We start from the raw sequence: 57671 nt of genomic DNA, 5'->3' as shown, positions 1-57671 counted from the left end.
ATTGCATTTGAGAATGATCTTGCCGTACAAATGGTTAAGAAATTAGACCGTGGTATTGAACATTTTGTGTTTGAAGATGAAGGTAAAAACATTGGTTGTGCCACTGTTCCTTTATCGATCAATCGCGCGATGCAAGACGCTGATATTGCCGTTATTGAAGATCCTGTCGATGTGCGTCTAGCGCGTTTATTAGATGATTATGTCGTTAAAATGCAACGTGATTATGTGGCTCATTACGGTGAGGAACAAGGTTGGATTTTATTTGCTGAGTATTTAGAAAAAGGCATGTTTAATATTCGTAAGCGTTTAGGCCTTGAACGTTATGAAGTGATGCTTAAATCACAACAACATGCAGTGAAAATGATGCAATCTAACGGGTCATTAACTGAGCATGATACTTGGTTAGCACCCTTGTTAGAAGAGTATTATGATCCTATGTATACTTACCAATTAAGCAAAAAAGCTGATCGTATCGTATTTAGAGGTGATTACCACCAAGTACAAGATTGGTTAGCTGCTCGCTAGTTTATTTGCTATAAACCGATTTGATAAAAAGCCAAACACATCTATTAATATAATATGATGCGTTTGGCTTTTTTTGTTAGCGATCATTACATTAACCATTGATGATCTTTCAAGATCAGTTGCACAAAAGCATTGCCGCTTAAACAAGTACTGGTTTAATATCCAGTGTTATCTTGCCGTTAGCATTCATTTTCGGTACAGTCATAGCATTAATCCTTTCAGATAAAGATCCCCATGAGCTGCTTATATATAGCTGAAAAACCAAGCTTAGGCCGAGCAATTGCCGCTGTATTACCTCGTCCACATAAAAATAATACTGGCTATATTGAAGTAGGTAATGGCGATATTGTCACATGGTGTATTGGGCATTTATTAGAACAAGTTGAACCTGATGCTTATGACGAGCGCTATAAAAAGTGGCACTTGGAAGACTTACCGATTGTGCCAGAGCAATGGCAACTCATTCCCCGCCAAGCGGCTAAACAACAATTAGCGGTTATTAAAAAACTGGCAAAAACAGCGACGTCTGTAGTACATGCTGGTGATCCCGATCGGGTACTGTTACGATCTTTCTATGGAATTCACTTGTTACAATAAAAACAATAAAAAGTGTGAAATCTTATTGAGGATTTTGAAATGGACTATGTGATATGGGTTCTTCCAAGTTTGAAAATAGATCAAACTTTTACCAGATGCATTAATCGAGATACAGGAGAAATAAATTTTAGTTGGGATGGGAAACCAAACATTATTAATAATATGCCTTTGTTATTTGAAGATACAGGAACTCCAGTATCGATTGTTAATAATTGGCTTATTTATTTAAAATCGACTAAATATAGAAAACAAGTTAATACTCAAGCTCAAGCTCTTCTACACTATTTCTATTTTCTTGATAAATTAAATATTAAATGGGATGAAATGCCAATAATTTCTCGCCATAAACCAACTTATCAATTTAGCCGACATCTTCAGGACTCTGTTAAAAGTGGTAATTTAGCCCGAACCACGGCAAATAATTATTTAGGTTCTGTTGTGAATTTTTATAAGTTTTATTTGGCTAGAGGTTATCAGTTTACAAATCCACCATTTAATTATGAAATAGCTAAAGTTAGGCTGGAAGGAAATCATGAGTATATGCGAGACAAGTTTATTTATGTAAATACGACTGATATTAGATTGAATCTTCCTAAAAATACCAGCTTTGGGGGAGTATCGAGAGCATTAATTCCTTTAAGTGACAGAGAGTGGGCATTAGTGGATGATGTCTGTCGTGTCAAATGTAAGGTTATTTCAAATCAAAATGATAAGAGTATTTCAGTAAAGCTTTCCCAAGAATATAGACTAACTATAGCCTTAGCTCGGTATACAGGATTAAGACGAGAAGAACTGACCACATTTAGGGCTAAATTTGTTTATAAACCATCGAGCGAGCAACTTAAAAGTAAATATTTGATTCATACGGATGGTGTTTTAATTTCACCTAAATTTGGCGTTAATACAAAAGGTTCAGGCAGTAGAACAATTGAGATGCCATCTGAATTAATGATGAACTTACATAAATATATAAATTCAAATAGATATATTAAACGTCGTAAATTATTTGAATTAAATTATCCTGATGAAATGGATAACCCTCCATTATTAATTACTCAAACTGGACATTATTATGCTCCTCACACTTTTAATGCTCGATGGGGAGAAGTTCGTAATACTGTAAGAAATAGTATTCCGCAATTCGATCATAAATTTCATAATATTCGATCAACTTATGCTGTTAGTCGTTTAAAAGAACTCTTAAATAAAGGGATTAAAGAAGGTGATGCTCTTGATTATATTCAATCTGTTATGGGGCATAAATCAAGAACTACGTTATTACATTATTTGAAGTTTTGTAACGAAGATATTGGTGCTAATGCTACTTTTGAGCAAGCATTGGAAATTATTTTAAAGGATTAATGGTGATTTGATTGGCATTTATTGGAAAAAAAACACGTAAAAATATAGATGTTAATATATTAGCTGATATAGATGTTATTTCTATACCTGTTGAGAATATGATTCTTAGGCATTTTGGTCATACTGTTTACTTTAAACGACTAGGCTATGAAAATTGTCCTACTGTTAAAGTCAAATCACAGGGGACTATTTTTAATTTGAAGCCGAATGAACCCCTTATAGATATGAATCGATGGGATCAAGTTAGAGATATCTACTCTGCCTTAATTAAGATAGAGCGAAGTCCTCGAACAAAAATTAATATATTTAATGCAGTTGTTACATTAATCCAAAATTGTGATAAAAAAAACATTGAGATAATTTTTTCTTCTGAGTCTATTAAATTATTTGTGAGTGAGTTAAAAAGTCGTTATTTAGATGGAATTAAAGGGAAAACACTCATGCAAATTCAAAGTTCTATAAAAGCTCTTTTATTTGAAATTAATCCAGCTTTACTTGATGATCTTAAAAATGAGTTTTTGTGTTTATCTGATGATACGTCACCAGTAGAGCCTTATACTGATGCCGAAATTAAACAGATTGTTGTTGCGTTATATACAATATTTAACGCCTATAGAAAATCAATTTTAGCAAATAAAATTCCTCGTTTACACCCACTTTTCGATAAAGGTTTATTGAAGAAAAATGGTAATTTTAACGGTGGTTTTACCGACTCCTCATGGAAGAAAAAAATTCAGTCAGGAAACAGTCCTGATACATGGAAAAATGATTTAATAAAAACAGCTTTCTATTTGACTGGTTTTTATACAGGAGCTAATGAATCCGCTCTGATTAACTTAAAGTTTTCTGATATTACACCTGAATCATTCAGTGAAACATCAAGAGGAAATTTTAAATTAAAGACTGTTAAAAATAGGCAGGCAGGTAAAGAAAATATATTGGATATTGGCTTTAGTAAAAGATCGAAGGAGTTTTTTGAAACTTGGTTAATATTAAGTAAATTGGTGACCAAAAATCAATCCGATTATGTATTTCCGAATATCATCAAAGGCTGTATTAGGCAATCATCTCCTGCAAATGCTGCTGTAACGATGAACAACACGTTTAAATTACTTGGTTTACCATTACTCAGTACACAACGATTTAGAAAGACTAAAGCCACTCTTATTATGAGAGCGACTGAAAGTATATTTTCTGTTGCAGAAGGGCTGAATAATTCACCAGTTACAGTTTCAAAGCATTATAGCAATGGTGATCCTATTAAAATGAACTTCTCTATTGCGAGAGCTTTAGATGTAAGGCAAAGGACTGTTATTGGTGAGCCATTAGATGAGGCAATTAAAAATAGCTCTTATCAGTTTTCAGATCCAGTTAGAGAGAATTTTTTTATAAAAAATAATTTAGATAAACCAAGTATTCTTTCTAATGGGTTACGGTGTAAAGAGCCTTTTGGAAAAAAAGCAGAGAGATTAAAAAGTAGTCTAATAAAAGCTGGTTTAGCAAAGAGTAATAGTAAAGTTGCTTGTTATAAATTTCTTGAATGCTTTGGCTGTGAACATCATGCTGTAATTGCTGAAGCTGATGATATTTGGTTATTATTATCATTTAGAGACATTATTTTAGATGTGTCATCTATGCCATCAATAAATACTGTACCTACTAATACTTTGACAAAAATAGTAAATACGATTGAATCTATTTTGGGAAAATTGAAATCTGAATATCGTGACAATTACGATATTGGAGTTAAAAAATATAATGTTTTACCTCACCCATTATGGTCTGATACAACTGATTTGACAATAATGATGGAGTTATTTTAGTTATGAAAAAAGTAGCCATATCAACATTAGATACTAATCAAGAAGATGATAAATCTAATTTAAAAATAATCTCATATGACTCAGAAGGTAATCCTTTTAGCTATTATAGTGATGACACATGGATAATAATAAAGGAATCTGTTAATTTAAATTTTAGAAATATCACTGGAAACTTTAAAAGTAAGTGTAAAGAAATTATTTATAATGAATTCAATAGTAATCGGTTGATTAACAAAAAAAGTATTGGAACTAAATATATTCAAGCTTTTTCTCTATTTGAAAAATGTATTACGGAATGTGGCGGTGATAGTTTTAGTTATTTGAATTCAGATAAAGGATTTCGTGATTTTATATCAGTAGCGAAAAAAAAGAAAATTAAGTTAAAAACATGGAGAAACTACCTAATTATTTTTCCAATACTGAATGATGATGGCGTTCTAACTAGAAAAATTGAGAATGCTAATGCATTAGCTGTAATATTAGCAAGTGAAGCAAATATTACGCAACAAACCATAGCATTACCTGAGAATATTGCTTCATGTTATTTTAAGTCTGCATTAGAGGTAGTATCTAAATATCATCCTCACCGTAATAAAATTAGTGAAGTTTATCGTTCATTTTTTATTGATTATAATAATAATATTAAAGCTGGATATAGTGTACCTACAGCAAGAGGATATGCTCAAAAATCAAATAAAAGCGATTTAAATGACATAGAGGTAACACTAGATCTAACAGGTCAATGGCTATCATGGCTTAGGGGGGCATGTTACATAGTTATAGCTGGATTTACAGGCTGTAGAGATGGTGAAATTAAGTCTTTCAACCTTAATTCGTATCAAGAAAAGGAATATGCAGGGATAACAGTTCCAATACTGCGTGGTGTTCATACAAAAGCTAATATTGCTGGTGTTGCTAGAAAAGCTAGTTGGGTGACGATTCCAGCAGTAAAAGATGCGATTGAGCTTGTTTGGTGTGCTTATGAGTTTGTGCGTGAAATGTGGAAAGATCGTGCTACTTCATTAATTCACATAGATGAACAGAATAAAATGATTCGAGATGCCGATAATCTTTTCTTATCATATAGCCCAACAGCAACTTATGCCTCAGCAGGAAGACAAGCAATTGCTCAGTCGTTAAAAAACTTTATTAAATCTACTGGTTATGTAGCCAGTGCAAAAGATATTAAAGAATTTGAATTATTGAATCCAACGAGAAAAGGTGAACTTAAATTAGGTCAGGTATTAATCCCTAATCCTCATTGTTTTAGGCGTACTTTTGCGGTTTATTTAGTGAGAAATAAACTTGCTTCATTACTCGATCTTAAATATCAGTTTAAACATATGAATATTGCTATGACATCTTGGTATTCTAATCAAGCCAATGTGGCTGGCTATTTTGATATGATGCTGGATAAAGAATTAAAAATGGATATAGCACAGGAAAATCATGATTTTATGACTGATACGCTTTATTACATTTACAATGAAGCCGAATCGCTATCGGGTATTGAAGGTAAGCGTATTATGTCACTGCGAGGAGAAGATAAATCATCTATTTATTTAAGTAGAGAAGAAATATCTCAGCAGGTGAAAAATGGTCAAATGTCGATTATTGAGACTCCTGTTGGTCATTGTACTAATCCTCAGTGTAACCGTATTTGTGATATGCCTGAATGTAAATATGAAGTTATAACGAAAAAAACAGCGTTATCTCTTGTATCTAGACACCAATTACTTATTCATAAATTTGAACAACTGGTTGCTCATGGCGTTAAAATGCCTAATATTTTGTCTAAGATTTATTATGACATTAAGTCCATGGAAAAATGTTTTGACGAACATAAAATAATAGTAAAAAAATTCACTCATGACATTAACGTAACGCTTTTATAAGAATATTTATGGCAGATCAATCAGATAGAGGTAAGGAAACTTTAATTCGGCTTGAACAAGCGTTACAGAGACTTGTAGATGGTAATCCAATCAAGACTAAGTCTGATGGTCGAATTAGTTTAAAACGCATTAACGATGAAGCGGGATTGAGTTCTGGTGGTATCTATTACTATTCATCTTTTGTTGAAACGGCAAAAAAAAAGATTCAATTACGTCGTCAACAAGATAGTACAGGAAAAACCAAAGTTAATAATGAACGATTTAATAAACTCAGAGAGCAAAGAGAAAAAGAGAAAATTTTAAAGGAAAAATATAAAGAACAACGAGATCAGATTAAAATGTTTTGCGATCAAGTGGTTGCCCACAATGCTCAGTTAGAGTTTACCTTATTTGAAGCGTTAGAAAAAATATCCTATTTAGAACAAGAGCTGGCTTCATACAAAGTTAGTTCTATTAATGGTAAGAAGTAATGAGATTATTCATAGCTGAAAAACCGAGTTTAGCTCGTGCATTAGTTGATGTACTGCCAAAACCACATCAAAAAAGTGATGGCTTTATAAAAGCAGGTAATGGTGATGTTGTAACATGGTGCATTGGTCATCTTTTAGAGCAAGCAGAGCCTGAAGCTTATAATCCTGAATATAAGAAATGGAGCATTTCTCATCTTCCTATTATACCTAATGAATGGAAGTTGGTTGTAAAACCAAAAACCAGAAAACAATTTACGATAGTTAAAAAGTTGATTAAAGAAGCTGATGTTCTGGTTAATATGGGCGATCCTGATCGTGTTGGTCAAATATTAGTAGATGAAGTTATTAATCATGCTGGTGTTTCTAAAGCAAAACGCGAAGCTGTTCAGCGATGTTTAATAAGTGATTTAAACCCTGTTGCTGTTAAGAAAGCATTAAATAATTTACGAAAGAATACTGATTTTATTCCATTAGCGACTTCTGCTTTAGCTCGTGCGCGTGCAGATTGGCTCTATGGTATGAATATGACTCGATTATGTACATTACAGGGACAAAAATCAGGTTACAGTGGCGTGCTTTCTATTGGGCGAGTTCAAACACCTATTCTTGGATTGGTTGTTTTTCGTGATCTCGAAATTGAAGACTTTGTTTCTAAGCCGTTTTATGAAGTGCTAGCGACGATTACTACAAAACAGGGTGAAACATATCAAGCTAAGTGGAAGCCAAGCGCCGCCTGTGAATCTTATATGGATGAAGATAATCGAGTCTTATCTAAAGCATTAGCTGAAAATGTGATAGCCCGAATAAAGGGAAAAGAAGGTAAAATTACTGCTGTAAAAGAAGATAAAAAAAAGCAGGCACCTCCTTTACCGTATAGTTTATCGACTCTACAAATTGATGCTTCAAAACGTTTTGGCATGAGTGCTCAAACGGTGCTTGATACATGTCAGCAACTTTATGAGCGTCATAAACTAATTACTTACCCTCGATCTGACTCTCGTCATTTACCGAAAGAACATCTTAATGATGTAAAACAAGTTACTGCTGCTATTGGTTCAACGTGTGCAGGTTTACGTACTGCTGTTGAGAACGCAAATTTAACTCTGAAAAGTAAGGCATGGAATGATGCAAAGGTGACAGCCCACCATGCAATTATACCTACGGCGAAATCATCAGATACGAGTCGTTTATCGTCAGCCGAAGCTAATATTTATGAACTTGTTGCTAGACAATATTTAATGCAGTTTTATCCAGCTTTTGAGTATATGGAAAAGCAGGTTGATACTGAGATTAGTGGCGGTTTATTTATAGCAAAGCAAAAAGAAGTTGTATCAGATGGTTGGAAAGTATTATTCCCAACGAAAAACACAATGTCAAAAAATAGTGATGATGACTTTTCAGCTAAAAAACTGCCGAATGTTAGAACGGGTGAACATGTCCAATGTATTAATGCCGATCTGATTAGTAAGCAAACGACACCACCGAAGTATTTTACTGATGCTACGTTGCTTTCTGCTATGACAGGTATTGCCCGTTATGTAACAGATCCAACGATAAAAAAGGTATTAAGAGATACCGATGGATTAGGCACAGAAGCAACAAGAGCTGGAATTATCGAACTATTATTTAAGCGTCAATTTTTAGTACGTAAAGGTAAAGAAATTCGAGCTACGGATGTTGGCCGTCAGCTTATTACTACATTACCTAAGCAAATGGTGATTCCTGATATGACCGCTCATTGGGAGTCACAACTCGAAGCGATTAGTCAGCGTGAAATGAAGTATAGTGATTTTATGAACCCTTTAACGGATAGATTAAATCAACTATTGAATGATGTTCAGCAAGTAAGTTTTCGAGGATTACAAGGGAAAGGAAGTTTTAATCCTAAACCAAAGAGAAGAGCTAAACGGAATTGATATTTTCTAAAAAAGGTTATGTTGAAGATTGAGTAATCTTCAACATAATAAATGTTAATCTATATTAATATTATTTGATAATTCTTTTCTGAGTGTAGAAACGGATTTTCTGAAGTTTTTGACCATTCATCATTATCATGACTATCTTTATTTTAAAGCTACATTATTTATTTTTGATAATTTTTCTTCAAAATCATTTAATACAACAAATGCGTTTTCATAAGATATTAACCCTTGCTCTTTAATAAAGTTCATTACTGGATCTACTAACCCATCAGAATAAAATGATTCTTGTAAATAAGTAGGGGCATTATGTTCATCAATTAGTTTACCAATGATGACATCAATTAGTTCTTGTGAGTCAAATTGGAATCCATACTGTTCTTCTAAGTATAGATAATATTCAATCCATTGTTCTTTATCTACAGGTGAATTTAAATTAGGGATATCAGAAAAATCTGGACATCCTGATTTCAATCCTAGAGAGTTATAGCGTATTTGTTTTACATTTGAATATGTAGAATATATAAACTCTTTAGCGAACTCAAGTTTATCAAACGTTCCTATTGGCTGCATATTCTCGGTGGAAATAACCATCCATCCAGAATCATAATATTGGAATGGTTTCAAACCATTATTTTTTAATACTAAGTTTTTTTCATAGATGGATTTTTTATTTATAGGGTATATATATGCTGGTGTATTTAGATGTGTGTTTGTTTCAGATAAAAAATCAATTTCATCTTTACCTATTTTTAAATTAGGAAATGCAATTAAAAACTCTGTTGGTACTAAATTAAATGAAAGATTGGTATTACTTTCTTTTACTTGTTTATTTCTATTGTTTTGTAGTGTTGCTTGTTTTTTTTTATACGTTTTCTTTTTTTGTTCTCTCTTTAATTTTTTATTTTTAGACATGATATTTTCTCGTGGAGTGTAAATATAATATAGAATTGTTTATATATTATATTTAAATGTTGTTATGTGACTCACGTTGCAATTAGCTTTTATAAATTATTATCTGTTCATAACGAGCTAGCTATCATGGTTAGCACAGAAATACCCCAAAACTGTTTAGAATAAATACTCATTCATATTGTATTAACGTGATATTGGGTTAGTTTTATTTGCTGTATGTATGACTAGTTATAATGAAACATGATTATTTTATCGCTTACGTTTTGTTTTTAATAAGAAATATTCCTTATTAAAAATGGTTGTCAATTAATGATAAATTTAAAATTAAATGATTTCAATTTTCGATTTGTATTTAATAAGACTGATTAAATATATTTATTACTTTCCATATCCTCTCAAAAATCATTAAATGTAAAAAACGCCCCAAGATCATGATGTGTGGAGATTATTTCGATTACACGAGAGGTGTTTTATGAGTGTTTTTTGCTTGAAAGTAAGAATGCTTATTAATACATTGTTAGGTGTTATCCTCTATACTCTTTGAATATTTGCCCTCATTTATGTGACTGGTATCATATAATTCACAACTGTTCTTTTGTTTCCAATGCCCATGCATTGAATGATGTTTTTATATCCCCATATATCAAGTATCTAAATTGAATCTAGGCTGCGCACCGAAGCTTGGTAATAATCAGAGGATGTATGAATAGAGAACAAGAGTTGTTTGTTCAGCGTTTTATGGCTGAGTTAGAAGAGGACAATATTGCTATATTTGCAGGCGCTGGTTTGTCATCTTCTGCTGGTTACGTGAACTGGAAAGAGCTGCTACGTCCACTAGCAGATGAACTGAATCTCGATGTAGATATGGAGTATGACTTAGTAGGAGTCGCTCAGTATTATTTGAATGAAAATGGTAGGCATCGTATCAGTCAAGAGTTAATGGATAGGATCGCCTCTGCAAAAAAACCTACAGAAAACCATCAAATATTATCACGCCTGCCTATAAAAACGTTTTGGACTACGAATTATGATAAATTGATTGAAAAAGCTTTAGATGATGTTGGAAAGGTTATTGATGTAAAGTACACAAACAACCACCTCTCTTTAACAAAGAAAAAGCGTGACGCTATTTTGTACAAAATGCACGGTGATATAGCTCATCCAGATCAAGCAATTATTACCAAAGATGATTATGAAAAATATCCATTACAGATGGCGCCATATATTACGGCTTTATCTGGAGATTTGGTTTCTAAAACTTTCCTGTTTTTAGGCTTCAGCTTTACGGATCCTAACTTGGATTACATTATGAGCCGAGTAAGAGCTTACTTTCAAGAGCATCAAAGACAACACTATTGCATTTTCAAAAAATGTAGTAGAAACGATTTTTATACCGATGAAAACTATGAAAATGCTCAGGTGAAACAAGCTTTACTTGTCAAAGATCTTATGCGCTTTCAGGTTAAGACCCTTTTAGTTAACGATTACCATGAAATCACAAGTATTTTAAGTAAGATTGAACGAGCATATAAAAGAAAAACAGTATTTCTATCGGGTAGTGCCCACGAATTTGGAAATTGGTCCCGTTCAGAAGTAGAAGCATTTTTGTGTAAATTAGGCTCAGTTCTTATAGAAAAAAACTATAAGGTATCATCTGGCATTGGTTTAGGTATTGGAAATGCTTTTATTACAGGTGCTATTCAAGCCACTTATGAAATGCATAATGGTAAAGTAAATGACTACTTGAATATGAAGCCTTTCCCACAGTTTATTAGCGATCCCCAAGATAGAAAAGAAACGTGGACTAAATATAGATCTGAAATTATTGGTTCAGCGGGTATTGCTTTGTTTTTTATGGGTAACAAACTCGAAAACAGAAAGTTGGTGCTAGCAGATGGTATGCAGGAAGAGTTTGATATCGCTCGGGCTGCTGGTCTTGCGGTCGTGCCTGTTGGCGCTAGTGGCTATAAAGCAAAAGAACTTTGGGATTTAGTGATGGGAGATGTGTCTAGTTATTATGGTGCATCTGATGAAAAGTTAGTTTCAGCAATCAATGGGTTAGGAGAAGAGGTAGATAAACCAGACCAACTTATTGAAAAAATTCTTAATGTTATTGACTTAATGTCAAAGGAGTAAGGTTATGGCTAGACGTGTTTTCTTTAGTTTTCACTATAAATATGTATGGAAAGTGAATCAAATTAGAAGTATTCCTAATATTACAGGCACTGCTGCTGCTGGATTTCAGGATGCTTCATTATGGGAAGAAGCCAAGTTAAAAGGGGATAAGGAGATTAAGAAACTGATTGATGACGGGCTTAAAAACACGTCAGTAACGGTTGTCTTTGTTACTTACGGAACATCCAGTAGAAAATATATTAATTATGAGATCGAGCAATCTCTTGCAAAAGGGAATGGTTTAGTTGCTGTACAAATTCATCACCTTAAAGACTCGGATGGCCAAACTGGTTCGTCTGGTACGATTCCTTCGCAAATAGAAGCGAATGGATTCAAAGCATATGAGTATACCAATAAAGAAGACTTAGCGCGCTGGATTGAAGAGGCTGCAACATTGGCGGGTAAATAGCACCTAACAGATAAGGATATGTGTCGTGCAGTCGACACATATCCGAAGTGTTGGACAAGCCTAAGCTGCTTTATATAAGTAAATATTGCTAATATCATGAAGGGTGAAGTCAAAAGTCGAATATACCCTTACTTTTCCTAATATCTATTAGTCTGAATAGGGCTAATATTCTAAATTATTTCTGTCCAATATCGAGTTAGCTTTTATGGCTAGCTCGTTTATTGTTACTTTCTTTTCTATAGCGTTACGCAGTTATAAGCGCTGCGTAAGAGTAAAGTTTTAACTTTTATTGTTCACTGATATTAACCTCTCTATTTATTTAAGCTGGTTATTGAATTTTATCTATAATTTTAGACAATTAAAAAGCTCTAATTTTACTGTTCACTTATAGATGTATTGGTCAAAATAACAAAAAGTGTAAAAAGAAATATTTACGTTTAAAATTAGTAAATTAAATTATTTATCAAAAATAACTTGTAATATTGGATACGAGTCGTTTAGCTTCAGCCGAAGCTAATATTTATGAACTTGTTGCTAGACAATATCTAATGCAGTTTTATCCAGCTTTTGAGTATATGGAAAAACAGGTTGATACTGAGATTAATGGTCGTTTATTTATAGCTAAGCAAAAAGAAGTTGTATCTGATGGTTGGAAAGTCTTATTTCCGACGAAAAATACAACTTCAAAAAATAGCGATGACGACTTTTCAGCTAAAAAACTCCCGAATGTTAGAACTGGTGAGCATGTTCAATGTGTTAATGCCGATCTAATTAGTAAGCAAACGACACCACTGAAGTATTTTACTGATGCTACGTTACTTTCTGCTATGATCGGTATTGCACGTTATGTAACCGATCCAACGATAAAAAAGGTATTAAGAGATACTGATGGATTAGGTACTGAAGTAACAAGAGCTGGAATTATCGAATTATTGTTTAAGCGTCAATTTTTAGTACGTAAAGGTAAAGAAATTAGAGCAACGGATGTTGGTCGTCAGCTTATTACTACATTACCTAAACAAATGGTGATTCCTAATATGACGGCTCATTGGGAGTCACAACTCGAAGTGATTAGTCAGCGTGAAATGAAGTATAGTGATTTTATGAATCCGTTAACGGATAGGTTGAATCAACTAATGAATGATGTTCAGCAAATGAGTTTTCGATGATTACAAGGAAAAGGAAAATTTAAAATTAGTAAGTTATATGCTTACTTTTAATGCAGTGGCTATAGTTGACAGTGGGAGTTAGTAAGTTAGATGAAAGATATTATTTGCTGATAACTCTCGCTTTGTGTGCATTTATCAAGGATATTTTGATATATAAAAGTCGTATTAACAGGAGAGTATTTTTTAGCCAGTTTTGTCGATCAAACCTGAGGTCGTAATAATGACGAACTTATAATTGAATAAATCTATAGTATTTTCAACGTTTTCAGGCCTATAGCTCACGCTAAAAAACTTTTCTAATATAGTGTAATTTATTGAGTTAAAATAATATTTTCACTAAGATTTAGTTGACAGGATATAGAATGTTTTTGTATGAGTTAGCCGTTTTAGGTGAGCCATCACCAGAGCAAATAGAAGAACTTGAACTATGTATTTCTAATGCAATTGCAGAATTCGATTTCAAACTTGGTGAAGAAGTATCTTGGTCTGTTAAACCTGAAATTTTTGAACCTTCTAAGGTAAGTGCTTCTGCTGCTGTTTTTTACGGTAGTGAAAATGCATCTGTATTTAATGTTCAAAGATTAATTGACCAAAACATACCGATTTTACCCATTGTTTCCGATTTCCCTAATGTAGATCTTGAAATTCCCATATGTTTAAGATTTCTTAACTGTATATCATATGAGAAAAGTGGAATAGAACGCATTACAACTAGCTTTTTAGAATGCGTAGGTTTATTACCAAAACAACGGAAGGTCTTCATAAGCTACAGGCGTAGTGAATCTAGACAAGCTGCCCTACAATTATTTGAAGCTTTATCTGCTCGTCATTTTGATGTTTTTCTTGATAGTCATGGAATTCCTCCGGCAGAAGATTTCCAATCAAACTTATGGCAACAGCTGTGTGAATCAGATGTATTACTTATGCTCGATACGCAAAGCTATTTTGATAGTAGATGGACATATCAAGAATACGGACGAACGCAATCAAAAAATATTCCTATTTTACGTATTGGCTGGCCTGATGTAACACGCTCAGATAGAACAAAGACCGCTCGTAATTATGAGCTACAGGAAGATGATATAGATCAGCATGGTAATCTGTGCGATACCTCTATTGAAAGAATATGTGAGGTATTAGAAGTCGAAAGAAGTAAGGGCTATGCTGTTAGAAGTTCTTTAATGTTGAATAAACTGCGAGAGCAATTAAAGACAATTGATGCTTCAATTTTAGGGCTTGGCTATCAGCATTCAATTAGTATTCGTTTACCTAATCAGATTGACCTTACTGCTTTTCCAGTAATAGGTGTGCCAAATGCTAAGACTTTACAGAATGCTGACGAGATTGCTAGTTCAAAACCTTTTGCAATAATCTATGATTGTATTGGTATACAGACTGAATACCAAAAACATATAGATTGGTTAAATTGTAATTTTGAGTCTGCTCGTTGGATTCAAATCGATAAAACATCATGGGAATTGCCAGCTTGGGAGATAAAAACTAATGAAAGAGATATTCTTATCAGCTAGTATCCCGAAAGAAGGATGCGGAGATTACTTCGACACATCAGATCCATATTTGATTCAATGTGCTATTAGGGACTTTGCTACAATTGCTTTAGGGCGACGTCATATAGTATTTGGGGGGCATCCAGCTATAACTCCCTTATTATGGGCAGTCTGTGAAGAAATTGGGATTGATTTTGCAGATAACGTAACTTTATATCAAAGTAAGTTTTTTGAAGGTAAATATCCAATTGAGAATACGAAATTTTCAAACGTTATTTACATCGAAGCTGCACCAGAAGGAATTTCAGAAAGCTTATTGAAAATGAGAAATGCTATGCTTTTACGAGATAATCTTGAATCAGCAGTATTTATCGGTGGAATGGGGGGGATTATTGATGAATTTAAACTATTTAAGTCATATCACCCAAAAGCCAACATCATTGCTCTTTCAAGTCCAGGTGGTGCGTCACGAGATTTAGCTAATCTTATTTTTGGCTGTAATACTAATGATGACATAAATTACTCTAAGATTTTTTATGAACAGCTTAATATATCACCTAATGAACCAAGAATAGTTAAGTAAAGATAATCATTATTTTTTATGTATAACTGAGAGCACATTAACTCTCAGTTATACATTTAAGCTATACGGGAATCACATTTCTTTGTTTAACTAACTTAAACTCTTTGGATGCTTCAGATTTTTCATATGCATTTTCTATATATTTATGAGGGTCTTTAAGAAAGACATTCTCATCGATAATGGAGATATATGACCCATCTAATTGGCTAAAACTTTTACAATCCTTACAGGTATATCCATGATCGGGTCTGTTATAACGGTTATTGTTGATTATATCTAACAATGGCGTACTTGAAATAACTCGACTCACACACCCGTCATTATTCGTTTGTTGGGTAATCAACCAATCATAGTTCCCATCGATTTCTTGAACTACACCAACTACACCGTTAGTTTTTGAGGTACGTCCGTTACGAGTGATTTCTTTTAGGCAATACTCTATCTCCCAATCAATCCAGTCACTTTGCTTGATATTGGGTGATATTATTACAATAGTGACAGACGTGTTATACATCATGTCCGTCAAGTTTTTCTTTATATTCTCTGTCGTTGTATCAGTTAGATCTGGAGAGTCCGCAGTTTCACCTTGGTAGTAGATCGCATCGTCACCTAACGATTTTAATATCTTGTCTCTAAGAATTTTGGCTTCGCTATATTTATAGGAAATGAATGTTTTTCTAGCCATGTTGTATTTTTAACCTCAATATTTAAGGGAATAAAACAATACGCCTAAAATTAGACATATTGGGAAATAAAGTGTCGCAACAGTCCCAGATAAAAATGAATTGAAGAAGCTATATTCGCCTTTGATATATAAATCTGGTCTCATCTCAAAACTTTTAAGTTGTTGTGGATTTGTTGATATTCCCGCAATATCTTTATATAAACCTCTAAATTTTCTTTCTTGCATTAAGTAATAACTATCAAGAAGCCAAAAGATAAACGTTGGAGCTATAGCTATAAGAATAAACAACTCATTTTTATTTGAAGCATATATTGCTAATAGTGCCGAGGCTATTGTTATACACCAACCTTTGATCTGAAAGGAGTTAGTATTCATTCGTGTTATTACTGCTTGAATAAACTCTAAGTGTTTTACTTTATTTGGTTCCATTAGCCGATTCTTCTCCATTCTAAGTTACGCCTTGATTTTTCCAGCCAAGTTTCATAAAGCATATAAAAGTTTCTATTTTTGTATACCCATAGACACGATTTTCCTTGTGTATTATTTTGTTTTACACAATATGGGTACAGACCTAGATATTCTTGTCCGTTATAATCATTATCATATGAGTATTTTTTAATTGGTAATATTGCTACTTTTTCTTTAATTCCATCAAAATAGCCACATTCCCAAGGCATCCACTTTGATGATTCTGAGTTTTCAGTTGTTACATAGAATAACGATTTTGATGCATCCATTCTTTCGCGAAGTAATTCAGCCGTAGTTTCATTTACACTTTCTCTATCTAATTGAGAATCTTCAACCCAGTCCACATAAACTGAATATCCCATATCTTCCAATGTAACCTTAACGCCAAGAATTAGTTCTGCATCTTTTGAACTATGTGATAGGAAAATATCGTATGTTTTATACTTATTAAAAGTGGATGCTGAATCAGACAGAATTCTGTTGTTAGATTTATAAATATTTGTTGCGCGCAGCCTCTCTTGTTTTGCACGATCTCTAATTGAAGTTTCGTTAAATAAAGCCATATTATCTCCATAATTATTAGCAACGATACTAAGTGCGTGTAAGAATATTAAATAAAACTATCTTATTCACTTAGTAATATATTTGAAAAATCATGTAATTATAATCAATTTGAGTTTTTAATTTATGATGTTAGTAACAATTTCTTACTTAAATAAAAAAGGAAATTTTCTAGATCGGCTTAATGTTAATTAATTTCGATTAGTGTTAATAAAAGTAATGTGTTTTATTTGTCAAAAGAATTGAAATGTTCAACAAACAAACTTGTTAGTTTATTTGTTGATAGGGATGTTTCATCTTTTATTTATATTTGAGATATTTTCTTCAGGTGAAGATAATATCTCAAATGCATTATTGCTTCGAAAAATAGTGTTGGGATTAAGAGTCAAAAGCTTTATACCGCTTTATTTTTTGCCATACTTAAGGTTATGCATAATTTACTAAACCGTTACTATTTAGAAATTAGTTTCGATCTTGTTGTCTATTGACTGATATGGTTGATTTACATGTTAAAGATAACAAGAAGTATGAAAAATGATATTTACCTTTAAAATCAGATGATTAAATTATTTATCAAAAATTACTTGTAATATTGATCGGGAAGGACAATTGCTGGTGGATGAAGTGATTGATTACGTCAAAATATCCAAAACTAAAAAAGCAGCGGCACAACGACTGCTTATTTCAGATTTAAACCCAGCGGCGGTTAAAAAAGCTTTAGCAACAATGCGCAGTAACCGTGATTTTATTCCGTTATCTGTATCAGCCCTTGCACGTTCGCGTGCCGATTGGTTATATGGCATGAATATGACTCGTGCTTATACTTTACTTGGACAGAAGGGTGGTTATCGAGGTGTGTTATCGGTTGGGCGAGTGCAAACCCCTATTTTAGGACTGGTTGTTCGACGTGATGATGATATTGCTAATTTTGTCGCCAAACCATTTTATGAAGTCTTGGCGTTAATTGCTTACGGTGAGCAAACGATTTATGCCAAGTGGCAACCCAGCAAATCGTGTGAGCCTCATCAAGATTCAGAAGGGCGGATCCTTAACCGTAAACTGTGTGAAAATGTAATCGCACGGATTAAAGGTCAACCCGCAGAAGTAACGGAATCTGAACGTAAACGAACTAAAACAGCGCCACCGCTACCATATTCGTTATCAGCGTTACAAATTGATGCTGCGAAACGGTTTGGTATGAGTGCTGCTGATGTACTCTCGACTTGTCAGTCACTGTATGAAAAACATAAAGTGATCACTTACCCCCGTTCAGATAGTCGTCACTTACCATCGGATCATTTCAAACAAGCTAATGATGTTTGTCGTGCTATTGCGACGACAGATAACCAGTTAGCTTCTGCGGTAGATAATGCGAATACGACATTAAAATCAAAAGCATGGAATGATAAAAAAGTAGATGCTCACCATGCGATTATTCCAACCCCTAAATCATCGTCAGTATTAACGGGTTATGAAGCGAAAATATACCAGTTAATTGCTCGCCAGTACTTAATGCAATTTTATCCAGCCGCCGAATACGCTGATGCTAAGTTGGTGTTCACTATCGCTCAGGGACTATTTATAGCTAAGGGGCGTCAATTAATGTTACTAGGTTGGCGAGCATTATTAGGCCGTGATGATAAAAAAGAAGACAGTGACTTAGCCGATAAAGTGCCGCCACTTGATAAAGGCACCGTTTTGGTCTGCCGTGATGGTGAGATCAAAGATAAAATGACCGAGCCACCAAAAGCATTTACTGAGGCAACGTTATTACAAGCAATGACGGGTATTGCGCGGTTTGTATCCGATGCGTCATTGAAGAAAATACTGCGTGATACTGATGGCTTAGGCACTGAGGCAACGCGAGCAGGTATTTTAGAAATGTTGTTTAAGCGCCAGTTATTACAACGCCAAGGTAAAGCTATTCATGCTTCTGAGGCGGGGAAAGGCTTAATTTACGCCTTACCCGATACATCGACCTATCCTGATATGACCGCGCATTGGGAGCATCAACTGCATGATATGGCCGATAGAAAATGTGCGTATCAACCGTTTATGGCGGCATTAGAACAACAAGTAACAGCCTTAATGGAGCAGGTAAAAGTCAGTGATGTGCCACCAAGTTTACGATCACTAACATCGCCTGAGTTTACACCACGAACGAAGAAACGTAGCTATGCAAAAAAAGGCACGGCGGCTAAAACAAAAGCCACACCAAAGCGTAAGAGCTGATTAGATTTTATTTGGTTCAATGTTGCTGTTGCTTGTGTGAATATTTATTGCGTTATATTAGTTCAGGTAACAGCACGCGAAAACAATCTTTACCCTCAGCTTTTGCTTGATAAAGAGCGGTATCGACATGTTTGAAAAAATTACCATAGGTCGTTGTTTGAGATGGAATAATAGTGCTTACGCCAATACTAACAGTCACAATCGGTTTATCTTTTTTAGATTCACTCGGAAAAGGTAATGCGAGATTATGCATTGCATTAAGTAAGCGTTGGGCATTATTAACGGCGGCTTGTTGATTTTGCCCTGGCAGTAATAAAACAAATTCTTCACCGCCATAACGCGCAAATAATGTTCCAGCTCGACGTTCAACCTGAGAAAGTGTCGCTGCGATTTTTCTTAAACATTGATCGCCTGCGGCATGACCGAGTTTATCGTTATAAGTTTTGAAATTATCAATATCTAATATGAGTAATGAGAGGGGTAATCCAAGCCGATTTGCTCGACGCCATTCAGTCATTACGGTTTCATCAAAGACGCGTCGATTTGCAATATTAGTGAGAGCATCAATCCGTGATAATTTTTGGAGTTGTTCATTAGCTTTATTTAATTCTTTAGTTCGACTTTGTACGCGTTGTTCAAGATCATGATTGAGCTTTATTAGTTTATCAGCAGCCCGCAGACGTAAAATATGTTGTGAAACAATAAAGCCATATTGTTTTAGTAGTTGATGGTGATAATTGCGTAATGGTTGTCCTGTAATTAAATTATCACAAGCAATCCATCCTATAGGGGTATCTTCATCCCATAGCGCAATATAAGCACTCCAGCCAAAGCCTATTTGTTGTAAATCATGATATAACGGGGTGTTTTCTTGAAATGCAATATACTCTTTATATTCTAATGTTTTCGATGCAAACCATTGATTCGGGATTTCAGATTCAAAATAACCTTCATTAACAGTATTTCCATGGATGTCAGTACCGAAAGTACCGTGCATTCTTTTTTGTTTATCAAATAGGAAAATAGCCATTCTATCGATATTAAGCCGTTTTTTACCTTCATCGACAGCAATAAAAAGCATATCTTCCATTATATTGCTGCGCCATAATTGGAACGAAATATCATGCATGTTTTGAAGATAACTCAGTAATGATTTTTGTTGTTCTTTACTGGAAAGTAATGCTTTTTCGGCATTGATACGCCCAACATTATGATTCTTTGTGGCTTTTTTGATTAATCCTGCGGTGATTTCAGCAGAGAGTAATGCTGCTAGTATCGTCAGGTGCTTAGGTTGAAGGTTTGATTCTAATGGGACGGCAATGGTTAAGTGACCAATAATGGCTGAATGATGCTTTAATGGAATCAACACATAGCGATAATTCGGTAATATATCAATTGATGCTTCTGTTTTATTAACATAATAATGGATGTTTTTATAATAATACTCAGTTGATGTTGGTATTATTATTGGAGGGAAATAATATTGGATCCCTTTTGTATTTAATTCTAATAATAACTTCCATTCATTATTATATTTAATAATAAGTTGTAGGTGATTAACCGAGAAGCTTTGAATAAGATTACGGCAAACTAATTCACAAATAGTTCTAAGGCTATGGGCATTACTGCATTGTTTAGCAACTGTTTGATAGAAAACTGCAATCTGTTCGTTCATTAATACTCTATTCCATGAGTCAGTGAGTGCAACGTTATTGTTAACTATTATCTTTAAAATTAGCAGGATATATTCCACAAGTTAATGATATATTCTTGTTTACACTAAAAAGTGAGATCTAATTCATCTTTTTATGGCTATTATTCTTATTAATATTACAGCTTGAACAGATTTTTATTATCTATAATTAAGTTGCTATGGAAAAAACGGTAATATTAAATGTACTTATTTTTCATTTGGTTATTTGATGGCTTTATAAGTAAAAGGATAACGAGATGAAGTTTCTGTTACTAATAAGCATGATAAGTTTAAGTGTATTAAATGGGTGTAGTAATAGCCGCCACCAACAATTAGCTGAGCTGGGTTTTGAGCGCGCTTATCTTGATGGGTATCAGGATGGTTGTTATAGCCGTTCAGTCGCAGGGAATACGTATCTTGATGGTTTTAGGCGTGATCCTGAACGAATAGCATCAGTATTAAAATACCGGAATGGTTGGCAAGATGGATTTGAACATTGTTATGCAGAGCATCAAGAAGATTATTTGTAGTTAAAGATGGTAACAGTAAAAAAGCAGCTCGAAAGCTGCTTTTTTTAGTGTTATTTAATCTTAATTATTCAGGTCATTTGGTACATAAAAACGTTTTAATTCATGCATAACTTGCATCAGTGTCGACAGTTTTGGTTTATCTTGGGTCATTAACTGATACTTGTCGTTATAAACGCGGTAATTACCGTATTTATCGACAACGGTGGTCGTCCCTTTTTGAATGACCACAATATCGTTACTATTACCCGCTAAGATCCAACGACGATCACTGTTATTATCAAACAGACTAATACCTGAACTGTAATTTGATGGGTTAGATGCCACATTAAACAATGATTCCATCAACGTGGGTACTAAATCAAGGTTACTGGTTGGACGGGTCACAACCTGAGCCGAGTGCTGTGGCCAGTGAATGATCATCGGTACTTTTATCTGATATTGGCTGTAATTACTGTCAGAGCCCCAGGTATTATTACCCGTTTCATTAAATTCAGTGCCATGGTTTGACGTTATGACCACAATAGTATTATCCATCATGCCTTGTGCTTTTAGCTGCGCAAACACTTTACCTAAAATCGTATCAATATGATAAGCCGCATTACGGTAACTATTTTTAAGCAAGACATTGGAATCTACTTTTTTGTCATGGAGTAAATTACTGCCTAAAGAAGGCGTGAATTTAGTTTGATAATCACTATTTTCTTCATATTGATCAACAGATGTTAATTCAAGCAAACTAAACCATGGGTCATTGATCTTTTGTTTTTCGAGCCAATGGTGCCAGTCATTAAAGGCTAAATGATCACTGGGTGTGCGTTTACCATTGTCAAGGTTATCGATGGTCGCAAGCTGAGTTTTAGAGAAAATAGCATCGCGATACATTGGTTGTTCAAAACCTTCACCACTGAATAAGCCAAAGTGATAACCACGATTTTGTAGAGTATCAAACAGTAACGGTGATTTACCTTCTGCGCGAATACTGTTGGCATAACCACTTGGTAAGCCATACAGTAAGCCAAATACACCACTGTTATTATTACTGGTGCTGTAGTTATTGGTGAAATTAATATTGTTATCAGCAAAAGTCGTTAAGTTAGGCATCGTCTCGGCATTTACTATGTCGCTGCGTAAACTATCGACCATAATAATTAACAGGTTTTGCTTGGTGCCCTTATCGAGAAAGTTAACTTTATCAATGGGGTAGCGCATCATTTCACTGTTATTAATGCCTTGTTGTGCTTGGCGTTTAACATATTCTTGGCGATCTAATAAGCCATGTTTTTCCATGAACGTTTTTGCGGTCATTGGGTATGACAATGGGAAATTTGAACGTTGCATTGTGACTGGTCGGTAAAGGTTAGCATCCGCCCAGATATAAATAATGTGGCTACTTAGAAAGCATAGACCAAATATGATGGCAATTGGACCACCCACGTTTTTACGGGTTAGCTTTCTAAGTTTACGCCAGATCCATTCTGAGAATATCATCTCGATCAGGAATATGACTGGAACGACAATAAATAGATATTGCCAGCGTGTATTTAGTTCTGTCTTTTCACCACTTAATAGCAAATCCCACACGAGTGGACTTAAATGTAAGTCAACACTTTGATAGGCATAAGTATCGAGCAGCAGTGCCGTCAATCCTACGGTTGAAACTAATACCGCAAACACACGCATTAAACGTTGTGAAGGGATAAGGAAACTCGCAGGAAAGAGGATCAGTATATAAATACCAAAGACAAGGAAACCAAAATGTCCGACCCAACTTAATCCTAGATACAGTTGCCCGATCGTTGTTGTCGGCCATTCTGAATAAATAATATAGCGCGTGCCCAATAGCATGGCAGCGATAATATTGAAAAAGCTAAACCAGTGTCCCCAACTAATTAGCTGGGAAACTTTGTCTTTGTATGTGCTGGCGACCATAAATGTCAATTCTTCTCAGTCTTCAATGCTATGTTTAACTGTTTAAAGCTAAACTTAATCTTTTTTAATTGAGGCCTGTAGTGCTTTTGCAAATTTTTGTGCAAGAACTTCACGTTGTGCAACAGGTACATTAGCATTGATAATATTAGTAGCAATATCACCGACAACCATTAAGGCTAATTCTGGTGATGTTTTATGTTTGTCTAGAACATCGAACACGTCATCAATGATTTGTTCAACTTTTTTAGTGCTGTATTTTGAAGTAATTGGCATAGGAAATCTTGTTTAATGTTTAGGATAACGACTTATGATAACCTAGAGTTCAGTTTTCCTGAAAACCTTTTCCATTATGAGTCTTACACTTTCGAACGTCATTCTACATCAATTAGTAAAAAACGGCCAAGATGAGCTAGAAATTCATCTTAGAAATCAAACGCTTGATAATGATTCTGCGACTGAAGATCTTGTTGCTGAATTGCATCGAATTTATAGCAGTAAAGGCACAAAAGGCTTTGCTCATTTTGCTGCTGATAGTGAGTTTGCCCATTGGTTGAAACAATTTCGTCAAGGCGAGTTAGATTTTCTAACATTTTCTAATCAAGCAGTGCAACGTTTACAGGCTGAATTAGTTAAATATCCGTTTGCTGAAGCGGGTACGTTAGTCATGGCTGAATATCAGTCATTGGCAACTGATTATTTGTTTATTGGCATGTTACCGACGTGTCATAGCATGAAAGTGACCGATCAATTAGGCATCAGTGCGACTGATTATCTTGATATTAATAAGATGGATATTGTTGCTCGAATTGATTTGTCATCATGGGAAACTAATCCTGAATCAACGCGTTACTTAACCTTTATTAAGGGACGCGTTGGCCGCAAGATTGCTGATTTCTTTCTCGACTTTATGCAGGCAGAAATTGGCTTAGACGTAAAAGTTCAAAATCAAGTATTGATGCAAGCCGTAGAAGATTTTTGTGCGGATTCACGCTTAGATAAAGAAGAAAAACAACAATACCGAAAGCAAGTCTATGATTATTGTAATGGTCAGTTGCAAGCCGGTGATGAAGTGACAGTTAAAGAATTATCAAGTGAATTACCTGCTGCTGATAACGGCACTAACTTCTATGATTTTGCCTCTAAGCAAGGTTATGAGTTAGAAGAAAGTTTTCCTGCCGATCGTACTGCAATGCGTAAATTGACCAAGTTTGTGGGTTCAGGCGGTGGTATGACACTTAACTTTGACAGTATGTTATTAGGTGAGCGTATTTTCTATGATGCCGAAACCGATACTTTAACCATCAAAGGCACGCCGCCTAATTTAAAAGATCAGTTATTACGTCGTTTAAATAGCGATAATTAATAACGGTTGTTATGCCGCGTTGTTAGTCATAAATAAAGCCATTGTGAAGTATGCACTCACTAATATTTGCATATATCACAGTGGTTTTTTGCTATTTAAAGCGCCGAGATTGAACATTGATAGTATCTTTTTATATTTGTACATTGTTCTAAATTTATTCGAACAATGTATTAAAGTGTAATAAACCACCAGCGGCATGATTGTTATTCTGATTTTCGCTCATTAGGTTCTGATTTTAGATTAAATTTGATCTTTGTCATTGGCAGTGAGAGGGAGGGATGGATAATGGCGCAACTATGATAGTTATTAACAATCATTCAGTTCGTTCGCAGCGTGAACTGAATACAGTGAAAGCGATGATTCGCCTATATTGTAAAACGTTGCACCGTGGAGCCGTAATGTGCTCTGAATGTGAAAGTCTTATCGAGTATGTTGAAGAGAGAGTAACAGGTTGTCGTCTTGGTGAAGAGAAACCAAGTTGTGTGCATTGTATTGGGCATTGCTATCAATCTGCGAAGCGTCTTCAGATGATCCATATTTTACGCTGGAGTTATCCGCATTATTTTTGGCGTCATCCATTTCGGGCTATACACTTTAAGTTAGACAATTTACGTAGTGTCCAAATGACAGCCGCGAAAGCCGATATTATCGCAAAAACGAGTTAAATCCATATTGATTTTGTTAAACAGATATTGATTTAACCTAACAACTGAAACGATTGTCCTTCCTTTGGTAATGCCATTATGTATTACTTAAAAGGAAAAAAGGCTGCAGAAATGCAGCCTTTTTTAATGCTTTTTAATCGGTTATTGCTGAGAAATTTTCACTAGCACTTGTTGTAACAAACGAATGCGTGGTTCAATCGACGCTAAATCTAGCCATTCATCAGCACTGTGGAAACCCGCACCAATTGGCCCTAAACCATCTAAGGTTGGAATACCTAATACTGCGGTTAGGTTTGCATCAGAACCGCCACCGACCGCTTGCCATGTAATATCAATCCCTAACTCTTTACCAACGGCTTCAACTTGTGCCATTAATACTTCAGTTTGTGGGCTTGGTACCATAGACGGCTTATGTGCTTCTCGCTCAACGGTAATCGTTACACCATCAACAAACGGTGTTTCTGTTAGTGTACGAATTTGAGCATCAACCGCCGCATACTCATCGTTATCCCAGAAACGAACATCAACCACCACTTCTGCGAAATCTGGCACAATGTTCGCGCCAGTACCACCACTGACAACCCCTGCATTTAATGTGGTGCCAGAGTCAAAATCAGTCAGAGCATTAATTGCTAAAATCCAATGTGCCATTTCTGTGATCGCACTGCGACCATTTTGAGGCTCATTACCTGCATGCGCTGCTTTACCGTGGAAACTTAAACGGTAACGTGCCATGCCTTTACGTGCTTTAACTAATGAGCCATCGGCACGCGCAGCTTCTGCAACTAAAACATGTTTAGCGTTAACGGCAACGCTTTTTAGCCATGTTTCTGAATGCAGCGAACCGATTTCTTCATCTGGATTCATACATACACAAATGGATAAAGCATCGAGCGCGGTAGGATCAAGATCACGCAAAGCATAAACCACACTTAATAAGCCTGATTTCATGTCAGATACGCCAGGACCATAAGCGCGCTCATTATCATGGGTCATCGGACGAGCAGCAGCAGTGCCAACAGGGAAGACTGTATCCATGTGACCAATTAGCATTACATCAATATGATCTGCTTGTGGCTTGTTACGCACTTCAAGACCAGTGCCTGCAATACCACAATCAATACGTTTAACATTCCAACCTAAATCAAGGTATTTCTGCGCCATAGTGGTTGCAACAACATCGATACCATCAACCGTTAATGTACCGCAATCAAGATTAATAAGAGGGCGTAGTTCTTCAAGATAATTATTGAGAGAAAAAGACATAGTAAAGGCTCCAAGCCATTGGTGGCTTATCGGTAATCAAAGAGAGGACCACACTGGAACGAAGACCGCTCCAGTGTGTTACGTCATTACACTAATACGTTCATCACAAACATGGCTGCAAAGGCATTCAGAACTGAAATAGCAATCATGATTGGAATGTAGCGACCTTCAGTACGAATTGGCCCCATAATACGGCCCATGTATTGTACCTGTGAGCCCATTAGATAAATCGCAGGAGCAAGAATGGCAATGTGTTCACCATTTAAAATACCTTGGTCAAATAAGGTAATAACCACACCTACCGCGCCGCCCATTGACATCCATGCGCCAATCAGTACCGCAGCAGCTTCACCAGGCAGACCAAAAATAGCCATAATAGGTGAGAATAATGTCCCCATTAATTCCAATGCACCGGTGATTTGTAATGCTTTGATGATCACAAACGCCATTAATACGTTAGGTACTGTGGAGGTGGTAGCAATTACCCAACCTTTTTTCGCGCCTTCAACAAAAATATCAGTAATCATTGGTTTTTTTGTAATAGTCATTATGCGTTTTCCTGAGCAACAGTCGTTGGTTTAGTGTCTTTGTTGTCTTTGCCTTCGGTGATGTTTAAATACACCCGGAAAATATTTGCGCCGACGAATTTAAAGATAAACATAATCGCAACTGCAAGACCGATAGAAGAGGTAACTGCGGGTTCACCTGATGCTGTGGTTAAGGTAAATAACACCGCACCTGATGAGAAAAAGTTAACAATCGCAGCGCCTGCTGAGAACTGGAACATGGTAAATATGTCAGTTTCTCGTTTGGTTAGATGACCTTCATCCTGTAACTGACGGGTCATTGCAGCACCTGCATCAGTACTTTGTAATGAAGCAATTAATGCCAAACCTGAGTTACCTGGAATACCCATTAATGGACGAAGTAGTGGTGTTAATAATTTACGCGCAGCATCGAGCGCACCGTAATGTTCAAGCACATTGATCATGCCTAAAGCAAACATTACTGTTGGAATTAATGTTAGCGCAAAAATAAAGCCATCACGGGCACCGTTACCGCCTTTGCCTCGGAATGAAGTTGATGCCGCTTCTACACCTTCTGCAGTATCGTTAACTGAATAAACCACATTACCAAATGAGCCATTTAAGGTTGTGAAGTCAAAGACGCCATACCATTGATTCGATTGCAGTGCGCCTGAAAAGAAAATGACGGCAAAAATGAGGGCAAGGTAGCTGCCAATAGTAACTTTACGACCTTCTATTGCATTATTATTCATCGATATATCCTTATAAAACGTAAAATAAAAAATGGTTTACCCAACACACACCGATAATTATTTTTATGGTTATGTTTTTAAATCTTGTAAGTAGTGGTTTATTCGGTAATAGCGGTATTTTCATTAAAAATGAATTTGGAATATTGACAGGGGTCAAGGTGTTGGATTGAAAAGTAAGTTTGATGAAATATGGATCTTATATTTGTGAACTGGCTCTATAAAGGTGCTGATAGTTGAGTCAATAAAGGACGTGTTGTGATTGGAAATAAGACGTCAGAGATACAAGTTATTTAATAAATACCTATTAGGTATCAATTGGTTGTGTGATGATTTGTTGGTGGGGAAGTGCGGTTTTTTATCTTTGTTTTAATAAAAAAAACGCACCTCTTTAGAGGTGCGTTAATATAATCGAGATGGTGTAATACAGTTTATGACGTTAAACGTTTTACTGTCATTAGTTCATCTTCGTCATCTTCTGCTAGTTGTTCTGCACTTGCTGGTGGACAACGATCCACAAACCAGCCCATGTAAGACGTCACAATGGTGACGATAATGCAGACAAAGCTAAGCCACATAAATGGTGCGTAAGAGAAGGTAGCAACACCTAAAATACTCGCCATATAGATACCATTATCACTCCACGGCACCATGCCGGAGGTGAGCGTGCCACCAAACTCGGCATTACGAGACAAGTTTTTACGTTGGTAACCTAAGCGGTCATAGTTCTTGGCACAAATCTTTGGTGTTAGAATTAATGATACGTACATTGCTGAACCAAAGACGTTACCCAAGAAAGCGGTTGCAATAGTAGAAACAGCAAGGCTACCTGCTGAGTTGACTCTACGCTCAAATAAACGGGCAATGGTTTGTAGTACGCCGACTTTATCCAGTAAGCCACCAAAACCTAAACCAAAGATAATGACCGCAACTGACCCTAACATTGACGACATACCACCACGGTTCAAGATGGCATCAATAAACTCAACCCCTGAACTGATAGAGAATGGCGCCCAAGCTGCATTGATCGCTTTAAGAGGATCCATGCCCTGAACCATAATGGCCCATACAATACCGAGTAGTGAACCAAATGAAATAACAGGGAAAGAAGGTAAACGGAACGCTAATAACACTAGTACGATAATGACGGGAATAAAAGATAATGGCGAAATAACAAATTGCTTATCCATTGCCGCAATTACAGAATCAACCTGTGACATATCAACACTACCAGCATAGTGGAAACCGACTGCTGTAAATAGAATACCTGTGATGATATAGCTGATCAGTGCAATAGGTAACATGCCTTTGATGTGTTCCATGATCTCAACGTTAGACATTGAAGAGGCAAGGATCACTGAATCTGATAGTGGTGACATTTTATCACCAAAATAACAGCCAGAGAGGACGGCGCCCGCTGTCATTGGTGCGGGAATACCCAAACCTTGACCAATACCCATCATTGCAATACCCGCAGTACCCGCAGCGCCCCAAGATGTGCCTGTTGCTAATGCGGTTAATGAACAGATGATCATTGTTGCTAGCAAGAAAATGGAAGGGTGAATCGCTTCAAGTCCGTAATAGATGATGGTGGGAACAATACCGCCAGCAATCCAAGTACCGACTAATGAACCTACAGCTAATAAGATTAATACTGCACCTAAACCGTTAGCAATGCCTTTAGTCGCTGCTTTTTCTAACGATTTGTAATCGTGTCCAAGTTTAATACCTAATGCAATAATCACAAACCAGCCAATATATAATGCTAGTTGGATTGGCAAATTCAATTTTGAGGTAAAAGAGAATGCAAGGGCAAGGAAAATACCGAGGGCAATAATGACTTGCATTACTGAGGGTAATTTCACAATGGTCTGTTTTTCCATACTTCTAACCTTGTTTTATCGAGTTTGTTGAAATTGGGTCCAACCCAACCAATCAATACTATTTATCATTGGTTTTTAAATCGGATTGAAAAAGACGGCGCTTGAATCGGCGCTACTCTATCAAATTGATTTATCATCGTGATAAATAATGTTTCTTTATGTGATCTAAGTCTTTTTGGTACCAATCTTTCGTAAAACACTAACTTTAGTTGTTCTTTTAGTGTTAATTGCTGGTTCTTACGTTGTGTTTTATGTTTATTATAAAGTCATAATGTATTTATAAAAATGGCATAAAAAGCGTTAGATAAAGTATAAAAACCTATTAACTATAATAGTTATGGATTATTGACCTACTTAATCACAGCGGTGGAGATTATCAGGGAAAGACTTTTTTTTCAAAGATATGACAATGCTAGCTTTTTATTAGTTTGGTTGCATAATTTATAAAAAAGCTCTTTTAATAGACATTAATTCCTGTTTTTTGGTGGTTAATGGTTGTTTTTTATTCTTTTCTTGTCGGGTTTTATTAGTGATAATAAAAGCTAATGTGACTGATAAGAAATTCAAATGGCAACTGAACCGTTAAATATGATTATGTTAAAGGCGAATTTTTTTATTTATAATTGAAAATTATGCTTGTTTTTAATCCTGTAAATCTCTATAGATGGATAAATAAACTTCAACATAATTTCAATACAACAGGGAGTGTAGTTGCAAATGATGACAGTAGGATTGGTTGGTTGGCGTGGCATGGTGGGATCTGTATTAATGCAGCGTATGGTCGAGGAGGGTGACTTTGCCGTTATCGATCCGGTCTTTTTTACCACCTCACAAGTAGGTTTAACTGCACCTAATTTTGGAAAAGATGCCGGTGTATTACAAGATGCATTTGATATTGAAGCGTTAAAGCGTCTTGATGTGATTATTAGCTGCCAGGGTGGTAGTTATACTGAGAAAGTGTATCCAGCATTACGTCACGCGGGCTGGAAAGGCTATTGGATTGATGCGGCATCAACGTTACGTATGGAATCTGATGCAATTATCACCCTTGATCCGGTTAACTTTGATCAGATCCAACAAGGTATTCATAGTGGTATTAATACGTATGTTGGCGGTAATTGTACGGTTAGTTTAATGCTAATGGCTGTGGGTGGCTTATATAAAGCGGGATTGGTTGAGTGGATGACATCGCAAACCTATCAAGCGGCATCGGGGGCTGGTGCCAAGAACATGCGCGAGTTAATTCGTCAAATGGGTGTGGTTAATGATTCTGTTGCTAGTGAGTTAGCCAACCCTGCAACGTCGATTTTAGATATTGATCGTAAAGTCGCGCAAACATTACGTGCTAAAGATTTTCCTGCTCAAGAGTTTGGCGCGCCACTGGCCGGTTCATTGATTCCATGGATTGATGTTAAGCGTGATAATGGTCAAAGCAAAGAAGAGTGGAAAGCGTCAGTTGAGACCAATAAGATTTTAGGTTTGCAAGACAACCCTATTCCAATTGATGGCACGTGTGTGCGTATTGGCGCAATGCGTTGTCATAGCCAAGCATTAACATTAAAGCTTAAGAAAAATGTACCGCTTGATGAAGTGGAAGCGATTATTGCATCCCATAATGATTGGGTAAAAGTGATCCCTAATGAACGCGACATTACCGTTCAGGAATTAAGCCCTGCAAAAGTAACGGGGACATTATCAGTACCTGTGGGCCGATTGCGTAAATTAGCAATGGGTGATGAGTACCTTAATGCATTTACCGTTGGCGATCAGTTACTTTGGGGCGCTGCTGAGCCATTACGACGTACGTTACGTATTTTGTTAGCCGCTAAAGCTTAATATTAAAGATTAGAGTCATAAAAAAACCCGCTTAAATCAGCGGGTTTTTAGTATTTTTACTACTGTAAATTAAGCGGCTAGGTTTTTAGCAGCGAAATCCCAGTTTACCAATGCCCAGAATGCATCCATGTAGCTTGGACGCATATTACGGTAATCGATGTAGTAAGCATGTTCCCAAACATCTACAGTTAGAAGAGGTGTCATTTTCAGACCTTCTTCTGCAATAGGGCAACCTGCGTTTGAAGTATTAACGATTTCTAATGCGCCATCTTCAGTTTTAACAAGCCATGTCCAGCCTGAACCAAAGTTGTTGATTGCAGAATCTGTAAATTTAGCTTTGAATTCTGCGAAAGAACCAAATGCTTTAACAATTGCATCTGCTAATTCGCCTGTTGGCTCGCCGCCGCCATTTGGACTTAGGCAATGCCAGTAGAATGTATGGTTCCATACTTGAGCTGCATTGTTGAAAACACCACCAGTAGAAGTCTGTACGATTTCTTCAAGAGATTTTTCAGCAAGGTCAGTACCTTCTACAAGACCGTTTAGCTTAACAACGTATGTGTTGTGGTGCTTACCGTAATGGTATTCTAGCGTTTCTTGAGAGATATGTGGCTCAAGAGCGTTGATTGCGTACGGTAGAGCGGGTAGTTCAAATGCCATTGCTCAATTCTCCATTTTAATTTTAGTTATTGGGCTTATGCCCACGACATTACTTCTAGTAGACGTTGGCGCCTACTTATTATTTGAATCTGACCGTTTTATTTTAGCAAGTTTTTAGTTTATTAAAAGCATTAAGCTTAAAAAAATACCCTATACCTCGTTATTGGTAAGGTCAATAACCACTTAATAGATATCGATATAACTAAGATTACGCTTTATTGTTTAAAAGAGAACCTAAACATAATTTGAAAGTATTTTTATTGGTGACGATAACCAAGTAGAATGGTAGGGTTTATAATAAATGATTATTAAATTTGTACGAGGAAGCTATGGAAACTATCGATAAAATTAAGCAACAAATCGCAGATAACGCTATTTTGTTGTACATGAAAGGCTCTCCAAAATTACCAAGCTGTGGCTTCTCATCACAGGCATCACAAGCGCTAATGAACTGCGGTGAAAAATTTGCGTTTGTAGATATTCTACAAAACCCAGATATTCGTGCAGAACTACCTATTTATGCGCAATGGCCAACATTCCCACAATTATGGATTGATGGTGAGTTAATTGGTGGCTGTGACATTATTTTGGAAATGTTCCAAAAAGGTGAATTACAGACATTAATTAAAGAGTCTGCTGCACGTCGTGATGCACAAGCTGCTGAATAAGTTAGTTTGTTAAGTGTGTTATTTTGCACTGATAAAAAAAACCGCCACAAATTGTTGGCGGTTTTTTTGTATTAGCATTTAGTGTTAAATCACTAAAGTGTCATTGCCGCTATCCAGCCAAAGGCAATTAACGGCAAGTTGTAGTGAATAAACGTTGGTACTACAGAATCCCTAATATGGTCATGTTGTCCATCGGCATTCAAACCCGATGTTGGACCTAAGGTTGAATCAGAGGCTGGAGAACCCGCATCACCCAGCGCGGCAGCTGTACCTACGATAGCAATTGTTGCCATTGGCGAGAAACCAAAAGACAAACATAATGGCACGTAAATCGTTGCTAAAATTGGAATGGTAGAGAACGATGAGCCAATACCCATCGTGACCAATAAACCCACCACAAGCATTAATAATGCCGCCAATGGTTTGTTATTGCCGATAACACCTTCTAATGAGTTAACTAAGGTTTCAACGCCACCTGTCGCTTTCATTACTGCCGCAAAACCTGCCGCTGCAATCATAATAAAACCGATCATTGCCATCATGTGCACACCTTTAGTAAACACATCGTGGGTTTCTTTCCACTTGATGACGCCAGTGAAGGTAAATACCATAAAACCGACTAAGCCGCCGATAATCATTGAACCACTATAAAGTTGTGCGCCTAATGCGGCAAAAATGGCACCAACAGCAACATAAACATGGCGCATATCAATGGCTTTTTTCTCTGGCTCACTGGCAAGAATTTTTTCTACTGAGTATTCGCGTGGTTTTCGGTAGCTTACAAAAATAGCGGTTAGTAAACCAAACAACATCCCACAAGCGGGCAATATCATGGCAATCGGCACTTGGCTTGCTACAACATCTAACCCATTATCATGTAAGTTTTTCAGTAGAATATTATTTAGGAAAATACCGCCAAAACCAATAGGAAGTACCATATAAGGCGTGACTAAACCAAACGTTAATACACAGGCAATTAAGCGACGATCAAGTTTAAGTTTGGCAAACACATGCAGTAATGGTGGAATTACAATTGGAATAAAAGCGATATGGACAGGGATAACGTTCTGAGAAGAAATGGCTAGTAACACTAAAATGATAAGAACGCTATATTTTACACCAGTAGCAGCCGCGATATTTTCATGGCCGCTAATGTGTTTAATGACTTTTTGAGCTAGGACATCGGTAATGCCTGAACGCGAAATAGCGACAGCAAAAGCACCTAACATGGCATAGCTTAGAGCGGTTGTTGCTCCTCCGCCTAAACCACCTTCAAAGGCTGAAACTGCATCGGTAAGAGATAATCCTCCGATGAGGCCACCAATAATGGCACTAAATGTAAGTGCGACCACGACATTGACGCGCATTAAAGCGAGTACCAGCATGATGCATACGGCGATAATTACAGGGTTCATAAAACGTGAGTTCCATCCGTTGTTTGCATTATTACTTCGTTTGTTTATCAGTGATAACCACTGCAATACGAGATTTAATTATTATTATGAGACTTTGATCCCATATCTCACAGTGTGCTTGATTTTCAGCATTTGTCGAGAAATAATTTTTTGATTATATTTATAGTTAATAACCGTAATGTGAGAGCATCATATTGTTTTATATGACAAAAAAAAGCGAGTATTAGACTCGCTTTTATTCTGGTCAGTTTTATCAAATAAAAATTTAAGGTGTTGGCATAATTACATTTTTATTGTTAATCGTTAGATTTTGTCCCTTTGTATTTATAAATGATGCTATTTCAGTCTGCATTTCTTGTGTCACCGCAGGGCTGACTATTGGATTTAATAATGAAGAATGATTACCTTGATTAAATAATATTGCACTATGAATCAATTGATTAGTGATGGATTGACGGGTAATGGTGAGATTAAGGTTAGAAATTAATGGGGTTGTACCGGTAAAAGGAGAATAGGGTTGCAAGATATCTGTCCCCTCAACCGTTGCTCCTAGTGGCGTCAGATTAGGAATCGTCGCATCATCTTTTACTTGTGCTAAATATAATGCCGTACTTGGATTGACCTGTGGTGCATGATTGGTGGGATCTATGGTATCTAATACAGTTTGAGCGGCATAAGCAAAGCGGTTAAAGGTGGTATAAATAGCGGCTAATGTGGCGAGTGATGTGGGATCGCCTTGCGAGATTAACAGTGTTTGATAAGCATTAAAACACGCCGCAGCCGTTAATGATTGTTGGTCACAAAACGCTTTAAATTCAGCATTACTACTGAGCATTAAGTTACCTTTGACAAAATCACCAAAGCTACCTGAATTAAGCAGTAGATAAGGAATTTCGCCGCCAGGATTGGCTAATGCGAGGGTATGAATATCAAAGTAAGCGGCATCTATTAGTGGTGATCCAAGGCTATGATTAGCAATATTGGCGACACTAATCCCGGTAATTGCACCTAAAGAGTGACCAATAAAAGTGACGCCTTGGGTTGGATTTAAGGTTTTTAAATGCCCCAAATTATTGATGGTAGTGCTATCACCTTCAGCAATTGTTGTTAAGATTTTGCCAATGGTTGCTCGTAAATTAATAATATCCGTAGTGCTTTGGCGTAAATTATCACGGGCGACAGTAAGAGCGGATAAGTTTAAATAATATTCAGGATGACCATCACTGGCACTGCCGGGTACACCATCAATAGTGCGGCTTCCATGTAGAGGATGGTCAATCGCAAAAATAGCCTGACAATGATCATTAATAATATTGTCAGCAAGTGCGATTACAGTGCCTCTGTGGCTGGTAATGCCATGTAAATAAATATTGGTACTGTTTTTTCCTATATCGTCACACTTGGCGGCTGTAGGTAAAATTAAGGTGTAATCAATATATTGTACTGATTGTAATTTAGGTAATGGGCTAAAGCGGGTGATTAGGCGTTGAGGATCAAGTTGCTTACCATTTGCTAAGGTTAAGGTTGAACCCGCTAATGCGACCAAGAGTTTATTTTGAACTTGAGGATCTGCGGCTGCTGCAATATCTGCTGGGGTGATATTAAGTGTTGCCAATTGCGCAATAATTGTGGCTTTATCAATATCACTTCCGGTGGCGAGTACTGAGCTGATAATGGCGATGCTTGGCATACCGCTCTGCAAAGGCTCGGCCTAAACCTGATGCTGATTGTTCTGATACTTGAAACCCCGCACCAAAGGCGGAAGTGGCGGTAAGACAGCTACAAAGAACAAGGGAAATATAACGTATATTTACGGACATTATTCTGCCTCTCAACGGTTATTATTTCATTTTTTATTCATCCATGAGGAAAAACAAAACGCATTACAGATCAAGTATAAGAGTAATGTTGTATATTTGTTAAATTATACGAATTAATTGTTGGATTGGACGGTTATTTTTAATGAGAGGACGGGGAATCGCTAATGGTGAGGTATCGATAAGATATAAATGAGATATCGGGGAAGTATAAAAAAACCCATACTAAGATGGGCTTAATAAAGAGCAGGAGAAGGATAAATTATTCTGCTGATGGCTCTCCTGTGGGAGTGCATAGCGGCCACCCACCTAATTGTTTCCACTTATTGACTATTTTACAAAACAATTCAGCGGTACGCTCGGTATCGTATAGCGCTGAGTGTGCTTCACGGTTATCAAAGGGAATTTCTGCAGTTTGGCATGCTTTAGCCAGTACTGTTTGTCCATACGCTAAACCACTTAATGCGGCAGTATCAAAGGTCGCAAAAGGATGGAATGGATTACGTTTTAGTTTCGCACGCTCTGATGCTGCCATCACAAAGCTGTGATCAAACGTTGCGTTATGCGCCACCATGATCGCACGAGTGCAATCAGTGTGTTTTTGTTCTTTTCTGATTTGCTTATAAATTTCTTTTAGTGCCACTTCTTCTGATACCGCACCCCGTAATGGGCTAAATGGGTCGCGAATACCATTAAATTCTAAGGCTTCTTTATGTAAAATCGCGCCTTCAAAAGGTGCAACATGGAAATGAATGGTTGTTGCAGGTTTTAACCAACCATCTTCATCCATCTGTAAAGTGACAGCACAAATTTCTAATAAGGCATCTGTTTTTGAATCAAAACCGGCCGTTTCAACGTCAATGACGACAGGAAAGTAGCCGCGAAAGCGACTTTTTAAGGTGTTAAATTGGTTATCTTGGCTCATAGCACTGCTGTCAAAATAATAGAATCCGATATTATGGCAGATTAACGGCTTAATTTCATTGCTGTTAAACCTCTGTGCATAATTTTATCCATTGGTGATTTTATAAATAAAAGAAAGCTAAAGCTCACGTCATGGGTGCCGATATAGACATACACCGTTGTCATTGTCGCTGTATTATCTTCTTCTAATTTGGTTATAAAATGAATTTAATTGAATTATTAACACCTTGGTTGCGAGTTGGATTAATCCTAAGTGTCTTTTTCTCCATGCCAACCGCCATGGCTAAAAATTATTTGGCGCAACCAAGCCAATCACAATGGCAAGTGATTATTGATACTCCCTTAGAATGTCGTTTAAATCATGATATTCCCGGCTATGGTAGTGCGCAATTTTCAGCTCGTTCGAGTAAGAAAATGAATCTTCACTTTGAATTAAAAATGAACCGTCAATTGGGCGCGACACGAAACGTTAAACTCACATCGATGCCCCCATTATGGATGCCGGGTGACGCGGCTTATGCGATGACTAATTTGAAATTTTTCAAACAATTTGATGGGTACATTGAAGGTAATACTGCATGGCAAATGTTAGCAGAGTTAGAAGATGGGCGTAATCCTACTTTTAGTTATAAAACGTGGCCAGTACAGCAACAACGCCAATTAGAAGTCGGTTTATCTGCGGTGAATTTTAATAAGTCATATCAAGACTTTAGTCAATGTTTGAATAACTTAATGCCATTTAGCTTTGATGATATTGCCTTTACGATTCTGCATTATAATAGTGACAGTGATGAGCTGGATAATATGTCTCAACAACGATTGTCACAAATTGCTGATTATGTTCGTTATTCAGATGATATTGATTTAGTGCTGGTGGCGGCATACAGTGATTCAGCGCTTGGTACGGTAGAGGGACAACGTTTATCGGAACAACGAGCTGTAAAAATTGAAAGTTATTTTAAAGGGTTAGGTTTACCTGAAAATCGAATTCAAGTAGAAGCCTATGGAAAAAGAAGACCGATTGCTGATAATTCCACTCCTGTCGGTCGTAATCAAAACCGCCGAGTGGTGATTTCATTAGGACGTAGTGAGGTTTAAAGCGCAAGTAAATTACCGGTTGAACGTACTAGAAAGGCTGCTTTCACTCTTGTTACTCGCAGCATTACAATTAAATTTCCACTTTATCTTTATACTCACATAAGTCTTCAATAATACAACTACCGCAACGGGGTTTACGTGCAATACAGGTATAGCGCCCATGTAAAATAAGCCAGTGGTGGACATCAACTTTAAATGCGGCAGGGACTACTTTTAGTAATTTTTGTTCTACTTGTTCGACATTTTTTCCAATAGCGAACTTGGTGCGATTACAGACTCGAAAAATATGAGTATCAACCGCAATAGTCGGCCAACCAAATGCTGTGTTAAGGACGACATTTGCTGTTTTACGTCCCACTCCCGGTAAGGCTTCCAATGCTTCGCGATCTTCAGGAATTTCACCGTTATGTTTATCGAGTAATAAACGACAAGTTTTGATAACGTTTTCAGCTTTAGAATTAAATAAGCCAATGGTTTTTATGTATTGTTTTACGCCATCAACCCCAAGATCAAAAATAGCTTGGGGTGTATTAGCGATAGGGTACAGCTTATCCATAGCCTTATTGACACTGACATCGGTTGCTTGCGCTGACAGTAATACCGAAATTAACAACTCAAACGGTGTCGTCCAATGCAGTTCAGTTTGTGGATGTGGGTTTTCCGCTTGTAATCGTTCTAATATTTGAACCCGTTTTTGATTATTCATAGTCTTTCCTGATGCAATATAATGCCAATATCACCATGATTAAGGGTGAGCACCTATAGGGATAATGAGCATATTTGAGAATATTTATAGCAACAGTAAAACTGGCTCGAAAGCCAGTTTTAGTACTGAAAAGTCACAAATACCGTCTTACTTAACATCAGTAATACGTGCACGTTCCACTTTCGGTTGTTGTTGTTGTTCTTGGGGTGATTGTTTCTTTTCTTTATATTTATCAATAATATTTTTTAGAGCGATCATGAAACCAACGCCAATAAATGCGCCTGGCGGTAGCATCGCGAGTAAAAAGCTACTGTCAAAATGAAATATTTGAACATGCAGCATCGACGCCCAATCACCTAATAAGCGGTTGGCACCATCAAATAATGAGCCTTTACTTAAAATTTCGCGCATTGCACCCAGTAAAAATAGCGCAGATGTCATACCTAGACCCATCCATAAACCATCTAATACCGCAGGTAAGGGCTTATTTTTTGAGGCAAAGGCTTCTGCTCGACCGATAATAATACAGTTAGTTACGATCAACGGAATAAAGATACCTAATGATTTATATAAGCCATAAACATAGGCATTCATTAATAACTGAACGCAGGTTACCAGTGATGCAATGATCATTACAAAAACAGGTATGCGAATTTCTGACGGGACTAATTTTCTAATGACTGAAATAGTAAAGTTAGACATTACCAAAACCATGGTCGTCGCAAGTCCTAATCCCAGTGCATTGGTTGCTGTTGATGATACCGCGAGTAATGGACATAAACCCAACAACTGCACGACAGTTGGGTTGTTGTACCATAAGCCATTTTTCATCAACTCTTTATAAGATGTGGTCATAATTATTCACTCGGACAGTCTAGTGGCTGGCTTAGGATCTGCTGTTGATTATTTTGCCAGTACAACGAGATATTTTTTACCGCTTTAACTACAGCACGTGGAGTAATGGTTGCGCCAGTAAACTGATCAAATTCACCACCATCTTTACGGACGTGGAATTTAGGATCGTTAGCGCCATTGACTCGCTTACCTGTGAAACTATAGATCCAATCACTGACTGATGTTTCAATTTTATCACCTAGTCCTGGAGTTTCATGCTGCTCTAAAATACGAACGCCAGTGATAACCCCTTTAGTATCTAGGCCCACAATTAATTTGATTGCGCCACTGTATCCATCCGGTGCAATCCCTTCAATTGCAATCCCTGTTGTTTTACCTGCTTGAGTTGCAATATAAGCTGGCATCGGTGATTTAGTACCGATATAACGTAGATCTTTAACTAGCGTACAACTCTTATAAAGTAGGTTGTCATGGCTTGCGACAGGAATAACTTGATTAAGTGTATTTAGTAACTGTTGTTGCTGTTGTTCAAAAATACGATCAGCCGTTAAATAGTGAGTAAGAGAAACTAATGCTGTCGACAGTAAGGCAAAAACAGCCAGAATCAGACCATTTTTTTTCATGGATTTAAACATGGGCATACTCATTATTAGTGTCCATAAGTGCGTGGACGAGTGTAGTAATCGATGATTGGCACACATAAGTTGGCGAGTAGCACTGCAAAGGCGACCCCGTCAGGGAAACCACCCCAAGTACGAATGAGGTAGATCATTACGCCAATAAAAGCACCAAAGATCAGTCGACCTTTTACGGTGGTTGTGGCAGTTACTGGATCGGTGGCAATAAAGAATGCGCCAAGCATGGTTGCACCAGAGAACATATGTAATAGCGGTGAAGCGGCAACACTTGGATCAAGCACATGCATAACACTACTAATAACCAGCAATGACGTTAGCATTGCGACTGGAATGTGCCATTGAATAATACGCAATTTAAGCAGTAATAAACCACCTAATAAGAAACCAATGTTAACCCACTCCCAACCAATGCCCGCCAGTGTACCGTAAACTGGTTTTTTCATTGCTTCTGCAATTGTCAGTCCGGTTTTTAACGATGTTTTTAGAGTATCTAATGGGGTTGCCATGGTGTAGCCATCAACAGACATTTTTAGCTGTTGAATACTGAAACCATCAGGTGTGTAACCAGTAAAGATTGCAGACAGGCTATCCATAAAGGTCACAGGGTTAGCACTTAATGATGCGGGTGGTAGCCATGTTGTCATTTGAACGGGGAATGAAATCAATAATACGACATAAGCAACCATTGCTGGGTTAAACAGGTTTTGACCCATGCCACCATAGAGGTGTTTCGCGACAACAATCGCAAAGAATACGCCAATAACGGTGATCCACCACGGTGCCAGTGGGGGAATAGAAATACCAATTAATACCCCAGTTAATAGCGCGGTATTATCACGTAAATAAGGTGCTAATGGACGTTGACGTAATTTAAGTACAATCGCTTCAAATGTAAGTGCACACAAAGAGGCGAAAACAATTTGGATCAGTGTTCCCAACCCAAAAAAGTAGCATTGAGCAATAACACCAAAAGCTGCACATAAAATAACCGTACGCATGATGGTACTTGTGCTGCGACGATTATGTGCATGGGGTGAGCTGGCAATATTAAAAGCCACGATTATTCTTCCTCAATGTTGGATTGTGCTTTATTTGCTTGTTGTGCTGCTTTACGGGCTTTCGCTCGTGCAACGGCAGCAGCGACAGCGGCTTTTTTAGGATCGATAACAACGTCAGTGTTCACTTCGGCAGCAGGTGCGGCGTCTGTTGTTGCATCGTTAACGGGAGCTTGAGTCTCGATGCTAACTTGTGCTTGCTGAGCGGCTTTACGGGCTTTTGCTCGTGCAACGGCAGCAGCAACAGCGGCTTTTTTAGGATCGATAACAACGTCAGTGTTCACTTCGGCAGCAGGTGCAGCGTCTGTTGTTGCATCGTTAACGGGAGCTTGAGTCTCGATGCTAACTTGTGCTTGCTGAGCGGCTTTACGGGCTTTTGCACGCGCAACGGCGGCAGCGACAGCCGCTTTTTTCGGATCGACTGTAACGTCAGTCTTTACTTCGGCAGCAGGCTCAGCGGCAACGGGCTCAGCATCAATAGCCGTTGGTGCTTGTTGAGCGGCTTTACGGGCTTTTGCACGCGCAACGGCGGCAGCGACAGCCGCTTTTTTAGGATCGACCGCAGCGTCAGTGTTCACTTTGGTAACAGGCTCCGCGGCAACGGGCTCAGCATCAATAGCCGTTGGTGCTTGCTGAGCGGCTTTACGGGCTTTTGCACGCGCAACGGCAGCAGCGACAGCATCTTTCTTATCTGTATTTTTCGCAGATGGTTGATCAGTGTCGGCTTGCTGTTGTTGCATTAATTCAGCATGTTTGGCTGCTTTTTGCTCGCGAGCTTGAAGTTTACGCTGCTTACGTAAGGCAGCCATTTCACTGTTATCTGGCTCAGCATTCGCTTCTGATGTTGAAGCGGCTTGCTTGGCTTTTGCTTTAGCAATAGCGGCTGCAACAGCGGGTTTGATAGTTGGTGTTGTTGCCGCAGCAGCTTGTTTGGCTTTTACTCGCGCAATGGCGGCTGCGACGGCGTCATCACCACCAGATGCTGCCATACTTTGGCGACGATCAGTGGCAGCTTTAGCAAATCGGTTTTCACGATCCGCTTTATCGCGTTCCATGCGCTGTTGTTTGGCTTCAAAACGCTGACGAGCGCGTTCAGCACTCATTTCATCTTGTTTACGTTCCCAAATCTCAGCTTTAGCTTGACGATAATACTGTACTAATGGAATTTCACTTGGGCAGACATAAGCACAAGCGCCACATTCAATGCAGTCGCTTAAGTTATATTCTTCACATTTGCCGTAGTCTTTATCTTTTGCATACCATTGTAACTGTTGTGGTAATAATGAAGATGGGCAAACATCGGCACAAGCAGAACAACGAATACAGGCCATTTCGTAAGTATGTAGCGGTAATTCTTTACGTTTAGGCGTTAAGATACAGTTAGTAATTTTGGTAATCGGTACATTGGCATGTGGCAATGTAAAGCCCATTAATGAGCCACCAATAATGACGCGAGGGTATTTTTTATCGGCTTGATAACCAAATTTTTCAAGCAAATAAGCAATAGGCGTCCCTAGTAATGCAAATACATTTCCACGTTGCTTAAAGGCTTCACCTGTTAACGTGACCACGCGCTCAATTAAAGGCTCACCATTAACGATGGCGCGCTTAATCGCAAAAGCAGTACCGATGTTCTGCATAATAACCCCGATTGAGGTTGAACGTGCTTGGCTCGGTACTTCTCGACCTGTTAATAGCTTAACCAGTTGTTTAGAGCTGCCTGAAGGGTATTTGGTTGGAATAACACGAATAATAATATTATCGTCTTCACTGACACAGGCTTCTAATGCTTTGATTGCTTCAGGTTTATTATCTTCAATACCAATTAAGGTTAATTTTGGCGCAATAATGTGGCGTAAAATACGCACACCTTCGATGACTTCATCTGCATAGTCTTGCATGAGTCGATCATCAGCGGTGATATAAGGTTCACATTCAGCAGCATTGATGATCAGAATATCAACGTTACCTAAACCGCCTTGAAGTTTACGCGCAGTTGGAAAACCTGCACCGCCAAGGCCAGCAATACCCGCAAGACGAATAGCTTCAATCAGTTCAGCTGGATCGCGATCTTGATAATCTGGATATTGCGTTGCATAACACCAAGTGTCTTTATTATCGGTTGCAATGACGATGCATAGATCGGTTAAGCCAGAAGGGTGGGCGGTTGTGCGTTGCTCAATCGCCGTGATTGTGCCAGAACTCGGGGCGTGAATAGGCACACACATCGCAATATCACCTTGCGTTAGTGGTTGGCCTTTGAGTACGTGATCGCCAATGTTGACGATAATATCACCACGAGAACCTATGTGTTGTTTTAGTGGTAATACTAATTCGTGAGGAATGCCTGCCGCTTTAATCGGTTGCTTACTGGATAATGCTTTGTTTTCCGCTGGGTGAATACCACCGTGGAAATCCCACAATTTACCTTGCTTAATTTGTTCAATAATCGATAGCATGACTATGGCTTAACCTTTTCTGCATTCGCTGTCGCAGCAATATTCACAACGGGTATTTGATTGAGTTGCCATTTCCAGTTATCCGGCGTTTCTTTAACTGGAATCATTTCAATACAGTCTGTAGGACAAGGAGAAACACAAAGGTCACAGCCTGTACATTCGTCTTTTATTACCGTGTGCATTGATTTAGTGCCGCCGACAATGGCATCCACTGGGCAGGCTTGAATACATTTGGTACAACCAATACACATGTCTTCATGAATAAAAGCGACTTTTTTAATACTCTTGGTCACTTCGTCTGAAGCCTGAGGCACTTCGACACCCATCAGATCGGCAAGTTTTTCAATAGTAGCTTGGCCTCCGGGTGGGCATTTATTAATGATTTCACCATTCGCTATCGCTTCAGCGTAAGGACGGCAACCAGGGAAGCCACATTGACCACATTGTGTTTGCGGCAAAATAGCATCAATTTGTTCAACAATAGGATCGGCTTCAACTTTAAAACGCACTGAAGCAAAGCCCAAAATAATGCCACATATTGCTGCTAAAACAGCGATTACAATGGCAGCAATTAAGATCCCGCTCATTACAATTTCACCAATCCAGTAAAGCCCATAAAGGCAAGAGACATAAGACCTGCCGTGATCATTGCAATCGAGGCGCCTTTAAAGGGAGCTGGTACATCTGCCGCTGCAATTCGTTCACGCATAGAAGCGAACAATACTAATACCAATGAGAAACCCACTGCCGCACCAAAGCCATAAATAACAGATTGAATGAAGTTATGGTGCTCATTGGTATTGAGTAAAGCGACACCTAATACCGCACAGTTGGTTGTGATTAATGGTAGAAAAATACCTAATAAACGGTAAAGCGTTGGGCTAGTTTTATGCACTACCATTTCGGTAAATTGCACCACAAAGGCAATCACAAGTATAAAACTAAGCGTCCGCAAATATTGGATACCTAATGGATCTAAGATGTAGGTTTCAACAAGATACGCACATACAGAAGCTAGCGTTAACACAAATGTTGTTGCTAAGCCCATGCCGATTGCTGTTTCTAGTTTCTTAGATACGCCCATAAACGGACATAAACCTAAGAATTTAACGAGTACAAAGTTGTTAACCAACACTGTCCCGATGAGGAGTAAAAGGTATTCAGTCATACCGAGTTCATTATCATTGCAAGAGATCCCAACATTATCTGATTTTGTGAGCGCTATAACAACTCCTCAAGGGTAGGGTTTTATCTATTAATGGTCTTAAATTTGAGTAGTTGATTGAAATATAAGTTTTTAGTTAAATAAAATACTTCTTTTGAGCTAATTGTTACCGAAAAATTATTAATTCAATGTGTGTGTTTTGATCTTGTATTGTATCTGAGGTGTTTGTTATTAGTGATTTTCATGAAAAGATAACTGTTTTTTAATGGTGTTTTAATAAATTGTGATTGTAACGGTTGTAATGTGTGGCAATTCTGCGTTTGATATAACTGGATTTAATGTAAATAGTGTTCGTGATTACACGTATAACCAATAAATATAAGTTATTAGGATGAAACAATGGATATTTTATTACTGAGTAACGGTAAAATTGCGGGTAACACGCATGTGATGGAATTTGCTGCGGATGCCATTATTGAGCAAGTAAAGCGTACTGGAGCGAAGCATTTTGTCGTGATCCCATATGCTGTTATTCGTTCAAGCCATGATGATCGTGTGGCTTTAGTTCAAGCAACTTTTGATAAATTGGGTTTAGATTGTATCGCGACAGGATTGCATCGTGCTGAAGATCCAGTAATGGCTATCGAACAAGCGGATGGCATTATTGTTAGTGGTGGTAATACTTGGGTACTCAATAAAACATTACATGATTTAGGTTTAGTTGGCCCAATTCGTAAAGCAGTACTGAAAAAAGGAACGGCTTATATTGGTTGGAGTGCGGGAACGAATATTGGTTGTCCAACTATTCGTACAACCAACGATATGCCGATTGTTACTGGTGCCATTCTATCTTCATTAAATTTCGTGCCTTTCCAAATTAATCCTCATTACTTAGAAGCTTCTGTTGAAGGTCATATGGGTGAAACCCGTGATGAGCGTATTGAAGAATTTCTTGAAGTGAATAAGCATGAACCTGTTATTGGTATTCCTGAAGGCACATGGTTAGCGGTAACAGATAATAAGATTAGTTATCATGCTGCTAACGGTAAACCATTAAAATTCTTTAGTTATGGCAATGATCCTATTTATTACCAGCCCGGCGATGACGTGCAGTTTTTAATGGATATTAACTACTAACGTATTGTTGTTACAATTTTATCAATAAAGAGGCTAACCATTTTGGTTAGCTTTTTTTATATGACGCAAAAAAAGCTTGATTTTTAAGAAGTGCCTAACGACTTGGGTTTTTAACGGTTGTCCACAATTTCTGTGGATAACTATGTCGATGTGGCGTGTTATTCTCATTGGTGTTAATAACATTTTTAATGAGGGAATTGGTCGTAACAACAATGGTGATAAGGAATAAATGTAAAAAATAAATATAACAATATTATTAATAGTGAAGAAATGTAAATATCAATGGCGTGATATTGAAAGTGATAATTTTTGGAAAAGCTGTGGATGATATTTAAAATGGCAAGATTAAATGTCAATTATGATTATATGTTAGGTTTGAGTTGATTGAATAAGGGAGTCGTTATTTGGCGATAATATCACTGATACTCGCTAGGTATAAATAAGCGAATATAATTTAAAATTATTATTAAGTAAAAAGACATAAAATTTGATGAATAATTCCTACTTATTATTATAAGCATTAATTTTAATTAGGATTATAAATTTGGATTGTTTTTGTTTATCTTATTGAAATAAATGAAATTTTATTGTTTATTAATCTTATGCGTATGTTGGCATAATAAATTACATCATTATCTATTAGTGGTGGTTATTTATATGGCGCAATGTATTCAGCGGTTGGTATTTATTGTTGTCACTTTTTTACTTATTATTTTAAGACATTAAGTGTTTCTGTATTCATTATTGCTTTTTACTTTCTCCCATTAAGGTCAGAAAGAGATGAAATGCTCAATGTTAAAATGATTATATGTGTCAATATCTGTTTTTATTTCAACGTTAGTTGGTTTGCTTCGGTAATAAAATGTAAAGTCCAAAGGGGGCCTAGTGTTTACATTAGGTTGTGACTTTTGCTGTTAAAATTGAATTTGGTGTTTAAATTTTAATAAGTAATGTTTTATTACTGAAGCTATTTTTATACTCCGCCACTCGCCACTCGCCACTCGCCACTCGCCACTCGCCACTCGCCACTCGCCACCACAATTCTCAAACTTAACCAAACCAGTATTGACATTATTGGGTGGGTGCTCACAATGATACTCAGTATTGTTATTACGGATATATGTAATGAGTAAGCTGTTTAGTCTTGTATCTGATTATTCTCCAGCGGGCGATCAACCCACTGCAATTGCACAATTAATGGATGGACTTGATTCTGGTCTGGCACAGCAAACCTTACTCGGCGTTACCGGTTCAGGAAAAACATTTACGATTGCAAATGTTATTGCACAAGCTAACCGTCCAACCTTTATTATGGCGCCCAACAAAACCTTAGCGGCTCAGCTCTATGGTGAAATGAGAGATTTCTTTCCGGATAATGCGGTTGAGTATTTTGTTTCTTATTACGATTACTACCAACCTGAAGCGTATGTGCCAACCACTGATACATTTATTGAAAAAGATGCTTCAGTTAATGCCCATATCGAACAGATGCGATTATCTGCAACTAAAGCGTTAATGGAACGACGCGATGTTATTATTATTGCATCTGTTTCTGCCATTTATGGTTTAGGCGATCCTGAATCGTATTTAAAAATGATGTTGCACGTACGCCGTGGTGATGTACTTAATCAACGTGATATTTTACGGCGCTTAGCTGAACTCCAATATAAACGTAATGATGCCGTTTTTGAGCGGGGAACATTTCGCGTTCGAGGGGAAGTGATTGATATTTTTCCAGCGGAATCAGAAAAAGAAGCGATTCGATTGGAATTGTTTGATGATGAAGTTGAAGTTATTTCCGCATTTGATCCACTTACTGGTGCGATTATTCAACGTGATTTAGCCCGTACTACGATCTATCCTAAAACCCACTATGTGACACCAAGAGAGAAAATTCTAGAAGCGATTGAAGGTATCAAACTTGAGCTAACCCAGCGTAAGCAACAATTATTGGACAACAATAAATTAGTTGAAGAACAACGCATATCGCAACGTACTCAATTTGATATCGAAATGATGAATGAACTGGGTTTTTGTTCTGGTATTGAAAACTACTCCCGTTATTTAAGTGGTCGCGCCGAGGGTGAGCCGCCACCAACCTTGTTTGATTATCTTCCTGCCGATGGTTTATTAATTATTGATGAATCACACGTTACTGTTTCTCAAATTGGTGCGATGTTCCGTGGTGACCGTTCGCGTAAAGAAAATCTGGTTGAATATGGTTTTCGATTACCGTCAGCGCTAGATAATCGTCCCATGAAGTTTGAGGAATTTGAATCTCTAGCACCTCAGACAATTTACGTTTCAGCGACTCCCGGTAATTATGAAATTGAAAAATCTGGTGGGGATATTGCCGAGCAAGTTGTTCGTCCTACGGGTTTACTTGATCCTGAGGTTGAAGTGCGTCCCGTTGCGACTCAGGTAGATGATTTATTATCTGAAATCCATATTAGGGCGACTAAACAAGAGCGGGTATTGGTCACTACGCTAACCAAACGAATGTCAGAAGATCTTACTGAATATTTAACTGAACATGGGGTGAAAGTACGTTACCTTCACTCCGATATTGATACGGTTGAACGTGTTGAAATTATTCGTGATTTACGTTTAGGTAAGTTTGATGTGTTAGTGGGGATTAACTTATTACGTGAAGGTTTAGATATTCCTGAAGTCTCTTTAGTTGCTATTTTAGATGCGGATAAAGAGGGATTTTTACGTTCAGAACGATCCTTGATTCAAACCATGGGACGTGCCGCACGTAACATAGAAGGTAGAGCTATTTTATATGGTGATCGTATAACTGGCTCAATGGAGCGGGCGATTAATGAAACTCAGCGTCGACGTGAAAAGCAAATAATTTATAATTTAGAACATAATATTACCCCGCAAAAATTGAATAAGAAAATTGGGGATTTATTAGAATTGGGTGCGCCGAGTGGGCGCGCTAAATCACGTAATAAAGCGGCAGATTTACATAAAGTGGCAGAATCGAAAGGGACTTATTCGATATTAACCCCGCAACAACTTGAGCTTGAAATTCAACGATTAGAAAAACAAATGTATGACTTTGCGCAAAACTTAGAGTTTGAACAAGCCGCTGAAACCCGTGACAAAATCCATCAATTAAGACAACAATTTATTGCCAATAGTTAACGTGCTCGTTTGATTTTTAGGTAAAAAAAAAGCCAGCCGATAAAAAGTTTCGGTTGGCTTCATTGTTAAGTGAAAGAATCCACAACAACGTCAGTTGGCTAGGTTGACCCTTAAGATAAGAGTCACTGTTAGTATTGCATACCCCATGCCAACTTTTTTAATGCGATGTTATAAGGTTTCTTGTGGGCTTATCATTAATTGTCGTTTTTATTTGCTATTTTTAGTGCGCATAAAAAGACTGTTTTTCGCAAAATGCGAATCATTATGCAACTATATCTGGCATAATATAAAAAATATAAATTAAGAACCCAGTTTCTGTTGTATTGATTACAATTAGGTCAGGGAGTTCGTTTTTGGAGGAGCAATGGAAAGCATTACACGACAGCGCCAAGTATTAATGGTTGAAGATACCGCGTCAGTGGCTGCCTTATATAAATCTTACTTAAATCCTCTTGGACTTAATGTGAGTATTGTCGGCACGGGTAAAGAAGCACTGAGCTTTATTAAAGACATTATTCCAGATTTAATTTTATTAGATCTCCGTTTACCTGATATGACGGGTATGGAGGTTTTGCAACAAGTACGACAAGAACACGGCAAAATTCCTGTGGTGATCATGACGGCTCATGGTTCTATTGATATTGCAGTGGATGCAATTCGACAAGGTGCTCAAGATTTTTTAATTAAGCCTTGTGAAGCTGATCGGTTACGAATTACCGTTAATAATGTGCTTAAAGGTAATACTAAATCACCGTCTGATACTTCTTCAAAACAATCAGATGGTGCGCAATATCAAGGTTTTATTGGTAACAGTTTGCCGATGCAAGCGGTATATCGTGTGATTGAATCTGCGGCATCAAGTAAAGCAACTGTATTTATAACGGGTGAAAGTGGAACGGGTAAAGAAGTTTGCGCAGAAGCTATTCATGCCGCTAGCCCTCGCCATGATAAACCTTTTATTGCTCTAAATTGTGCAGCTATTCCAAAAGAACTGATTGAAAGTGAATTATTTGGTCACGTAAAAGGTGCATTTACTGGTGCATCAACAGAACGTCAAGGCGCAGTAGAAATAGCACATAATGGCACCTTAATGTTAGATGAGCTTTGTGAGATGGATTTAGATCTACAAAGTAAGTTATTGCGTTTTATCCAAACAGGGACTTATCAAAAAGTAGGCTCATCTAAAACGTGTCATGTTGATGTGCGTTTTGTGTGTGCAACTAACAGAAATCCATGGCAAGAAGTACAGGAAGGTCGTTTTCGAGAAGACCTTTATTATCGGTTACATGTGATACCCATTACCTTACCGCCGTTACGTGATCGCGGTGATGATATTATTGAAATTGCTCATGCATTATTAGGGTTAATGTCATTAGAAGAAGGTAAAGATTTCAGTCGTTTCTCAAAAGAAGTATTACAACTTTTTGAATCTTATTCTTGGCCGGGTAATGTGCGAGAGTTGCAAAATATTATTCGTAATATTGTGGTGTTGAATACCGCAGAAGAAGTCACTAAAGAAATGGTGCCACCACCGATTAATGCTATTTTTGGTACGGAAATTGCTTCACCTACACCAATCTATCCGCAATTAAATACATTAACATCTACAGTGAATACATCATTTGTTGATGAAATATCAAAAGATAAAATCGAACCTCTTTGGATAGTAGAAAAACGCGCTATTCAATGGGCAATTGATGCTTGTGACGGTAATATTCCTCGTGCAGCTGGATTATTAGAAGTAAGCCCATCGACAATTTATCGTAAATTACAAACTTGGCAAGAGACTATGGGTAGTCAGGAGATTGATTAATGGTAACTAATATAAATGCAGAAACATTAAAAAGATTGGCTGATGAAGTCGGTGATGAAACCGTGGTGATACTGTTGAATGTATTCAGTGATGAGCTTGATCAGTATTTACAAAAGCTATCAGACCAACCATCCGTCACTCAAATCGGTGATATTAGCCATGCGATTAAAAGTAGTGCTGCAAGTTTTGGTGCTGATGATTTAGCATTAATGGCACAGGAATGTGAATATCGAGTAAGACAAGGACAAGAGACTTGGATGATTGACCATTTGCCTCAATTTAGACAAATGGTCGAAGGAATGTCGATTGAGTATAAACAGTTAGCGGGAAGCAACGAGCTCATCAATCGCATGCTTTAACTTATTACGATCATGACGCCATTCATGATTATTTGAAGCCAAATCAAGTACCATTTGTTGGTATTTAGGTGCGAGCTGTGGTTGATGAACATCAGTAATGATGGTATCTATCGCTCTTCCTGCCATTGCACGTTCACACCAATGTAGCATCGTTTTAAGGCTCATCTCTCCTGCTGGGCCTTTTTCTTTATCTATATTTGTAATAAATGCAATTTTAGCGGTGCTTACTTTTAATGCTTGTTCTATATCACGCAACAGTAATACCGGCATTATGCTGGTTAAAAAGCTACCAGGGCCTAATAGTATAATATCGGCTTCCATAATAGCATTCACGGCTTCTTTAGTTGCGGGTACTGCGGGTTCTAAATAGAGTCGTTTGGGAATTTCAGCTAACTCATCAACACTGGTTTCACCATTAATGATTTGACCATCGTAAGTGATAGCGGCTAAATCAGAAGGGTGCTCAGACATTGGAATGATGTATGGCTTAACGTGAAGCATATCGCGAATTAAATTGATTGCGTCAAGTGGGCGAATACAAAGATTATCCAGTGCTGTTAGCATTAAGTTACCAAGATTATGGCCATTAAGCTCACCAGTACCTCGAAAACGGTATTCAAAAATCATAGAGCCAATAGACGGCTCTGTAATTAATTGATTAATACAATTACGCATATCACCCCATGCAATACCGCCTTGGCATGCACGGATACGACCGGTAGAGCCGCCGTTATCTGTCGTTGTTACGACACCTGTTACCTGTGAGCCGTAATCGGATAACGATGATAAGACTCGACCGAGTCCGTGACCGCCACCAATGGCAACAATACGTGTTGTCGCTGTACTATTTGTAGGCATGATGTTTATTCTAATTATTATGGTATGAGTATATTTTAACAAATGATATGCGATAGTGCATTATTGGTTAGTATTGATTTTAGTTAGAGTAGTGCGTGTTATGTGGTGCTTTTATTGATGTTATTGGTAATGATATATTTAAATTATACCTATTACGTGTTTTATCTAATAGATAAGAAAATTAGATACCTATGTGGTAAAAAAGTAATAATGAATTAACCACATGATTATATAAAATAAAAGCCACGGTTTAATGATTATGTGTGGCTATCTATCAATATACCGTTCAATTTATGGATACAAATTAAAATTCATTGTGCCTATGGCGGTTTATTTTGTTTGATCGATCCATGATTGAATACTGTCTGTAGGTAGTAACTCTAAATGCCCAAATTCATCAAAGTACCATCCTTTTATTAGACCTTTATTGCGCATTTCAATAAAATTACCTAATACTTGCTGTGCGGCTGCATGAGCAGAATCTGAATCAAGGCGTTCTTCTCGCTGTAGATAAAGGGCAATATCATCCAGCGTCGCTGATTCCATTATATTGAACATAAATCCTCCACTATTGACATAATTTTAGCGTTAAATACCTAACTAGTATTGTCGTGTTTCGGCTCGAAAGGTAGAATGTCAGCCTGTTTTTTTCAGTTATTTGCCAATTTTCGAAAAACTCTGATACTTTTAAATAAGACATGCCGTTGTGTGACATTAATAGTTTATCAACGACTGATGGGCACAACTGCCATAACTCCGAGCTTTTTTCACTAAGTTGCTACGTGCTGTTTGATTGATCCATAAGGGAAATAATCAATAGTCAATAAGTGATTAACGCCAGTGACATAATGTCACCAGGGTTGGTTTAGAAATGAATCGGCCTCCCGAATTTGGAAAGGTGTTCCGTGGCTAAACAATTAGAAGATAGTTTTAATCGTAAATTTTATTACTTACGACTTTCAGTTACAGATGTATGTAACTTCAAATGTACTTACTGCCTGCCTGATGGTTATCAGCCTACAGATAAGAAGAAACCCTCTTTTTTAACGTTGGATGAAATTCATCGAGTGACAGCGGCTTTTGCTGATTGTGGTACCACTAAAGTACGTATCACGGGGGGTGAACCGAGTTTACGCCGTGATTTTACTGATATTATTCGTACTGTTGCAAGTCAACCGGGTATTACAAAAGTGGCAACCACCACTAATGGCTACCGCATGGCCAAACATGTGCATGAATGGCGTAAAGCGGGATTAACCCATATCAATGTGAGTGTTGATAGTTTAGATCCTAAGATGTTCTACCAAATTACGGGTGAAAATATGTTTCATCAGGTAATGGAAGGCATTGATGCTGCTTTTGATGCAGGGTTTGAACAAGTAAAAATTAATACTGTATTACTGAAAGATCTTAACTCTCAAGAACTACCGAAGTTTTTAGAATGGATCAAAACTCGCCCAATTCAATTACGTTTTATCGAGTTAATGCAAACCGGTGAAATGGACAGTCTTTTTAGTAAACATCATGTTTCTGGTGTGAGTATTCGTAATCATCTCATTGCGAACGGATGGTTATTGAAGATTAAAGACAACAATGATGGCCCCGCACAAGTTTTTTATCATCCAGATTATATGGGTGAAATTGGCCTTATCATGCCGTATGAAAAGAATTTTTGTGAAAGCTGTAATCGTCTTCGTATCTCGGCCAAAGGTAAATTACATTTGTGTCTCTTTGGTGAAGATGGTGTGGAGTTACGTGACTTGTTGGCCGATGATAGCCAGCAACCACAACTGATTGAACGCATTCAAGCCAGTTTACAGACAAAAGCGGTGAGTCACTTCTTAGATGAAGGTAAAACTGGCATGACGCCAAATCTAGCATCTATTGGTGGTTAGGTTACACGACGCACGATTATAAATAATAAATAAACAGTCGAAATAGAATCATCGGCTGTACTTAAATTATCGCTTTTATTGGGAATAGAAAATGAATCAATTTACCCATATTAATGCTTCAGGTGAAGCTAACATGGTTGATGTTTCGGCAAAAGCTGAAACAGTACGAGAAGCACGCGCAGAAGCTTTTGTTCATATGGCACCAGCAACGTTGGCATTAATTGTTTCAGGTCAGCATCATAAAGGTGATGTATTTGCGACAGCACGTATTGCGGGTATTCAAGCGGCAAAGAAAACATGGGATTTAATTCCATTATGCCACCCATTACTGCTGACGAAAGTAGAAGTTCAGTTACAAGCTATGCCTGCTGAGAATAAAGTTCGTATTGAATCTTGCTGTAAGCTTGCAGGTAAAACAGGGGTTGAAATGGAAGCCTTAACAGCGGCATCTGTTGCGGCATTAACCATTTATGATATGTGTAAAGCTGTTCAAAAAGACATGGTTATTAGTCAAGTTCGATTACTTGAGAAAACGGGCGGCAAATCGGGTCACTTTAAGGCAGAAGCATGATTAATGTATTGTTTTTCGCTCAAATTAAAGAGTTAGTGGGTGTTGATAAAATTGAAGTTGCTGCGGAATTTGCAACGGCAGATGATTTACGTCAAGCCTTGTTAAGCCGTGGTGATAAATGGCAGTTAGCATTAGAGTCAGGTAAATTGTTGGTTGCCGTTAATCAAACAATTTGTCGATTAGATACTGTGCTTAAAGATGGTGATGAAGTCGCTTTCTTTCCACCCGTCACTGGGGGTTAATATGATTTCAGTACAACACGATGATTTTTCTGTTGCTGATGAATACGCTAAACTTGCTGAAGGTAATGAAGCGGGAGCCGTCGTCACGTTTATTGGTAAAGTACGTGATTTTAACCAAGGTGATGTTGTTACTGGGCTTTCATTAGAACACTACCCAGGAATGACAGAAAAAGCACTTCAAGAAATTATAGTGGAAGCGCGTAGTCGTTGGCCATTATTACAAACACGTGTGATCCACCGTGTAGGTGATTTAGAGTTAGGTGATCAAATCGTTTTTGTTGGTGTTACAAGTGCTCACCGTGGTGCGGCATTTGAAGCCTGTGAATTTATTATGGATTACTTGAAAACCAAAGCGCCATTTTGGAAAAAAGAACAAACTCCAGTAGAGAGTCGCTGGGTTGATGCACGCGAAACTGATAATTCTGCCGCAGATAGATGGTAATTCCAATAATCTGATTCATATAAAAAAGGAGCTAATTTTAGCTCCTTTTTTTATGCTTTTTGATTGGTAAGTATTAACGATAAAGACTATTTTTTATTTTTATTCTTATCTCGATTTGCAGTCGTTGTTGGAACATAACTTGTGCGAAAACGGGATGGACTTGGTCGTGAAATGCAGCCTGTAGGTCTCATAATTTTACTCTTATTCTCACAGTATGAAATGACAGAGGTATTACTAAGAAATTGGCGTAGGTACAGGATATATTTCTTAGTGGCTAAATAGTAGCGGGCTTATTCGCTAAATTATAGGATCCTTACCAGCTTATGATGTTGTTTTCTAAAATAATCTATCTGTTATTTTTTTAATTACTTTTTGTTATTAATAAGTGTTGTTTGGTGAATTTTTGGTGAGGTTGTGGTTTATGTGCCATATTTAAAAGGTGGAGATAAAAAAGATATTATTTTAGTTGGTATAAGACCAAGTAGTTAAAGTCGTCGTAAAGGTCTACTGGCATCATTTAACAATGGAGTGGTTAACAATGCATAAACGTATGTCTTGCAAAAGAGTCAAACAGATGATGGCTGATATTGGCGTTAATGATAATCACCATGATGATGGTAATCAAGAACAGCTGTTGCTTGAACAGAAAGAGCAGGCAGTGGGTCAAGACAAGCAATTAATTAAATTAGACAGTGAAAATAAGTAAAGACTATGCGGTATTTTTATAGAAAGGCATTACTTAGGTAGTGCCTTTTTTTGTGTCTTATTTACCATGTTCTTGTTTGTTTTATGATGGGTTATTAGCCATTTTATTAGTTTTATATTCTGATTTAGAGTAACTGTGTAAATTATAACCACAAAAAGGGGGTGATTAACGGTTTTTGATAATATTAATGGCTTTAACCTTACCAATAATAGGTGTAAAAACCTAGAAATGTGATGTAGGTCTAGTTGATTGTGGCGGTTGTTAAGCAAATGTTTGGTTGTTAATGTGTTTCATTTGTCTGTTTGTGGCAAATTAATATAACTCCTGTTAATGTTTTAGATAATTCTTCGGTTTGCTAGTTGTTGTTTAGGATTGAGAATAACTATTTTGTCATTAAGTAATATGACCAACTGAAAATGTCATGGACGTTATAAATTGATGTATTGGAGTTAATACATGTATAAGAATAAAATTACCCAAGCTTTGTTACTTGGTGCTGGTATTGTTGTCGCCCTTCCTTCTTTTTCAATTTTTGCAGCACAAGTTCCTACGGAAATTAAACTCGCAAATACTCAAGAATTAGTCCGTGCGAATGGCACTGAACCTGAATCTCTTGATCCTCAAAAAGTATCGGGTGTACCTGAATCTAATGTTATTCGTGATTTACTTGAAGGCTTAGTCAATCAAGATGCCGATGGTAATCTGGTTGCTGGCGTCGCAAAATCATGGCAGACAACCGATAATAAAACATGGATTTTTGAGCTACGCGACGATGCTAAATGGTCAAATGGCGATCCTGTCACTGCCGATGATTTTGTTTATACATGGCGTCGTCTTGCTGATCCTAAAACCGCCTCTCCTTATGCGTCTTATCTTGATATGACGACAATGGCAAATGCGACAGATATTATTGCGGGTAAGAAATCACCAGCAACATTAGGTGTTGAAGCCGTTGATGCTCATACATTAAAAGTAACGTTAGATAAGCCATTGTCGTATTTTGCGTCAATGCTAGTGCACACCTCAATGAAGCCGGTTAATAAAAATGCCGTTGAAAAATTTGGTGATCAGTGGACGAAAGTGGGCAATTACGTTTCCAATGGTGCTTATCAATTGGATCAGTGGGTTGTTAATGAACGTATTGTATTAACCCGTAATAATAATTATTGGAATAATAAAGAGACGGTAATTAACCAAGTAACATTTTTACCGATTGAAAACCAAGTTGCTGCCATGAATCGTTTTCTTGCGGGTGAAGTGGACATGACGTATGAAATGCCCAATGAGCATTTCAAGCG

At 37.3% G+C, this 57671-nt stretch carries 52 protein-coding genes, 2 pseudogenes and 1 riboswitch (2 of these 55 running past the window's edge); of the genes and pseudogenes, 29 read left to right on the top strand and 25 right to left on the bottom strand.

The window, feature by feature from the left end; translation table 11 throughout:
- The 7 genes and pseudogenes from mnmH to C9J51_RS06810 all read left to right on the top strand — a co-directional run.
- On the top strand, positions 1-525 hold the end of the coding sequence (gene mnmH / locus C9J51_RS06840; RefSeq protein WP_045035772.1) for a tRNA 2-selenouridine(34) synthase MnmH. Its footprint begins 564 nt before the window's first position; the window shows 525 of its 1089 coding nt (coding positions 565-1089); the start codon falls outside the window, past its left edge; its stop codon occupies positions 523-525.
- A gap of 234 nt (positions 526-759) precedes the next feature.
- A pseudogene (locus C9J51_RS06835) lies at positions 760-1080 on the top strand (toprim domain-containing protein); the annotation flags it as partial.
- A gap of 81 nt (positions 1081-1161) precedes the next feature.
- Positions 1162-2484 (top strand): site-specific integrase, encoded by a 1323-nt coding sequence (locus tag C9J51_RS06830; RefSeq protein WP_045039900.1) that lies wholly within the window; start codon positions 1162-1164, stop codon positions 2482-2484.
- An 11-nt stretch (positions 2485-2495) separates the two neighbouring features.
- Positions 2496-4307, top strand: a complete 1812-nt coding sequence (locus C9J51_RS06825) for a site-specific integrase (RefSeq protein WP_045039899.1) — start codon at positions 2496-2498, stop codon at positions 4305-4307.
- A gap of 2 nt (positions 4308-4309) precedes the next feature.
- Positions 4310-6202: a site-specific integrase gene (locus C9J51_RS06820; protein ID WP_107274926.1), complete on the top strand. Its 1893-nt coding sequence runs from the start codon at positions 4310-4312 to the stop codon at positions 6200-6202.
- 8 nt (positions 6203-6210) lie between these two features.
- Positions 6211-6672 (top strand): hypothetical protein, encoded by a 462-nt coding sequence (locus C9J51_RS06815; RefSeq protein ID WP_107274925.1) that lies wholly within the window; start codon positions 6211-6213, stop codon positions 6670-6672.
- Entirely contained in the window at positions 6672-8588 is a 1917-nt protein-coding gene (locus tag C9J51_RS06810) for a DNA topoisomerase III (RefSeq protein ID WP_045039898.1), read from the top strand. The genes C9J51_RS06815 and C9J51_RS06810 overlap by 1 nt, the downstream gene beginning before the upstream one ends.
- Positions 8589-8735: 147 nt before the next feature.
- Here the strand turns inward: C9J51_RS06810 and C9J51_RS06805 are convergent, their stop codons facing one another.
- Positions 8736-9506 (bottom strand): hypothetical protein, encoded by a 771-nt coding sequence (locus C9J51_RS06805; protein WP_107274924.1) that lies wholly within the window; start codon positions 9504-9506, stop codon positions 8736-8738.
- Positions 9507-10208: 702 nt separating this feature from the next.
- On the opposite strand from C9J51_RS06805, the gene C9J51_RS06800 reads away from it, so the two are divergent.
- From C9J51_RS06800 to C9J51_RS06780, 5 genes are all read left to right on the top strand, one after another.
- Entirely contained in the window at positions 10209-11642 is a 1434-nt protein-coding gene (locus C9J51_RS06800) for an SIR2 family protein (RefSeq protein ID WP_107274923.1), read from the top strand.
- A 4-nt stretch (positions 11643-11646) separates the two neighbouring features.
- A complete protein-coding gene (locus C9J51_RS06795; RefSeq protein WP_045040344.1) occupies positions 11647-12090 on the top strand; it encodes a TIR domain-containing protein in 444 nt (147 codons plus the stop codon).
- Positions 12091-12572: 482 nt separating this feature from the next.
- Positions 12573-13259 (top strand): DNA topoisomerase, encoded by a 687-nt coding sequence (locus C9J51_RS06790; protein WP_280124458.1) that lies wholly within the window; start codon positions 12573-12575, stop codon positions 13257-13259.
- A gap of 362 nt (positions 13260-13621) precedes the next feature.
- Entirely contained in the window at positions 13622-14788 is a 1167-nt protein-coding gene (locus tag C9J51_RS06785; protein ID WP_045040342.1) for a toll/interleukin-1 receptor domain-containing protein, read from the top strand.
- The gene (locus C9J51_RS06780) at positions 14763-15350 is read left to right on the top strand and encodes an SLOG domain-containing protein (RefSeq protein WP_107274922.1); all 588 of its coding nucleotides are present in this window, start codon (positions 14763-14765) and stop codon (positions 15348-15350) included. The genes C9J51_RS06785 and C9J51_RS06780 overlap by 26 nt, the downstream gene beginning before the upstream one ends.
- A 61-nt stretch (positions 15351-15411) precedes the next feature.
- On the opposite strand, the gene C9J51_RS06775 is transcribed toward C9J51_RS06780, so the two are convergent.
- Genes C9J51_RS06775 through C9J51_RS06765 form a run of 3 tightly spaced genes read right to left on the bottom strand, consistent with a single transcriptional unit; the run spans position 15412 to position 17066 of the window.
- Complete coding sequence (locus C9J51_RS06775; protein ID WP_045040340.1) at positions 15412-16035, bottom strand: TIR domain-containing protein; 624 nt, start codon at positions 16033-16035, stop codon at positions 15412-15414.
- Positions 16036-16050: 15 nt separating this feature from the next.
- Positions 16051-16464 carry a hypothetical protein gene (locus C9J51_RS06770; protein ID WP_107274921.1) on the bottom strand — a complete coding sequence of 138 codons (414 nt, stop codon included), beginning with the start codon at positions 16462-16464 and terminating at the stop codon, positions 16051-16053.
- Entirely contained in the window at positions 16464-17066 is a 603-nt protein-coding gene (locus C9J51_RS06765; protein WP_082301506.1) for a TIR domain-containing protein, read from the bottom strand. Before C9J51_RS06765 ends, C9J51_RS06770 begins: the two co-directional genes overlap by 1 nt.
- A 592-nt stretch (positions 17067-17658) precedes the next feature.
- On the opposite strand from C9J51_RS06765, the pseudogene C9J51_RS06760 reads away from it, so the two are divergent.
- Positions 17659-19296: pseudogene (locus C9J51_RS06760) on the top strand (DNA topoisomerase III); the annotation flags it as partial.
- A 52-nt stretch (positions 19297-19348) separates the two neighbouring features.
- Here the strand turns inward: C9J51_RS06760 and C9J51_RS06755 are convergent.
- Complete coding sequence (locus tag C9J51_RS06755; protein WP_045040339.1) at positions 19349-20971, bottom strand: GGDEF domain-containing protein; 1623 nt, start codon at positions 20969-20971, stop codon at positions 19349-19351.
- 275 nt (positions 20972-21246) lie between these two features.
- On the opposite strand from C9J51_RS06755, the gene C9J51_RS06750 reads away from it, so the two are divergent.
- Positions 21247-21519 (top strand): hypothetical protein, encoded by a 273-nt coding sequence (locus C9J51_RS06750; protein WP_045040338.1) that lies wholly within the window; start codon positions 21247-21249, stop codon positions 21517-21519.
- A 60-nt stretch (positions 21520-21579) separates the two neighbouring features.
- Here the strand turns inward: C9J51_RS06750 and C9J51_RS06745 are convergent, their stop codons facing one another.
- Together C9J51_RS06745 and C9J51_RS06740 are read right to left on the bottom strand one after the other, a co-directional pair.
- Complete coding sequence (locus C9J51_RS06745) at positions 21580-23448, bottom strand: DUF3413 domain-containing protein (protein ID WP_045035778.1); 1869 nt, start codon at positions 23446-23448, stop codon at positions 21580-21582.
- Positions 23449-23502: 54 nt separating this feature from the next.
- Positions 23503-23721: a YejL family protein gene (locus C9J51_RS06740; protein ID WP_045027757.1), complete on the bottom strand. Its 219-nt coding sequence runs from the start codon at positions 23719-23721 to the stop codon at positions 23503-23505.
- Positions 23722-23797: 76 nt separating this feature from the next.
- On the opposite strand from C9J51_RS06740, the gene yejK reads away from it, so the two are divergent.
- Both yejK and C9J51_RS06730 read left to right on the top strand, forming a co-directional pair.
- Positions 23798-24811, top strand: a complete 1014-nt coding sequence (yejK, locus tag C9J51_RS06735; RefSeq protein ID WP_045035779.1) for a nucleoid-associated protein YejK — start codon at positions 23798-23800, stop codon at positions 24809-24811.
- A gap of 296 nt (positions 24812-25107) precedes the next feature.
- Complete coding sequence (locus tag C9J51_RS06730) at positions 25108-25476, top strand: nitrous oxide-stimulated promoter family protein (RefSeq protein ID WP_045035840.1); 369 nt, start codon at positions 25108-25110, stop codon at positions 25474-25476.
- Between the two features lie 141 nt (positions 25477-25617).
- Here C9J51_RS06730 and C9J51_RS06725 read toward each other — a convergent pair whose 3' ends face one another.
- The 4 genes from C9J51_RS06725 to nhaC form a co-directional block, all read right to left on the bottom strand.
- Positions 25618-26742 carry a M20 family metallopeptidase gene (locus C9J51_RS06725; RefSeq protein WP_045040337.1) on the bottom strand — a complete coding sequence of 375 codons (1125 nt, stop codon included), beginning with the start codon at positions 26740-26742 and terminating at the stop codon, positions 25618-25620.
- An 86-nt stretch (positions 26743-26828) separates the two neighbouring features.
- Positions 26829-27290 carry a YjiG family protein gene (locus C9J51_RS06720; RefSeq protein WP_045035780.1) on the bottom strand — a complete coding sequence of 154 codons (462 nt, stop codon included), beginning with the start codon at positions 27288-27290 and terminating at the stop codon, positions 26829-26831.
- The gene (locus C9J51_RS06715; protein WP_045035781.1) at positions 27290-28021 is read right to left on the bottom strand and encodes a nucleoside recognition domain-containing protein; all 732 of its coding nucleotides are present in this window, start codon (positions 28019-28021) and stop codon (positions 27290-27292) included. Before C9J51_RS06715 ends, C9J51_RS06720 begins: the two co-directional genes overlap by 1 nt.
- Positions 28022-28449: 428 nt before the next feature.
- Complete coding sequence (nhaC, locus tag C9J51_RS06710) at positions 28450-29901, bottom strand: Na+/H+ antiporter NhaC (protein ID WP_045035782.1); 1452 nt, start codon at positions 29899-29901, stop codon at positions 28450-28452.
- A gap of 720 nt (positions 29902-30621) precedes the next feature.
- Here nhaC and asd point away from each other — a divergent pair.
- On the top strand, positions 30622-31737 hold the full coding sequence (gene asd, locus C9J51_RS06705) for an aspartate-semialdehyde dehydrogenase (protein WP_107180420.1): 1116 nt from the start codon (positions 30622-30624) through the stop codon (positions 31735-31737).
- A 69-nt stretch (positions 31738-31806) separates the two neighbouring features.
- On the opposite strand, the gene sodB is transcribed toward asd, so the two are convergent.
- On the bottom strand, positions 31807-32397 hold the full coding sequence (sodB, locus tag C9J51_RS06700) for a superoxide dismutase [Fe] (protein ID WP_045035784.1): 591 nt from the start codon (positions 32395-32397) through the stop codon (positions 31807-31809).
- A 329-nt stretch (positions 32398-32726) separates the two neighbouring features.
- On the opposite strand from sodB, the gene C9J51_RS06695 reads away from it, so the two are divergent.
- Entirely contained in the window at positions 32727-33065 is a 339-nt protein-coding gene (locus tag C9J51_RS06695) for a Grx4 family monothiol glutaredoxin (RefSeq protein ID WP_045035785.1), read from the top strand.
- A 92-nt stretch (positions 33066-33157) separates the two neighbouring features.
- On the opposite strand, the gene C9J51_RS06690 is transcribed toward C9J51_RS06695, so the two are convergent.
- The 4 genes from C9J51_RS06690 to rnt all read right to left on the bottom strand — a co-directional run bounded on the left by C9J51_RS06690 (position 33158) and on the right by rnt (position 37222).
- Entirely contained in the window at positions 33158-34480 is a 1323-nt protein-coding gene (locus tag C9J51_RS06690) for a Na+/H+ antiporter family protein (RefSeq protein WP_045035786.1), read from the bottom strand.
- Positions 34481-34745: 265 nt separating this feature from the next.
- Entirely contained in the window at positions 34746-36170 is a 1425-nt protein-coding gene (locus C9J51_RS06685; RefSeq protein ID WP_107274920.1) for a hypothetical protein, read from the bottom strand.
- Entirely contained in the window at positions 36124-36300 is a 177-nt protein-coding gene (locus C9J51_RS19480; protein WP_164838172.1) for a hypothetical protein, read from the bottom strand. Before C9J51_RS19480 ends, C9J51_RS06685 begins: the two co-directional genes overlap by 47 nt.
- 259 nt (positions 36301-36559) lie before the next feature.
- Entirely contained in the window at positions 36560-37222 is a 663-nt protein-coding gene (gene rnt, locus C9J51_RS06680) for a ribonuclease T (RefSeq protein WP_107274919.1), read from the bottom strand.
- A 200-nt stretch (positions 37223-37422) separates the two neighbouring features.
- On the opposite strand from rnt, the gene motY reads away from it, so the two are divergent.
- Positions 37423-38319 carry a flagellar protein MotY gene (gene motY / locus C9J51_RS06675; protein WP_045035790.1) on the top strand — a complete coding sequence of 299 codons (897 nt, stop codon included), beginning with the start codon at positions 37423-37425 and terminating at the stop codon, positions 38317-38319.
- 70 nt (positions 38320-38389) lie between these two features.
- Here motY and nth read toward each other — a convergent pair whose 3' ends face one another.
- The 7 genes from nth to rsxA all read right to left on the bottom strand — a co-directional run bounded on the left by nth (position 38390) and on the right by rsxA (position 45200).
- On the bottom strand, positions 38390-39025 hold the full coding sequence (nth, locus tag C9J51_RS06670; protein WP_045040336.1) for an endonuclease III: 636 nt from the start codon (positions 39023-39025) through the stop codon (positions 38390-38392).
- Positions 39026-39172: 147 nt separating this feature from the next.
- Positions 39173-39880 carry an electron transport complex subunit E gene (locus C9J51_RS06665; protein WP_045040335.1) on the bottom strand — a complete coding sequence of 236 codons (708 nt, stop codon included), beginning with the start codon at positions 39878-39880 and terminating at the stop codon, positions 39173-39175.
- Between the two features lie 2 nt (positions 39881-39882).
- Positions 39883-40515, bottom strand: coding sequence for an electron transport complex subunit RsxG (gene rsxG / locus C9J51_RS06660; RefSeq protein WP_045035841.1), 633 nt, complete (start codon positions 40513-40515; stop codon positions 39883-39885).
- A 14-nt stretch (positions 40516-40529) separates the two neighbouring features.
- A complete protein-coding gene (gene rsxD, locus C9J51_RS06655; RefSeq protein WP_045040334.1) occupies positions 40530-41576 on the bottom strand; it encodes an electron transport complex subunit RsxD in 1047 nt (348 codons plus the stop codon).
- Positions 41577-41578: 2 nt separating this feature from the next.
- The gene (gene rsxC, locus C9J51_RS06650) at positions 41579-44032 is read right to left on the bottom strand and encodes an electron transport complex subunit RsxC (RefSeq protein ID WP_107274918.1); all 2454 of its coding nucleotides are present in this window, start codon (positions 44030-44032) and stop codon (positions 41579-41581) included.
- A gap of 2 nt (positions 44033-44034) precedes the next feature.
- Positions 44035-44619, bottom strand: coding sequence for an electron transport complex subunit RsxB (gene rsxB, locus C9J51_RS06645; RefSeq protein WP_045035794.1), 585 nt, complete (start codon positions 44617-44619; stop codon positions 44035-44037).
- Positions 44619-45200 carry an electron transport complex subunit RsxA gene (gene rsxA, locus C9J51_RS06640; protein ID WP_045040333.1) on the bottom strand — a complete coding sequence of 194 codons (582 nt, stop codon included), beginning with the start codon at positions 45198-45200 and terminating at the stop codon, positions 44619-44621. Before rsxA ends, rsxB begins: the two co-directional genes overlap by 1 nt.
- A 396-nt stretch (positions 45201-45596) precedes the next feature.
- Between rsxA and pepE the strand changes: the two genes are divergently transcribed.
- The 4 genes from pepE to C9J51_RS06620 all read left to right on the top strand — a co-directional run bounded on the left by pepE (position 45597) and on the right by C9J51_RS06620 (position 51659).
- Positions 45597-46334 carry a dipeptidase PepE gene (gene pepE, locus C9J51_RS06635; protein ID WP_045035796.1) on the top strand — a complete coding sequence of 246 codons (738 nt, stop codon included), beginning with the start codon at positions 45597-45599 and terminating at the stop codon, positions 46332-46334.
- A gap of 1125 nt (positions 46335-47459) precedes the next feature.
- Positions 47460-49487 (top strand): excinuclease ABC subunit UvrB, encoded by a 2028-nt coding sequence (uvrB, locus tag C9J51_RS06630; protein WP_045040332.1) that lies wholly within the window; start codon positions 47460-47462, stop codon positions 49485-49487.
- Positions 49488-49851: 364 nt separating this feature from the next.
- A complete protein-coding gene (luxO, locus tag C9J51_RS06625; RefSeq protein ID WP_045035798.1) occupies positions 49852-51300 on the top strand; it encodes a quorum-sensing sigma-54 dependent transcriptional regulator LuxO in 1449 nt (482 codons plus the stop codon).
- The gene (locus tag C9J51_RS06620) at positions 51300-51659 is read left to right on the top strand and encodes an Hpt domain-containing protein (protein WP_045035799.1); all 360 of its coding nucleotides are present in this window, start codon (positions 51300-51302) and stop codon (positions 51657-51659) included. Before luxO ends, C9J51_RS06620 begins: the two co-directional genes overlap by 1 nt.
- Here the strand turns inward: C9J51_RS06620 and yvcK are convergent.
- Complete coding sequence (yvcK, locus tag C9J51_RS06615; RefSeq protein ID WP_045035800.1) at positions 51621-52517, bottom strand: uridine diphosphate-N-acetylglucosamine-binding protein YvcK; 897 nt, start codon at positions 52515-52517, stop codon at positions 51621-51623. The genes C9J51_RS06620 and yvcK overlap by 39 nt on opposite strands.
- Positions 52518-52847: 330 nt before the next feature.
- Positions 52848-53075 (bottom strand): hypothetical protein, encoded by a 228-nt coding sequence (locus tag C9J51_RS06610; protein ID WP_045035801.1) that lies wholly within the window; start codon positions 53073-53075, stop codon positions 52848-52850.
- A 184-nt stretch (positions 53076-53259) separates the two neighbouring features.
- Positions 53260-53434, top strand: a riboswitch (molybdenum cofactor riboswitch).
- Here C9J51_RS06610 and moaA point away from each other — a divergent pair.
- The 6 genes from moaA to C9J51_RS06580 all read left to right on the top strand — a co-directional run.
- Positions 53423-54412 carry a GTP 3',8-cyclase MoaA gene (moaA, locus tag C9J51_RS06605; RefSeq protein WP_045035802.1) on the top strand — a complete coding sequence of 330 codons (990 nt, stop codon included), beginning with the start codon at positions 53423-53425 and terminating at the stop codon, positions 54410-54412. (Overlaps the previous riboswitch by 12 nt.)
- A gap of 91 nt (positions 54413-54503) precedes the next feature.
- Complete coding sequence (moaC, locus tag C9J51_RS06600; RefSeq protein ID WP_045035803.1) at positions 54504-54983, top strand: cyclic pyranopterin monophosphate synthase MoaC; 480 nt, start codon at positions 54504-54506, stop codon at positions 54981-54983.
- Entirely contained in the window at positions 54980-55225 is a 246-nt protein-coding gene (moaD, locus tag C9J51_RS06595; RefSeq protein WP_045035804.1) for a molybdopterin synthase sulfur carrier subunit, read from the top strand. Before moaC ends, moaD begins: the two co-directional genes overlap by 4 nt.
- 1 nt (position 55226) lies before the next feature.
- The gene (moaE, locus tag C9J51_RS06590; protein ID WP_045035805.1) at positions 55227-55667 is read left to right on the top strand and encodes a molybdopterin synthase catalytic subunit MoaE; all 441 of its coding nucleotides are present in this window, start codon (positions 55227-55229) and stop codon (positions 55665-55667) included.
- A gap of 538 nt (positions 55668-56205) precedes the next feature.
- The gene (locus tag C9J51_RS06585) at positions 56206-56373 is read left to right on the top strand and encodes a hypothetical protein (RefSeq protein ID WP_231579357.1); all 168 of its coding nucleotides are present in this window, start codon (positions 56206-56208) and stop codon (positions 56371-56373) included.
- A 456-nt stretch (positions 56374-56829) separates the two neighbouring features.
- Positions 56830-57671, top strand: partial view of an ABC transporter substrate-binding protein gene (locus C9J51_RS06580; protein ID WP_045040331.1) — the 5' portion only. 790 nt of this gene lie beyond the right edge of the window; 842 of the gene's 1632 nt are visible here — the first part of the coding sequence; its start codon is at positions 56830-56832; its stop codon lies off the right edge, out of view.

Origin of the sequence: Photobacterium iliopiscarium, from assembly GCF_003026395.1 — a bacterium.
Taxonomy (GTDB): Bacteria; Pseudomonadota; Gammaproteobacteria; order Enterobacterales; family Vibrionaceae; genus Photobacterium; species Photobacterium iliopiscarium.
Note: the sequence above shows the minus strand (reverse complement) of the source record. Positions and strands in the feature narration are given on the sequence as shown.

Bases quoted from the DNA above. Each gene is read 5' to 3' on its own strand.
- C9J51_RS06830 (WP_045039900.1), top strand. From the start codon at position 1,162: ATGGACTATGTGATATGGGTTCTTCCAAGTTTGAAAATAGATCAAACT.
- C9J51_RS06820 (WP_107274926.1), top strand. From the start codon at position 4,310: ATGAAAAAAGTAGCCATATCAACATTAGATACTAATCAAGAAGATGAT.
- C9J51_RS06815 (WP_107274925.1), top strand. From the start codon at position 6,211: ATGGCAGATCAATCAGATAGAGGTAAGGAAACTTTAATTCGGCTTGAA.
- C9J51_RS06810 (WP_045039898.1), top strand. From the start codon at position 6,672: ATGAGATTATTCATAGCTGAAAAACCGAGTTTAGCTCGTGCATTAGTT.
- C9J51_RS06805 (WP_107274924.1), bottom strand. From the start codon at position 9,506: ATGTCTAAAAATAAAAAATTAAAGAGAGAACAAAAAAAGAAAACGTAT.
- C9J51_RS06800 (WP_107274923.1), top strand. From the start codon at position 10,209: ATGAATAGAGAACAAGAGTTGTTTGTTCAGCGTTTTATGGCTGAGTTA.
- C9J51_RS06795 (WP_045040344.1), top strand. From the start codon at position 11,647: ATGGCTAGACGTGTTTTCTTTAGTTTTCACTATAAATATGTATGGAAA.
- C9J51_RS06785 (WP_045040342.1), top strand. From the start codon at position 13,622: ATGTTTTTGTATGAGTTAGCCGTTTTAGGTGAGCCATCACCAGAGCAA.
- C9J51_RS06780 (WP_107274922.1), top strand. From the start codon at position 14,763: ATGAAAGAGATATTCTTATCAGCTAGTATCCCGAAAGAAGGATGCGGA.
- C9J51_RS06775 (WP_045040340.1), bottom strand. From the start codon at position 16,035: ATGGCTAGAAAAACATTCATTTCCTATAAATATAGCGAAGCCAAAATT.
- C9J51_RS06770 (WP_107274921.1), bottom strand. From the start codon at position 16,464: ATGGAACCAAATAAAGTAAAACACTTAGAGTTTATTCAAGCAGTAATA.
- C9J51_RS06765 (WP_082301506.1), bottom strand. From the start codon at position 17,066: ATGGCTTTATTTAACGAAACTTCAATTAGAGATCGTGCAAAACAAGAG.
- C9J51_RS06755 (WP_045040339.1), bottom strand. From the start codon at position 20,971: ATGAACGAACAGATTGCAGTTTTCTATCAAACAGTTGCTAAACAATGC.
- C9J51_RS06750 (WP_045040338.1), top strand. From the start codon at position 21,247: ATGAAGTTTCTGTTACTAATAAGCATGATAAGTTTAAGTGTATTAAAT.
- C9J51_RS06745 (WP_045035778.1), bottom strand. From the start codon at position 23,448: ATGGTCGCCAGCACATACAAAGACAAAGTTTCCCAGCTAATTAGTTGG.
- C9J51_RS06740 (WP_045027757.1), bottom strand. From the start codon at position 23,721: ATGCCAATTACTTCAAAATACAGCACTAAAAAAGTTGAACAAATCATT.
- yejK (WP_045035779.1), top strand. From the start codon at position 23,798: ATGAGTCTTACACTTTCGAACGTCATTCTACATCAATTAGTAAAAAAC.
- C9J51_RS06730 (WP_045035840.1), top strand. From the start codon at position 25,108: ATGATAGTTATTAACAATCATTCAGTTCGTTCGCAGCGTGAACTGAAT.
- C9J51_RS06725 (WP_045040337.1), bottom strand. From the start codon at position 26,742: ATGTCTTTTTCTCTCAATAATTATCTTGAAGAACTACGCCCTCTTATT.
- C9J51_RS06720 (WP_045035780.1), bottom strand. From the start codon at position 27,290: ATGACTATTACAAAAAAACCAATGATTACTGATATTTTTGTTGAAGGC.
- C9J51_RS06715 (WP_045035781.1), bottom strand. From the start codon at position 28,021: ATGAATAATAATGCAATAGAAGGTCGTAAAGTTACTATTGGCAGCTAC.
- nhaC (WP_045035782.1), bottom strand. From the start codon at position 29,901: ATGGAAAAACAGACCATTGTGAAATTACCCTCAGTAATGCAAGTCATT.
- asd (WP_107180420.1), top strand. From the start codon at position 30,622: ATGACAGTAGGATTGGTTGGTTGGCGTGGCATGGTGGGATCTGTATTA.
- sodB (WP_045035784.1), bottom strand. From the start codon at position 32,397: ATGGCATTTGAACTACCCGCTCTACCGTACGCAATCAACGCTCTTGAG.
- C9J51_RS06695 (WP_045035785.1), top strand. From the start codon at position 32,727: ATGGAAACTATCGATAAAATTAAGCAACAAATCGCAGATAACGCTATT.
- C9J51_RS06690 (WP_045035786.1), bottom strand. From the start codon at position 34,480: ATGAACCCTGTAATTATCGCCGTATGCATCATGCTGGTACTCGCTTTA.
- C9J51_RS06685 (WP_107274920.1), bottom strand. From the start codon at position 36,170: ATGCCAAGCATCGCCATTATCAGCTCAGTACTCGCCACCGGAAGTGAT.
- C9J51_RS19480 (WP_164838172.1), bottom strand. From the start codon at position 36,300: ATGTCCGTAAATATACGTTATATTTCCCTTGTTCTTTGTAGCTGTCTT.
- rnt (WP_107274919.1), bottom strand. From the start codon at position 37,222: ATGAGCCAAGATAACCAATTTAACACCTTAAAAAGTCGCTTTCGCGGC.
- motY (WP_045035790.1), top strand. From the start codon at position 37,423: ATGAATTTAATTGAATTATTAACACCTTGGTTGCGAGTTGGATTAATC.
- nth (WP_045040336.1), bottom strand. From the start codon at position 39,025: ATGAATAATCAAAAACGGGTTCAAATATTAGAACGATTACAAGCGGAA.
- C9J51_RS06665 (WP_045040335.1), bottom strand. From the start codon at position 39,880: ATGACCACATCTTATAAAGAGTTGATGAAAAATGGCTTATGGTACAAC.
- rsxG (WP_045035841.1), bottom strand. From the start codon at position 40,515: ATGTTTAAATCCATGAAAAAAAATGGTCTGATTCTGGCTGTTTTTGCC.
- rsxC (WP_107274918.1), bottom strand. From the start codon at position 44,032: ATGCTATCGATTATTGAACAAATTAAGCAAGGTAAATTGTGGGATTTC.
- rsxB (WP_045035794.1), bottom strand. From the start codon at position 44,619: ATGAGCGGGATCTTAATTGCTGCCATTGTAATCGCTGTTTTAGCAGCA.
- rsxA (WP_045040333.1), bottom strand. From the start codon at position 45,200: ATGACTGAATACCTTTTACTCCTCATCGGGACAGTGTTGGTTAACAAC.
- pepE (WP_045035796.1), top strand. From the start codon at position 45,597: ATGGATATTTTATTACTGAGTAACGGTAAAATTGCGGGTAACACGCAT.
- uvrB (WP_045040332.1), top strand. From the start codon at position 47,460: ATGAGTAAGCTGTTTAGTCTTGTATCTGATTATTCTCCAGCGGGCGAT.
- luxO (WP_045035798.1), top strand. From the start codon at position 49,852: ATGGAAAGCATTACACGACAGCGCCAAGTATTAATGGTTGAAGATACC.
- C9J51_RS06620 (WP_045035799.1), top strand. From the start codon at position 51,300: ATGGTAACTAATATAAATGCAGAAACATTAAAAAGATTGGCTGATGAA.
- yvcK (WP_045035800.1), bottom strand. From the start codon at position 52,517: ATGCCTACAAATAGTACAGCGACAACACGTATTGTTGCCATTGGTGGC.
- C9J51_RS06610 (WP_045035801.1), bottom strand. From the start codon at position 53,075: ATGTTCAATATAATGGAATCAGCGACGCTGGATGATATTGCCCTTTAT.
- moaC (WP_045035803.1), top strand. From the start codon at position 54,504: ATGAATCAATTTACCCATATTAATGCTTCAGGTGAAGCTAACATGGTT.
- moaD (WP_045035804.1), top strand. From the start codon at position 54,980: ATGATTAATGTATTGTTTTTCGCTCAAATTAAAGAGTTAGTGGGTGTT.
- moaE (WP_045035805.1), top strand. From the start codon at position 55,227: ATGATTTCAGTACAACACGATGATTTTTCTGTTGCTGATGAATACGCT.
- C9J51_RS06585 (WP_231579357.1), top strand. From the start codon at position 56,206: ATGCATAAACGTATGTCTTGCAAAAGAGTCAAACAGATGATGGCTGAT.